The organism is Caballeronia choica, assembly GCF_001544535.1.
Taxonomy (GTDB): Bacteria; Pseudomonadota; Gammaproteobacteria; order Burkholderiales; family Burkholderiaceae; genus Caballeronia; species Caballeronia choica.
Genome location: NZ_FCON02000038.1, coordinates 1 through 57671 on the forward strand (window position 1 = coordinate 1; position 57671 = coordinate 57671).

The following is a 57671-nucleotide window of genomic DNA, read 5'->3' on the forward strand; positions in this document are numbered from 1 at the left end:
CTGTGCGGTGCCGGCTTTGGCCTGTTCATGGCGCCGAACAACCGCGCAATACTGTCGTCGGCGCCGCGCCAGCGCAGCGGCAGCGCGGGTGGCATGCTCAGCACCGCGCGGCTGACCGGGCAGATGCTCGGCACGGCGCTCGTCGCGCTGATCTTCGGCGTCGCACCCGGGCACGGGCCGACGATCGCGCTCTATGTCGCCGCCGCGTTCGCGGCTGCCGCGGCCGTCGTCAGCACGCTGCGCATCGCAGCCCCGCACCTGAACGCGTCGGTCTAACCGCATCACATGCGGCGCCCAGCATGTCGAGTGCGTCCGGCACGGCGCTGGCGCGCGCGTCTTCACGCCCGCGTCGGCTCGATTAGCCGGTAGCCGTACGACGCATGGCATTCGACCATCGCGAGGTACGTACGCACCGCTTCGCGTAGACCGGCACAAGATGTGTCTTGTGCCGCCAGCGAATAGAACTGCCAGCAGCGGTTCACGAGAGCACGAATCCATGTCGATTAGAGAACGCAGGTTACCAGCCATGCGCTCTCGTCATGACACGCATGTCAATATTTCGCTTGTGATGCCATTTTTGCAGTCCTAGAGTCAGCCTGTACGCGACGCCATCCAGGCACTCACCCGGCGGATAGATCGGATACCTAACGCACACCCCAGGAGACGGCAATGACAGGATTTAGCTCAGCACGGCGGCAGGCCTTCAAAACGATCGGTGCGGCAGTCGCGGCGTCCGCGCTACCGATGCCCTTCATCAATGTGAGAGCCCAGGAACGCAACTTCGCAGGCAAGACCCTGCGTCTGTTGACCTGGTCGGACGATACGGGCACTGCCGCACTGCACAATATCGCCGCGACCTTCATGGCCAAGACCGGCGCAAAGGTGATTGCCGATCGCGCGGACGGTACCTCCGGGATGGTCGCCAAGGTCAAGGCCGCGGGCGACCGTCCGACCTATGACGTGATCACGCTCGCGGGCGTGGGCGCCGCGGGTCTCGGCGATGCGGGCCTGCTCGTCAAGCCCGATCTCGACAAGCTGCCGAATCTCAAGGACGTGTCCGCGCAGTATCGAACGGGCGCAAACGGCTTTGGTGTCGGTTACCTGCTCTGGTCCGACGGCCTCATCTACAGCACGTCGACCTTCAAGACGCCTCCCTCGTCGTACGAAGCGCTGTGGGACCCCAAGTACGCCGGCCGCCTGTTCCTGCCGCCGCCAGAGTTTGCCGAGGCGGTCGATCTGGCGATCATCGCCGCGAAGATGTCGGGCGGCTCGCAGCAGAACATCGATCCCGGCTTCAAGAAGCTCGCGCAGTTGAAGGATCGCGTCATGACGCTCGGCGAGAATCCGAACCAGGTCGCCGACCTGTTCCGCACGGGTTCGCTCGATATCGGCGGCATCTATTCGCCGGCGTTCTTTCCCGCCCAGATCAGGAAGCCCGAATACAAGATGGGCGTGACCTACGGCATGAAGGAAGGTTTTGCCACGCAACTGCTGTTCACCGTGATTCCGAAGTCGCACCCGGGCGACAGCGACCTCATTCACGCATTCATCAACCATTCGCTCGATGCGGGTGTGCAAGGCCAGATGGCTGCGGACGTCCTGAACGGTCCGGTCAACTCGAAGGCGATGATTCCGGCCGAAGGACGCGCGTATGTGCCGAGTCCGCAGCAAATCGCGGAAAAGGCTTTCCTGCATGACGACAAGGCACTTGCTGTCGTGCAGCCCGCCTGGATCAAGCGCTACACCGAGATCTTCTCGGCATGAACACCATGACCGAACGCTCTTCGCAGCGCGCCGGACCGGGGGCGCCGGACGAGGCGGCGGCACCCTCACCGGGTGCCGCGCTCGCCCGGGCCCGGCCGTGGCTGCTGCTCGCGCCGATCCTCGTGTTTCTCGCGGTGCTCGCCGCGGCGTCGCTCGTCGTGCTGCGCATGAGCTTCGGTACGACCGGCGACGAATGGCGCAGCTTCACGCTGCAGAATTACGCCGATCTCGCCGACAGCTACTTCGTGAAGTCGTTGTTGCTTACGCTGCGGCTCGCGTTTCAGAGCATGGTGTGCGCGGTGCTGCTGGCGATCCCGGTCGCGCTGGCGATGGCGCGCACCGAGTCGCGGCTGGCGCGGCGCCTGCTCCTCGCGGGCGTGCTGTTGCCGCTGCTCGTCAATCTGCTGCTGCAAGGCTATGGCTGGCTGGTGATTCTCGGGCCTGCGGGCTTGCTCAATCACGCATTGCTTGCCAGCGGCGTAATCCAGCGTCCGCTCCAATGGCTTTATCGCGAGCATGGCGTGCTGCTCGGCCTGATCCAGACCGCGTTTCCGCTGGCGGTGCTGCCGTTGTCGAGCGCGATGCGCGCCGTGTCCCGCTCGTACGAAGAAGCCGCGGCAACGCTCGGCGCCACGCGCTGGCAGACGCTGCGCCACGTGATGTTGCCGCTCGCGATGCCCGGGCTTGTCTCCGGCGCGCTGCTCGTCTTCGCCTACAACGCCAGTGCGTTCGCGGTGCCGCTCTTGCTCGGCGGCAGGCGCGTGCCGATGCTCGCCGTGCTGGTGCACGACCAGGTCGCGCCGCTCTTGAACTGGCCGGCTGCCTCGGCGTCCGGCGTGGTGTTGATGGTCGCGACGCTCGTCGTCATGGCGATCTCCCAGCGCCTCGTGCACCGTACGCAACATATCAAGGAGCCGTCTGCATGAGCACCCCAGGCACTTCGCTTCCTCTGCGCGCCCTGCGCCTGCCCGCGACGATGCCGGGCCAGCTCGGCAAGCCCGCGGCGCTGCTCGCCGCGATCGTCCTGTTCCTCGCCGCGCTGCCGATCCTGACGATGATCACGATGTCGTTCAGCGCGTCGGATACGCTCCAGTTTCCGCCGCCCGGCTATAGCCTGCACTGGTATCGGGTGGCATGGCACAGCTTCGTCTCGCCGGATGCGAGCGACGTGCTGTCGATGGGCAGCGCGCTGACCACGAGCCTGATCGTCGCGGGGTCGACGATGATCATCGCGACGCTGGTCTCGGTACCTGCTGCCTATGCATTGAGCCGCTACCGCTTTCGCGGCAAGTCAGCCGTCGAGCAACTGGTGGCGCTGCCGCTCGTCTATCCGCTCGTGATGCTCGGGCTGTCGCTGCTGCTGGTGTTCAACGTGCTGCCCGTCGAGCTCGGCCTGTTCCGGCTCATCATCGCGCACGTGATTCTCGCGCTGCCGTTCACCGTGAAGAACTGCGCGGCCTCGGTGGCGTCGATCGGTCCGGAGTTCGAGGAAGCCGCCTGCGTGATGGGCGCGAGCCCGAGCCGCGCCCTCTTCGACGTGATCCTGCCTTTGATGCGCCCCGGCATCCTGGCCGGCATGCTGTTCGCGTTCATCATCTCGTTCAACGAATTCACGGTGACGTTCTTCCTGTACGGCATCAACACGATGACGCTGCCGATCTGGCTCTACAGCCGCACGGTGTCATCCCTCGACCCGACCGTGTTTTCGTTCGCGGTCTTCATCGTCGCCATCGACTTCGCGCTGATCTGGCTGCTTGAAAAGCTGATTGGCGATGAAGGCGTCGCACTCTAGCGCGCAAGAGCCCAAGGAACCCTCATGACTCATCTGACACTTCAGGCCGTGACCAAGCGCTATAACGCCGCGTACGCCGTCGACCATGTCGATCTGAGCATCCCGGACGGCAAGCTGGTCTGCTTTCTCGGCCCGTCCGGCTGCGGAAAGACGACCCTGCTGCGAATCATCGCCGGACTGGAAACGCCGACGTCGGGCAGCGTGGTTTTCGCCGGCAAGGACATTACGTCCGCGCCGGCCAACAAGCGCGACTTCGGTATGGTGTTCCAGTCGCTCGCGCTGTTTCCGCATATGACGGTCGCGGAAAACATCGCGTATCCGCTGCGGCTGCGCAAGATGGACAAAGCCGCGCAGTCGCGTCGCATTGCCGAACTGCTCGAACTGATCCAGTTGCCGCACATGGCGAACCGGCCGGTCACGCAATTGTCCGGCGGACAGCGGCAACGCGTTGCAATCGCCCGCGCGATCGCTTCCTCGCCGAAACTGCTGCTGCTCGACGAGCCGCTGTCCGCGCTCGACGCCAAACTGCGCGAGGCGATGCAGGTGGAAATCCGCCTGCTGCAACAGCGCCTCGGCATCACGACAATCATGGTCACGCACGACCAGCGCGAAGCGATGACGATGGCCGACGAAATCGTCGTGATGGAAAAAGGCCGGATTGCGCAGGTCGGCAAGCCGCTCGACATCTACCGCAACCCGGTCAGCGAATTTGTCGCCGACTTCATCGGTCTCGGCAACATCCTGCCCGTGACGTACGACAGTCGCGGTGGCGTGAGTCTTCCGGGCGGTCAGCAGATTGTCGTCGCCAATCCGGCGAGCATGCCCGGCGCGACGGGCGACATTCGCCTGCTGATCCGTCCCGAGGACATCTTCGTGAAGCCTGCCTCCAGCGACATCGGTCCCAACCGCCTTGCCGGTACGGTCACCTTCATCCGCGACGTGGGCGCGTCGCTCGAAGCGACGATCGACTGCGCCGGCTTCACGCTGACCGCCGCAACAACCCCGCGCGAAACGCCGGGCCTGGTGCTCGGCATGCCGGTGCTGGCCGAATTGCCGGCGCATGCCTGCAAGCTGATCGCGGCACGCGCGGCTCACTGAATCACCCCGGAGAGCAGCGCGCAAAGACCCATGCGTTCGATTTCAGCGGCTTCGACTTCCAGGCGGGCATGCTCGCGCACGGCGTCGACGGTGCTCGGCGGCTTCGTCGGTATCGAGACGCTTTAGATGTGCGTTTCAGTGATGCGGCCAGAGGTAGCAATACTTCTGGCTGGCTTCCAGATTCTGTTCGACACTGCCGTCTGCGCTCACTTTCTTGATCCAGCCATTCGGGTCCGACTTCGTCGGCGTATCGCCGCAGTTGTTGTGTACCCAGTGAATGCCGCCGCTGAATGGTATGCCGCACAGTTCCAGCTTGTCGCCCACCTCGACGGTGTTCAGCGGCGCCGGAACGCCCTTTTTGTTCTTCTGATAGCCCGACGCGAAGACGTTGTCGATGGCGACATCATAGGTCTTGCCGTCGGTGCCTTTCAGGCTCAGATGCGTGTGCGACAGTTCCACGCCCTTACGGAACATACCGCTCTTGAACTTGGGCGGTGAGACGACCTGACCGGTCAGCATCGTACCGCCTGCGGCTTTGCAGTTGGCAGCGTCGTCGGCGAATGTGCTGGTCGACAGCGTGATAAACAGAAGCGTCAAACTCATCAATGCGAGAGGCTTCATTTCCTTTCTCCGTTCTCCGTCCTTCTGATCTGCCGGCAACGGGAATTTTGAAAAACCCGTCTCACCGCCCGCAATGACACCCAAAGCCTGATGGTCCAAGCGTGCGGTACGCCGATCTAGGGTACCGGATGTCATCGCCAATTTCGCGTTCGTCGGAATCACTGACCCGAAGCGACGGAGCCATGGCCCTCGCTCAAGGGCTGCATTCGGAAAGTGCTGCGCGCCCACTAGATCACGCCGTTACGCGCATCATCGCCCATTCGGTAATTCCGGTTGCTCTGATCTGGATTTCGGTTCACCAGCGGTCTCGCATAAAGCGGATGACGCAAACTACGTACCTCATGTTCGAGCGTGAAGCAATGGGCACCACTCACGGGATCGACGAGTTCCGCGAAGCGATATTGATGAGGTTCTTCGCCGTAAGTCAGACCGCGCGCGGCGAGCCGTGCGTATGGATCGGAAAAGCTGGCGACATAGATCTGGATGTGATGCCCATCGTATTCCGGGCTGGCCGCCAGCGTTTCCGCATAGACGAGTTGCTGACGCGTCCCCACCGCGATAACCGCCTGCTGCAAGCCGTTGCGCTCGCGAAGCTCGACGGACGCACTGAACACGTCGCGGTAAAACGAGGCAATCGATCCCGCACAGCCGGCCGGCACATCGAGCTGCACATACGCCATGCCGAGATCGATGCCGGACCACGAAACGTTCGCCTGATGCGCATCCGGGTCGAGGCAGTCGTAGCGGTTTCCCCATGGACACGTGACCTCTACGCGGTCGACTCGCTCGGTCCATTCGAACGCGGTTCCATCGAGCACGGGCCGAACTGCGCGCAGCCGTTCGAGCAGCGACTGGCGCCTGCCCACGACCAGCCCGACGTGCCCGCGCAGGCGCTGGGCGTCGCCCTGTGGCAAGTGGATCTGAGACCGACCGATGTTGATCCACATATTGTTCACGCCGGTCATCAGATAGGGATCGCGCGTGAGCCCAAGTCCGCTGACATAGAACGCAGTCGCGAGACGCTGGTCCGGAATCGTCAGGTTGACATGCTCGAGCAGCACGAGATTGCCTGTGTCGTCACGTGCGTAATCGAAACGATCCATTTTGATCACCTCAAAGTATTGACGCGGTACGTAACGAGAATCAGGAAGCACCTCTCGCTGTTCTTCGCTACGCCTCCATACGCGCAATCATGCACCGGCCCGGCGCCCGCCACGACATCTTTGCCTGACTTGCCAACCGAACAGTTGGTGCACGCGGATGTGCCCTGCGATCTGCCCCCAAGCGGACGATAACATCCGACAATATGAACGATCGAAACGCATTCGCGCGAGCAGGTTTCGCAAATCGCTGGTTCTGCGCTTCTCCATGTGTGAGCGTCGCCGGCTATTAAACAACGGCTGCATGAGAAGCGTCCCGCCCCACTGCACTGGCAGGCAACTCGAGTTGCACTGGCGTGCAAGCTTCGTCCCTCTCGCTGCGATAGTGTTGTCTCACCCACAAACCTTGCCGAACTTCAAAACGGCTCGGCAAACTCAGGAGACGGCGATGGAAATCAAACCGAAGGTTCGGGAAGAAGCGGTTCAAATCAACGACATTCCGTGGAAACCCTTCCCGGACGCCCTCTCTCGCGGCGGCATCCGCTGGAAGATGCTCCACGCTTCCCCCGAGATGGGCGCGTGGACCGCGATTTTTGACTGTCCGGCTGGCTCGTCTTTCAACGCGCACTTTCACGTCGGTCCGGGCGAATACCTGCTGACGAAAGGCCGCATGGACGTCCGCGGTGGCAGCGAGCACGGCGGCGATACGGTCGTAGCACCAGCGTATGGCTATGAGTCTGCAAACGCACGCCACGACAAGACCTCATTCCCGGTGGACAGCGAGTTCTACATGACGTTCCTGGGACCGCTGTCCTTCATCAAGGAAGATGGCACGCCGATCGTGGTGGTCACCTGGGACGAAGCACAGCGCGCGTACGCGGGCTGAAAAGACTGCTGCTGTCTATGCATGTATCAGCGCGGCCAACGTTGCCGATACATCCCACGGCCCTTTTTGGGGACATTCGACATGTCAAATTCCGCTGAACAGACAGAAGCTGCAACCAGGCAGGTCCTCGACCATCATCTAGGCGCTTTTGCTCATGGCGTGGAGGAGATTCTCAAGGATTACGACGACAGTTCCGCGCTCATTACGCCAGACAAGACATTCCGCGGGCGTGAGGAGATAACGGGCTTCTTCAAGGCCTTCCTTGACGGCGCGGACCCGGCGTTCTGGCCGGCATTCAAGATTACCAGCATGACCACGGTACGCGACGTTGCGTATCTCGCTTGGGAAGCAAAGCCCTGGATCAGCCTGGCAACGGATACGCTGGTCGTCAAGGACGGAAAAATCGCGGTCCAGACGTTCACATCCTTCTCGGCCTGACGGAGCACGTCGAGCGTTCGGTGTTTCGTCTGCAAGGCACGTAGCGTAAAGCCATTCGAAAGTATTACTACAACGAGACAACAACCCCAATAGCACGAAAACCGAACGGCAATCGCAACCGGCTCCAGCTCGGGCAATGGACGAACCATCGCGCGAGGCTTGGCCCGTCGCGGCCGGTTGTAACTTCCAGGAGGATTTATGGACAGACTCAAAGGTAAGGTCGCAATCGTCACGGGCGCAAGTTCGGGATTCGGTCGTGGTATCGCGATGGCGTATGCGGCACAAGGCGCCAACGTGGTTGTCAGTGACGTTCATGAGGCACCGAACAAGGGTGGTTTCGAAGGCGACCCGCAACTGACAACTGCCGCAGCCATTACGGAAGCCGGCGGTAAGGCTCAGTATGTAGCGTGCGACGTGACGAAGCACGACCAGGTCGTCAACCTGGTGAGAGAAACCGTCAGGATTTTCGGCGGCCTGGACATTATGGTGAACAACGCAGGCATCTATCGCGCAGGCAAGCTCGCCCACGAGTTTGCAGTCGAAGACCTCGACGCGTGCTTTGACGTGAATGTAAAGGGGACATGGTTCGGCTGTCAGGAGGCTATCAAGGAGTTTCTGAAGCACGGACGAGGCGGAAATATCGTCAACATCGTTTCGACGGCGGGCTTGCAAGGCCACCCGAAACAGTCCGTCTACAACATATCGAAGGGAGCGGCGGCGAATCTGACCCGCTGTCTCGCGATCGAGTATGGGCGCGACAAAATCCGCGTCAACGGCATCTGCCCAACGTATGCGAAGACGTCGCTGACTCGCGCATTGTTTGACGACAAGGACTTCGACAAAGTGTTCACGGAAGCAATTCCCCTAAAACGCTGGGGCGAGGTTGAAGACATTGCGAATCTGGCGACATTCCTTGCGTCGGACGAGTCGAGTTACATTCACGGCGACCTCATCCGCATCGACGGTGGTGAGACGCTCTGTCGATTCTCGGTTTAACCGGAGGTTCGCGGCGCAGCATCCGAGCCGCGTCGCGCACTACGAAACACGGACGCAAAAAATTGGTCAGAATCATTCACTCCATGGTGTGTGTTCACGACTTCGAGCGTTCGCTGCGGTTTCTTCTTCATTCTTGGCTACGAGATCGAAGTATCGAGCGCTCAGGCATTACGTGCAGGCGTGCGCACGAAGCAAGCGGAAGCAGTCTGATAACTGAGCGGTATAGGATGCCTCCTGTCCGCCTGGTCACGCGAACTCATCCGCCGGCCCGACGCCGACGGTCCTGCGCACATCACCCGGAGAGGCGCCGTACTTTTCCTTGAACGCCCGACAGAAGTGGCTGGACGAATTGAAGCCCCAGCGGAACGCAATCTCCGAGATACGTTGCCGGTTGTAGGCCGGGTCCGTCAACGCCTGCTTGCAGGCGTGCAGCCGCCTGTCCAGCACCCACCCCGAAACGGTCATGTCGCTGCGCTGAAACAGCATATGCAGATAGCGCAGCGAAATGTGATTTGCCTCGGCGATGCGGGTCGGATTCAGATCGTCTTCGTGGAGATGTTGCAGGATGAAGTCCTGCACGCGGCGAAGCATGGCCGCGCTGGCATCAAACGTCGCGGACGGCTGCTGTCCGGATAGTGCGATGCCCAACAGTTCAAGCGTGGACCTGCTGACAGAACCTTGAACGCTCTCATCGAGCCTTTCGATTTCATTTGAGAGCGCGAGAAGGTGGACGGCGAGCAGCGAGCCAACGCCCGTGCGACTTTCGATTTTGCCTCCGGTGGGTGGTTGTTTGCGTTCCGGCAGCCGCTCCCGCATCACTGACCATGGAATCATCAGCGTTACCTTGTGAAGACGCTCGAGAACCTCGAATTCGACAACCTGATCGGTTGTCCAGACGACGACATCCTCGGATACGACCTCCACGCCGGAATCGCCAATCTTGAACCGCTCACGGCCGGCGGTCGTCAGTTGAACCCCAACATAAAGCTCGTCGTCGTGACGTACTTGTCCTCGCGTGCGCTGTCCCCTGCAGGGGTCACAGACCGTCTCGACAATCCCGGCTCCAGCGAAATCGTGTTGTTTGACGTGAGCATAGAACGTGGCGGGCAGGCGATGCGGGACCTGCCATTCCCGATAGCTTGTACTGAGCACCGATTCCCAGGCGTCGGTGCGGTCCCCCAAGGGAACATCGCTGGTTGACCATTCGATCGAGGGATTCTGCACGTCGCGTCTCCTGTCTCCTTGGCGCCGCAGCATCTATCGCGTGCGTGCGCGCACCTCCACGCATCAAAGATACATGCGAAGAGGCATCACTTTCAATACGCGTTACCTCGCCGCGGAACGCTTCGCGGCTCAGGGCCAGGCCCTGCGAAAACGCTTCCGTCGGGATTCAGACGCCCCCGAGCGCGGCAAGGAACTGTAGGACCGCCCCTCTCAGACGAAGCGCAGCTTTGAGGCGCCATCGTCCACAGGCAGCCTGTCGGCCCTCTCTGTTACGTGACGTTCGTCCGGCCGCATGGCTCGAACAGTCAACCACGATGCGTGGGCGACGCTGGCTGGTTTCCATCAAGACAGGAGTGTTGCCTGCCAGAACGACACGGGATTAAGGGTTAACGCTTATTTTGACAATAATCCCTTGTTCTGTCTGCACTTAATTCCGAAGCGCCTGAGGCCTAGACTCCAATCACTGAAACGCAAACGGGTGTTTGCGGAAGAAACGAAGTTGGAGGTAAATATCATGAAACTCGTTCAATCGCTCATCGTCGCTGCTGCCCTTGCAATTCCGGCTATCTCGTCCTTCGCTCAATCGAACCAACCCGTTACCCGCGCGGAAGTGAAGGCGCAATTGGTTCAGATCGAAAAGGCAGGCTACGATCCCGCTGGCGATCAAACGCAATATCCGGCCAACATTCAGGCCGCACAGGCTCGCGTGAACGCTGACAACGGGGCTGCTACGGATTTTGGCGGCGCCACTGACGGCACGTCGGCGTCGGGTACCCATCATTCGCTGCGCTCGTTCGACAGCGCAGTCGCTCGCGTGGGCCACAAGATCGGTGCGTCGGTCCGCCCGGATGCAAACGACGGCATGAAACCCGTGTTTTTCGGCTCGTAATTGGCTGGGTTAATTGCAACAGGGAACCACTGGCCTGCTTGATGGCTCAGAGCCCTGAGTCGTTGAGGTAACACCCTAGAGGCGCGCAACTTGTTTGCGCGCTTTCGCTTTTGCAATCGCAGCCATGATCGCCGGCATCGAACTGACACATCGCATTCGAGAAGGTCAGTTCGAATTGCCAGGCACGCGCGTCAAACCACCTCAAACAGCCCCGCGGCCCCCTGCCCACCGCCGATACACATCGTCACGACGACAAACTTCGCCCCGCGCCGTTTCCCTTCGATCAGCGCATGCCCCGTCAGCCGGGCGCCGGACACGCCATACGGATGCCCCACCGCGATCGCCCCGCCGTTCACGTTCAGCCGCTCGTTGGGGATGCCGAGCTTGTCGCGGCAATAGAGCACCTGCACGGCGAAAGCTTCATTGAGCTCCCACAGGTCGATATCCTCGACCTTCAACCCGGCTTGCTTGAGCAACTTGGGAACGGCGAACACCGGCCCGATGCCCATCTCGTCCGGCTCGCATCCGGCGACAGCAAAACCGCGAAAAATCCCGAGCGGCTGCAGCCCTTCCTTCTCCGCGACCGAAGCGTTCATCACGACGCAAGCCGACGCCCCATCGGAAAACTGGCTCGCATTGCCGGCCGTGACCACGCCACCGGGCATCGCGGTACGAATCTTCGATACGCCTTCGAGCGTCGTATCGGCGCGAATGCCTTCATCGGACGAGAGCGCCACTTCCTTCGTGAAGAGCCGCCCGGACGCCTTCTCGGCGACACCGGCCAACACCGTGATCGGCACGATCTCGGCATCGAAGCGGCCCGCCGCCTGCCCCGCCGCCGCGCGCTGCTGCGACTGCACGCCGTACTCGTCTTGCCGCTCCTTCGAAATCTCGTAGCGCTTCGCGACGTTCTCCGCCGTCTGCAGCATCGACCAGTAAATTTCCGGCTTGTGCTCGGTGAGCCAGCCATCGGCGATCATGTGGCGATTCATCTCGTTCTGCACGCACGAGATCGACTCCACGCCGCCCGCGACATAGACATCGCCCTCGCCCGCGATCACCCGTTGCGCCGCGAGCGCGATGGTCTGCAAGCCCGACGAGCAGAAGCGGTTCACCGTCATGCCCGGCACCGTGACGGGCAGGCCGCCGCGCAGCGCGATCTGCCGCGCGATGTTGGCGCCCGTCGCGCCTTCGGGGTTCGCGCAGCCCATGATCACGTCCTCGACGCGCGCCGGATCGATTCCGGCACGCTCGACGGCGGCCTTCGTTACGTGGCCGCCGAGCGTCGCGCCGTGCGTCATGTTGAGCGCGCCGCGCCAGGATTTGGCGAGGCCCGTGCGTGCTGTCGATACGATTACTGCGTCAGTCATGTTCTCTCCTGCTTCGAATATTCATTCAATGGGGTTGGCGCGTGCCGAGAGCGTTCGAATCGATGCGCTCCACGCCCGCGGCCGTCATGTCTTGCCACGCTTTCGCGAGCGACCCGCCGAGGTCGATTGCGCGGCACGCGTCTTCGATCACCGTGACCGCGAAGCCCGCGCGGCGCGCATCGAGCGCGGACCACGCGACGCAGTAGTCGGTCGCGAGTCCGCACAGGTAGACGCGCGTCACGCCCACGTCGCGCAGATAGCCCGCGAGGCCGGTCGGCGTCCTGCGGTCGGCTTCGACGAACGCCGAGTAGCTGTCGACATCGGCGTGATGGCCCTTGCGGATCACGAGTCGCGCGTGCGGCACGTCGAGATCGCGATGCAGCGCCGCGCCTTCGGTGTCCTGCACGCAATGGGTCGGCCACAGCACCTGCTCGCCGTAGGGCAGCGTCATGGTCTCGAACGGCGCGCGTCCGGCGTGATTGGCCGCAAACGAAATGTGTCCGCGCGGATGCCAGTCCTGCGTCAGCACGACATGCGAAAACTCGCGGGACAGCCGGTTGACGACAGGCACGATCTCATCGCCGTGCGCAACCGCAAGCGCGCCACCCGGCATGAAATCGTATTGAACGTCGACTGCCAAAAGGACTTCGTCTGCGCCTTTCATCATCGGCCTCTACTCATGCGTTGAAGCGTCGATCAGCTAGTGAAGCCCTTGCCCTGCGACGCAAGCTCAGTCACGAGTTTCGCCGGCTTCCATGCATCGCCGTTCGGCTGGGCCGCGTACTTGCGCATCGCGCGCTCGACGTTATAGAGGCCGACCGTATCGGCATACAGCATCGGGCCGCCGCGCCAGAGCGGGAAGCCATAGCCTGTCAGATAGACCATGTCGATATCCGAAGCCTTCGACGCAATGCCTTCTTCGAGGATCTTCGCGCCTTCGTTGACGAGCGAAAACACGAGCCGCTCGACGATTTCCTCGTCGGAAATCTTGCGACGCGCAACGCCCTGCTCCTTCGAATACGCGACGATCATCTCGTCGACGAGTTTCGAAGGCTGCGCATTGCGTTCGCCCGGCTTGTAGTCGTACCAGCCGGCGCCCGTCTTCTGACCGAAGCGGCCGGTCTCGCACAGCCGGTCGGCGATGCGTGAATAATGCAGGTCCGGCTGCTCCTGATAGCGGCGCTTGCGGATCGCCCAGCCGATGTCGTTGCCCGCGAGATCGCTCATGCGGAACGGTCCCATCGCAAAGCCGAACTTCTCGATCGCGCGATCGACCTGCGCCGGCAGCGCGCCTTCTTCGAGCATGAAGAGCGCTTGCCGGATGTACTGCTCGATCATGCGGTTGCCGATGAAGCCGTCACAGACGCCCGAAACCACCGCAGTCTTCCTGATCTTCTTCGCGAGCTGCATGACGGTGGCGAGCACGTCCTTCGCGGTCTTCTCGCCGCGCACGACTTCGAGCAGCTTCATCACGTTGGCCGGGCTGAAGAAGTGCATGCCGACCACATCCTCGGGTCGCTTCGTGAACGCCGCGATCTTGTTGACATCGAGCGTCGACGTATTCGAGGCGAGGATCGCGCCCGGTTTCGCGACTGCATCGATCCGCTTGAACACCTGGTCCTTCACGCCGAGTTCTTCGAACACGGCCTCGATGATGAGATCGGCTTGCGCGAGATCGTCGTAGGCGAGCGTCGGCTTGATCAGCAGAAGGCGCTCTTCGAGCTTCTCGACCGTGAGCTTGCCCTTCTTGACCTGCGCTTCGTAGTTCTTGCGGATGGTGGCAACGCCGCGATCGAGCGCGTCCTGCTTCGTTTCCAGCAGGGTGACCGGCAGCCCCGCGTTGACGAAGTTCATCGCGATGCCGCCGCCCATCGTGCCCGCGCCGATCACGCCGACGCGCTCGATCTTGCGCACGGGCGTCGACGACGGCACGTCGGGAATCTTGCTCGCCGCGCGTTCGCCGAAGAACGCATGGCGCAGCGCACGGCTTTCGGGCGTCTGCACGAGCGCGAGGAAGCATTCGCGCTCGAAGGCGAGGCCCTGGTCGAAGCCGTTCTTCACGCCGGCCTCGACGGCGTCGATGCACTTGTGCGGCGCCGGGAAATTCTTCGCGATTGCCGCAACGCTGTTGCGCGCGAACTGGATGAAGCCCTCGGCGTTCGGATGCTCGATCTTGCGATCGCGCACCTTCGGATGCGGGCCGCTTTGCGCGCCCGCCTGCTTCGCGAACTTCACGGCCTCATCGAGCAAATCGCCTTCCACGATGCGATCGAACAACCCCGTTCCGCCGAGCTTCTCGGACAGCACGGGCGTACCCGACACGATCATGTTCAGCGCGGTCTCGAGCCCGACCGCACGCGGCAGGCGCTGCGTGCCGCCGGCGCCCGGCAGGAGGCCGAGCTTCACTTCGGGCAGCGCGATCTGCGCGCCGGGCGCGGCCACGCGGTAATGCGCGCCGAGCGCGAGTTCGAGCCCGCCCCCCATCGCGACGCTGTGAATCGCCGCGACGACCGGTTTCGCGCTGCCCTCGACCGCCTTGATGACGGTATGCAGCGACGGTTCCTGCAACGCCTTGGGCGTGTTGAATTCGGTGATGTCGGCGCCGCCGGAGAATGCCTTGCCGGCGCCGATGAGCACGATGCCGGAAATCGACGCATCGTCGCGCGCGCGCTCGATGCCCTCGACGATCCCGAGCCGCGTGCTGGCCCCGAGTCCATTGACCGGCGGGTTGTCGAGCGTGATGACGGCGATGCCGTCGCGGACTGTGTAAGCCACTGCCATTTGGTCTGCCTCCATTCGATGCCGCTTGCGTCACGCAAAGCGGCGACGGTGCCTCAAAGTATTTTGAGTTACCGCGCCAGAATACACAAAAAAGAACGATCGTTCAATTTGTGACGACAATCGAATATGGGTGTTTACCCGAACCTCGACGGCTCGGGCGCTGGCAGTCAGGCGCTCAAACGGCTTTTTCGACGGCACTCGGCAGGACGTGATCGCGGTAAATTTCGCGCAGCCGCAGCTTTTGCAGCTTGCCGGTCGCGGTATGCGGCAACTCGTCGGCGAACACGACATCGTCCGGAATCCACCACTTCGCGACCTTGCCCTCGTAGAACGCGAGCAGTTCGTCGCGCGTCACGGTTGCGCCCGGGCGCAGCACGGCGACGACAAGCGGCCGCTCCGTCCACTTCGGATGCGAGCACGCGATGCACGCCGCCTCCGCCACCTGCGGATGCGACACCGCGATGTTCTCCAGGTCGATCGAGCTGATCCATTCGCCGCCGGACTTGATCACGTCCTTGCTGCGGTCGGTGATGTGCATGAAGCCGTCGGCGTCGATCGTGGCGACGTCGCCGGTCGGAAACCAGCCGTCGACGAGCGGTTGTTCGTCGCGGCGATAGTAGCGGTCGATCACCCACGGCCCGCGCACGTGCAGGTCGCCGAACGCGCGGCCGTCCCACGGCAGTTCCTGGCCGTCGTCGCCGACCACTTTCATGTCGACGCCGAAGATCACGCGGCCCTGCTTCTCGCGCGAATGGCGCCGTTCCTCGGGCGAGCGCTGCTTCTGCTGCCCGTTGAGCCGCGCGAGCGTGCCGAGCGGCGACATCTCCGTCATGCCCCACGCGTGGATCACCTCGACGCCGTATTCGTCCTCGAAGGTGCGCAGCATGGCGGGCGGGCACGCCGAGCCGCCGATCACCGTGCGCTTCAACGTCGAGAAGCGCGCGCCGGCCTGCTTCATGTACGTGAGCAGCCCAAGCCAGACGGTCGGCACGCCGGCCGAGTAGGTGACGCCTTCGGCTTCCATCAACTCGTAGAGCGACTTGCCGTCGAGGTCCTTGCCCGGGAACACGAGCTTCGCGCCGACCAGCGGCGCCGCGTGCGGAATGCCCCACGCGTTCACATGGAACATCGGCACGACAGGCAGGATCGCGTCGCTGCACGAGGCGCCCATCGCATCGGGCAACGCTGCGCCATACGCATGCAGCACCGTCGAGCGATGCGAATAGAGCGCGCCCTTCGGATTGCCGGTCGTGCCCGACGTGTAGCAGAGGAACGAGGCCGTGCGTTCGTCGAAGACGGGCCATTCGTAGTCGCCGTCCTGCGCGTTCACGAGCGTCTCGTAGCTCAGCACCGGCACGGCCGGGTCGGTGAGATACGCATCGAGATGCTCGGCGATGCACGACGCATCGCCGAGTGCGATCCAGCCCTTCACCTTCGGGCACTGCGGCGCGATGATGTCGACGAGCGGCGCGAACGTCATGTCGAAGCAGACGTAGGAATCGTCGGCGTGATCGATGATGAACGCGATCTGATCGGGAAAGAGACGCGGATTGATCGTATGGCAGACAGCGCCCATGCCGGTGGTGCCGTAGTAGCACTCGAGATGCCGGTAGGTGTTCCATGCGAGCGTGCCGATGCGCTCGCCCGGCTCGACGCCCAGCGCGATCAGCGCCTGCGCCAACTGCTTCGCGCGCTTTTCGCAGTCGCGATAGGTGTAGCGGTGAATGTCTCCCTCGATACGGCGCGTCACGATCTCGGTATCGCCGTGGTGCCTTGCGGCGTGAGACAACAACGACGATGCCAGCAGCGGTACATCCATCATCTGGCCGTAAAGCGGCGACGTCATGGGCAAAGTCCTCAAGGGTGCGGAGCTGCGTTCCGGCGATTTTCAAGGGTGCTTCACGCGCGTTTCAGCCGTGCCCGCATCGGGTCCTGCAGGCCCGCCGGCGCGGAATTACAATATCGCTTAACTCAGAGGCGCTCAACATGTCGTTTTCCCGAAGCAGCAATGCCGTGCGAGCCGATTCGATCGACGCGCTTTCGATGGACGAACTGGCCGCCGCGATCGATATCGGCCGCCCCGATGCGTTCGTCCAACTTGGCGCCGCATTCCTCACGCGCCTGCCCGCGGCGCCCGTCCCGGATCCCTATCTCGTCGCGGTGTCGGCCGATGCCGCCGCGCAACTCGGCATCGACCCGGCCAGCGTGCAAAAAGTCGCGCAGGACCCGGCGTTCTCGGCGTTCTTCGCGGGCAATCCGACCCGCGAATGGCCCGCCGAAAGGCTTCCCTACGCGACCGTCTATTCGGGGCATCAGTTCGGCGTGTGGGCCGGCCAGCTCGGCGACGGCCGCGCGATCGGCCTGGGCGAAATCGAACACGACGGAAAGCGCCTTGAATTGCAACTGAAGGGCGCGGGCCGCACGCCGTATTCGCGCATGGCCGATGGCCGCGCGGTCCTGCGCTCGTCGATCCGCGAATTCCTGTGCTCGGAAGCGATGCATCACCTCGGCATCCCGACGACGCGCGCGCTGTGCGTCATCGGCTCCGACATGCCCGTGCGCCGCGAGACCATCGAGACATCGGCGATCGTGACGCGCGTGTCACCGAGCTTCGTGCGCTTCGGCCACTTCGAACATTTCTATTCGAACGATCGCGTGGAAGAACTGAAGGCGCTCGCCGATCACGTCATCGACCGCTTCTATCCGCAGTGCCGCGACGCCGATGATCCGTATCTCGCGCTGCTGTCGGAAGTCACGTTGCGCACCGCCGACCTGATGGCGGACTGGCAGGCGGTCGGCTTTTGCCACGGCGTGATGAACACCGACAACATGTCGATCCTCGGCCTCACGATCGACTACGGCCCGTTCGGCTTCATGGACGGCTTCAACGCGCACCACATCTGTAACCACTCCGATACGCAAGGCCGCTACTCGTATAGCCGGCAGCCGCAGGTCGGATACTGGAACCTATTCTGTCTTGCGCAGGCGCTGGTGCCGCTCTTCGGGTCGCACTATCCGGAAGAAGGCCGAAGCGAGCGCGTGATCGAAGATGCGCAGCGTGTGCTCGAAGGCTTCAAGACGGCGTTTGCCCCGGCGCTCGAATCAAGAATGCGCGCGAAGCTCGGGCTTGCCGAGACGCGCGAAGGCGACGACAAGCTCGCGAACGCGCTGCTCGAAGTGATGCACGCGAACCGTGCCGATTTCACGATGACGTTCCGCAATCTGGCGAAGATGTCGAAGGCGGACGCATTGAACGATGCGCCCGCGCGCGACCTGTTCCTCGATCGCGCCGCCTTCGACGCATGGGCGAACGACTATCGCGCGCGGCTGGCGGAAGAAACGCTCAGCGATGCGGAGCGCGCCGCTGCGATGAATCGCGTGAATCCGAAGTACGTGCTGCGCAACCATCTCGCCGAGCAGGCGATTCGTCAGGCGAAGGAAAAGGACTTCTCGGAAGTCGAACGATTGATGCGCGTTCTGAGCCGCCCGTTCGACGAACAACCGGAATTCGAAAGCTACGCGGGCCTGCCGCCCGACTGGGCGAGCGATCTCGAAGTGAGTTGTTCTTCCTGAAACCGCCCTTATCTACATGGCCCACCCAAGGCCGACACTCGATACCGAAGGATTGATATGAACAGAGACGACCTCACCCGCGAAGGCGCGGCTCCCAAGCAAAAGGACGACGAAACCTATCGCCGGGAACTCTCGGACATCCAGTACCAGGTCACGCGCCACGCCGCCACCGAACGGCCGTTCACCGGCCAATACTGGGACCACACCGAGCGCGGCATCTACGACTGCGTGTGTTGCGGCACGCCGCTCTTCGAATCGGACGCGAAGTTCGATGCCGGCTGCGGCTGGCCGAGCTACTTCAAGCCGATCGACGGTGAAGTGATCGCCGAAAAGACCGACCGCTCGCACGGCATGCTGCGCATCGAAGTGGAATGCAAGAATTGCGGTGCGCATCTCGGGCACGTCTTCGAGGACGGCCCGGCACCGACCGGTTTGCGCTATTGCATCAACTCGGCTGCGCTACAATTCGAACCCAAGTAATTCCCGCGGCCGCGCTCCGGTCGACCTGCACGCGTCGTTCGCACTGACCCTGCCTTTAAGGCGGCCGCGCGAACGGCGCGTGCTTTTCACGCGTGTTTTTCACGCCTACGCCCTCCTCGTCCGAACGCCAATGAAATTTCTGTTCGATCTGTTCCCGATCATTCTCTTTTTCGTCGCATTCAAGATCTGGGGCATCTACACGGCGACCGCGGTCGCCATCGTGGCAACGCTCGTACAGATCGCGTGGGTCGCGTTCCGGCACCGCAAGGTCGATGCGATGCTGTGGGTGAGCCTCGGCGTCGTGGTCGTGTTCGGCGGCGCGACGCTCGTGCTGCATAACGACACCTTCATCAAGTGGAAGCCGACGGCGCTCTACTGGCTCTTCGCGGTCGCGCTGATCGTCGCGCAGCTCGGTTTCAAAAAGAACCTGATCGAAGCGATGATGGGCAAGCAGATCGTGCTGCCGCATCGTGTATGGGGACAATTGAACGTCGCGTGGGCCGTGTTTTTCGCGATCCTCGGCATCGTCAACCTGTTTGTCGCCTACAACTTCACGACCGACCAGTGGGTGAACTTCAAGCTGTTCGGCGCGACGGGGTGCCTGTTCGTGTTTATCGTGCTGCAAAGCCTGTGGCTCGCGAAACACATGAAGGAGGACGAGCAATGACGCATCACCTTGGCGATTTCACGAGCGCATCGGCGGCCGACAAGATCGCGCATCTCGAAGCGCGGCTGAACGCGGCGCTGGCGCCGGTGTCGCTCCATATCGACGACGACAGCGCCGCTCATGCCGGCCACGCCGGAGCGGCGTCGGGCAGCCACTACACGGTGACGATCGTATCGGCCCAGTTCGCCGGGAAGCCCCGCGTGGCGCGGCACCGGCTGGTGTATGATGCGCTGGCCGAGGAACTGCGGCGCGGCGTTCACGCGCTCGCGATCAAGGCCTACACGCCCGAGGAATTCGCAGAACAATTCGAATGATCTTCCTCCGGTTTTCACGCGCTGTTCACCCGCTGTTCACCTTTAAACTCGCCTCATCAGGCTTCTGTTGCCCAGTTAGGAACTTCCGATGACTTTGAAAAAAACCCGTGTCTGGGTGTTGCTGGCTGCGTTCGCGGCGGTGCCCGCATTCGCGCAAAACATCGCCGTCGTGAACGGCACGCCGATTCCGAAAGCGCGCGTCGATGCGCTCGTGAGCCAGCTCGTCCAGCAGGGTCAGACGGACTCGCCGCAATTGCAGGCGGCGGTGCGCGAGGAGCTGATCAATCGCGAGATCCTGATGCAGGAAGCCGCGCGTCGCGGTATCGCGACGCGTCCCGACGTGAGGGCGCAACTCGCCGTCGCGCAGCAGTCGGTGGTGCTGCGCGCGATGATCGAAGACTTCGTGAAGACCCACACCCCGACCGACGCCGAGATCAAGGCGCGCTACGACGATCTCGTGAAGCAGGCGGGCGGCGGCAAGGAATTGCATCTGCATCACATTCTCGTCGAGGACGAAGCGCAAGCGAAGGACCTGATCGCGAAGATCAAGGCAGGCGCGAGCTTCGAGGATCTGGCGAAGCAATATTCGAAGGACCCGGGATCGGGCAAGAACGGCGGCGATCTCGACTGGTCGAGCCCGCAGGCTTACGTACCCGAGTTCGGCGCCGCGGCGCAGAAGCTGAAAAAGGGTGAAGTGACGCCGGAGCCGGTGAAGACGCAGTTCGGCTGGCACATCATCCGTCTCGACGACACGCGCGATATCCCGCCGCCGCCGCTGGAGCAGGTAAAGCCGCAGATCGCCAAGCAGATCGAGCAGGAGAAGCTGCAGGCGTTCGAGGAAGGGTTGAGGCAGAAGGCGGTGATCAAGTAAGTCGCTTTGCCGGCTTCACAAAAAATGCGGCCCCTTGTTATCAAGGGGCCGCATTTTTATTTCCGGCCTGGTTTCCGTCTCAGCGACGAATTATCCAATCCACCGCCGCGCATTCTGAAACACACGCAGCCACGGGCTTGCGTCGATCGTCCACTCCTCCGGCGTCCAGCTCATCTGCACGTTGCGATGCACGCGTTCCGTGTGCGGCATCAGCACCGTGAAGCGCCCATCCGGTGTCGTCACCGACGTGATGCCTTCCGGCGATCCATTCGGATTGAACGGATAACGCTCCGTAGCCTTGCCCTGATGATCGACGAAACGCATCGCCACGTGCGCCTTCGACACATCGCCCTGCTGCGAGAAGTCCGCGAAACCTTCGCCGTGCGCCACCGCCACCGGGATGCGCGAGCCTTCCATGCCGGCAAAGAAGATCGACGGCGAGCCCTGCACTTCCACGAGCGAGAAGCGCGCTTCGAACTGCTCCGACTTGTTGCGCGTGAACTTCGGCCAGGCGTCGGCACCGGGGATGATCGACGCGAGGCTGCTCATCATCTGGCAGCCGTTGCAGATGCCGAGCGCGAACGTATCGGTGCGGCCGAAGAACGCGGCGAATAGGTCCGCGAGACGCGGATTGAAGCGGATCGTCTTCGCCCAGCCTTCGCCGGCGCCGAGCACGTCACCGTAGGAGAAGCCGCCGCACGCCACCGCGCCCGCGAAGTCCGCGAGCGTGACGCGCCCGTCGAGCAAGTCGCTCATGTGGACGTCGTGCGCGTCGAAGCCGGAACGATCGAACGCGTAGGCCGTCTCCAGATGCGAGTTGACGCCCTGCTCGCGCAGGATCGCCACGCGCGGGCGCGCGCCCTTGCCCACAAAAGGCGCCGCCACATCCTGCGCCGGATCGAAGGTCAATACGGGCGAAATGCCTGGATCGTTCGCATCGAGCAGCGCGTCGTATTCGGCATCGGCGCACGCGGGGTTGTCGCGCAGACGCGCGATGCGCCAGCTCACCTCGCTCCACGCGCGATGCAATTCGACGCGCGGCGCACCGTAGATCTTCTTCGCGTCGCGATAGATTTCGATCGTGTCGTGCTCGTTCGGCTTGCCGATTACATGCGAGCACGCCGACAAACCGTGCTCGCGCAGCGCGATGAGCACGGCATCGCGATCCGCCGCCCGCACCTGCACGACCGCGCCGAGTTCTTCCGAGAACAGCGCGCGGATCGTGCGGTCCTCGCGGCGGCCGCTCGTCTGCTTCGCCCAGTCCTTCGCGTCGCCGTAGTCGGATTCATGGTTCGGATCGAGCGTCAGCATGTCGACGTTCAGCGACACGCCCACGTGCCCCGCGAACGCCATTTCGCAGACCGTCGCCCACAGGCCGCCGTCCGAGCGGTCGTGGTACGCGAGCAGCTTGCCGTCGACGTTGAGCGACTGGATCGCGGTGAAGAAACGCGTGAGGTCTTCGGCGTCGTCGACATCGGGCACCGTGTCGCCGACCTGCTGCGTCACCTGCGCAAAGATGCTGCCGCCGAGGCGATTGCGGCCACGGCCGAGATCGATCGCGATCAGCACCGTGTCGGTGTCGTTGCGCAATTGCGGCGTGAGCTGGCGGCGCACGTCCTCGACCGGCGCGAACGCCGAGATGATCAGCGACACCGGCGACACCACTTCCTTCGCCGCGCCCGTCGCGTCCTGCCACTTGGTGCGCATCGACAGCGAATCCTTGCCGACCGGAATGCTGATGCCGAGCGCCGGGCACAGTTCCATGCCGATGGCCTTCACGGTATCGAAGAGCGCGGCGTCCTCGCCCGCGCTGCCGCACGCGGCCATCCAGTTCGCCGAGAGCTTCAACTTCTTCAGCGACTCGATCGGCGCGGCGGCGATGTTCGTCACCGCTTCACCGACCGCCATGCGGCCCGACGCGGGCGCATCGATGACGGCGAGCGGCGTGCGCTCGGCCATCGTCATCGCTTCGCCGCGAAAGCCCGCGTAATCCATCGTCGTGATCGCGCAGTCGGCGACGGGCACCTGCCACGGGCCGACCATCTGGTCGCGCGCCGTCGTGCCGCCGACCGAGCGGTCGCCGATCGTGATGAGGAACGACTTGCTCGCGACCGTCGGGTGTTTGAGCACGTCGACGGCGATTTCCGTCAGCGGCACGCCGGTCACGTCCACCGGATCGAACTTCACCGACTCGCGCTTCACGTCGCGGTGCATCTTCGGCGGCTTGCCGAGGAGCACGTCCATCGGCATGTCGACGGGCTGCTGGCCGTCGTTTTCATCGTCGATCAGCTTCAACTGGCGCTCTTCGCTCGCCACGCCGACCACCGCGACCGGGCAGCGCTCGCGCTCGCAGACCGCTTCGAACGCGGGCAGATCGGCGGGCGCGATCGCGAGGACATAGCGCTCCTGCGCCTCGTTCGACCAGATTTCGCGCGGCGACAAGCCGCTTTCTTCGAGCTGCACACGGCGCAGTTCGAAACGCGCGCCCTTGCCCGCGCCATCGACGAGTTCCGGGAACGCATTCGAAATGCCGCCCGCGCCGACGTCGTGGATCGACAGGATCGGGTTCTTCTCGCCAAGTTGCCAGCACGCGTTGATCACTTCCTGCGCGCGGCGCTGGATTTCCGGATTGCCGCGCTGGACCGAATCGAAATCGAGCTCGGCGGTGTTCGCGCCAGTCGCCATCGAGCTTGCTGCGCCGCCGCCCATGCCGATGCGCATGCCCGGACCGCCGATCTGGATCAGCAGCGTGCCCGCCGGCAGGTCCATCTTGTGCGTGTGCTGATCGGAGATATTGCCGATGCCGCCCGCGATCATGATCGGCTTGTGATAGCCGCGCACGCGCCCCGCGACGTTCTGCTCGTAAGTGCGGAAATAGCCGCCGAGGTTCGGCCGGCCGAATTCGTTGTTGAATGCCGCCGCGCCGATCGGGCCGTCGATCATGATCTGCAACGGTGACGCGATGCGGTCCGGCCGGCCATACGGTTCGGTCGCGTCGGCGGGATTGCGCTGCGGAACCGGCGTCGCGCTGTCGCGGGCGCTTTCCCACTTCTGGCGCGCGTCCGGCAAGTCGAGATTCGACACCGTGAAGCCCGCGAGACCGGCCTTCGGACGCGCGCCGCGCCCGGTTGCGCCTTCGTCGCGGATTTCGCCGCCCGAGCCGGTTGCCGCGCCCGCGAACGGCGAAATGGCGGTCGGGTGATTGTGCGTCTCGACCTTCATCAGCGTATGCGTCAGTTCGACGTTGCGCTCGTAGTGCTCGCTCGCGCCGCGCGGGAACCAGCGTTCCGCGATGCCGCCCGCCATGATCGCCGAGTTGTCCGAATACGCGACGATCGTGCCTTCGTGATTCAGCTTCTCGGTATTGCGGATCATCTGGAACAGCGAGATGTCCTGCTTTTCGCCGTCGATGGTCCATTCGCCGTTGAAAATCTTGTGGCGGCAGTGTTCGCTGTTCGCCTGCGCGAACATCATCAGTTCGACGTCGGTCGGGTTGCGCTCCAGCGACTTGAACGCGTCGACAAGATAGTCGATTTCGTCGTCGGCGAGCGCGAGCCCCAGTTCCACGTTTGCCGCTTCCAGCGCACTGCGTCCGTCACCCAGGATATCGACGGTTTGCAGCGGCTTGGCCGGCAGTTCGTCGAAGAGATGCAGCGCGTGATCGCGCGAGGGCGCCACGCTTTCCGTCATGCGGTCGTGCAGCGCCGCCGCGACCTGCGCGCGGTCTTCGTCCGATAGGGTCTTCTTGCCGAGCAGCCCGCTTTTCATGACCACCGCATATTCGACGCCGCGCTCGATGCGGCGCACTTGCGTGAGCCCGCAGTGATGCGCGATGTCGGTCGCCTTGCTCGCCCACGGCGACACCGTGCCAAAGCGCGGCACGACCATGAATGTCGCGACGTTGCCGCGCTCCTTCTGTTCCTCGAACGGCGCGCCGTAGTGCATCAGCGCGTGAATGCGGTTGGTGTCCTCGTCGGAGAGCGGTTCAGCCGAATTGACGAAATGCAGGTACTGGCCGCGCACGCCGACGATATTCGAATCGATGCGGGCAAGGGTTTCGAGGAGACGGGCTTGACGGAAATCGGAGAGAGCCGAAGCGCCGGGGAAACACGAGAAGTGGGCCATTGTGACGGTGCGTCGATGACGTCGATGGGCCGTTCGTAGCTTGCAAACGAAGCGGCGTGAGGCGAAGGGAAGACCCGGATTATAACCCGGAAGTGTCTCGAAATCGGCCGGGCGGGCCGCCGGGAACCCGCCGGGAGCGCCAGCCGACGCCGCTTGCGACGTTCCTGCCCGCGCCCCGTTCTGCATCCTGAAAATGGTCCGGCGCGAAAATATCACGCAATTTTTTGAGCCCGGCGCGACGCCTGCCGCACCTCGTTCGCCACGTCAGAGAAGGGCGTTGCGCACCGTCGCGGGAACCGGCCTCCGTCCCGGCGCGGCGCGTTTGGCGCTATCATGGCGCGCTTTCATCGGGCGGAGTCGCGCGTGTGTTTTTCCGGCGCGCCGGCCCGTCATACTTCACAGCAACGCTCGCGAAGACCCCGCGCCAGACCATCAGCCGCGCGCTTCGCGAGTGTCACGCCTTCGGGCGCAAAAGAATCATGGATGTCATCGTCATCGGCGGCGGTATCGGCGGTATCGCCACCGCTTATCAATTGCATGCGGCAGGACACCGCGTTTGCGTGATCGAGCGCCACGCCACGGTCGCACAGGGCGCGACCTACGGGCATGGCGGCCCCATGCTGCCGTCGCCGCTCGACGTCTGGTTCGGGCCGACGTTCATGGGCACGCGCCGCGCCAATAAGACAGGCATCGTGTTCAAGCCGGGCTTTGACACCGCGACCCGCGATTTCGCCAAAAAGCTCGCCCTCCTGCGCGATCCCGACGCGTTCGCCGCCCAGTACGCGCGCCTGCGGCCGCTCGTCGATCTGTCGCGGCGGATGATCGGCGAGATCGAAGCGGCCTTCGATCTCGACTACGAACAGCGCACGGGCGTGCTGCATGTGTTCCGGCGCGAGCGCGAACTCGAACAGGCCGCGCCGGCGATCGAACTGCTCAAGCGCTTCGACGTGCCGCATCGCGTGCTGACGCCGGAGGAATGCATCGCCGCCGAGCCGTCGGTGCCCGGCGATCCGCCGTTTGCCGGCGGCGTGCTGCTCACGGACGAACGCACGGCGAATTGCCCGCTCTTCACCAAGCAGTTGAAGCAGATCCTCGAAGAGCGCGGCGTGGAGTTCAGGCTCGGCCGCGAGGCCGCGTCGATTCGTCTCGACGGGAGCCGCGCGGCCGTCGAACTGATGCCGCTCGATAGTGCGCTGAATGGCGCGCGCGAAGTCGAACTGATCGCCGCCGATGCCATCGTGGTCGCGGCGGGCATCGGCACGCCGGGGCTGCTCGGGCGGGTGAACGCAAAGCTGCCGCTGCACCCGCTGCGCCTGCACACGCTGACCGCGCCGATCGCCTACGAGGAGCACGCGCCGCACATCACCGTTGTCGATTCGATCAAGCGCATCGCGATGACGCGCGTGAACCAGCGCCTGCGAGTGGCGGGCGGCGCGGTGCTGCAGAGCGAGGCGAAGACCGTCAGGCCGCTCGGCGCCGGCCTCGTCGACCGCGTGATCGCGCTCCTCGGCCAGGGCACGCACGACTGGATTCCGGGCGCCGCGAAGGTATCGGCGGCGCGCACCTGGGAAGGCCTGCGCCTCTTGTCGCCCGACGGCCTGCCGGTCGTCGGCGCGACGGACCACGCGCGGGTCTTCGTCAACGCCGCGCACGGGCCGGCGGGCTGGGGCCTCGCTTGCGGGTCTGCTAAAGTGGTCGCGGATCTCGTTTCCGGACTCACCCCCGACATTCCCGCCGATACCCTCGCGGCATTGCGCATCGACCGGTTCTGACGATCCCGGCGGACGCCGCAAGAGCGAGGCGAGGCGCGGGTGCCGCTCACTTCGCCGCCGCCATGACCTCGTCCCGATCGCACTATTTCACGCCCAAAGACGACGCGCTCGCGCTCCTCACGCTCGGCGAACTCCGCACGCTCGAAGCGCGCGCGGCGAGCGCGTTGCCCCCGCACACGCTGATGGCGCGTGCGGGCGCGGCGGCCGCCCAGTTTCTGCTCGAATCCGACCAGCACTCGCCCGAGCGACAGGCGCTGCCGGTGTGGATCGCCGCCGGGCCGGGCAACAACGGCGGCGATGCGCTCGTGCTGGCGGCCGAACTGCAGAACGCGGGCGTGGCGGTCGAAGTGTGCATGCCGGTCGAAGTCAAACCCGACGACGCCCGCTGGGCGCTCGACACCGCCCGCGCGGCCGGCGTTTCGATCACGGCTGAAGCGCCGCCGTCGCTGCAAGGCTATTCGTGGGTCGTCGACGGCCTGTTCGGCATCGGCCTGACGCGACCGCTCGAAGGCGTGTTCGCCGAACTCGCGTCGCGCATCGCCGCGCGCTCGCGACGCGAGGGCGGCGTGCTCGCGCTCGATGTCCCGAGCGGCCTGAACAGCGACACGGGCGAGGCCGTCAGCGGCGGCGCAGCCGTGCGCGCGACCCATACGATCACCTTCATCGGCGCGAAGCCGGGACACTACACCGCGCAGGGCCGCGACCTCACCGGCAACCTCTATGTCGCGACGCTCGATGTCGCGCCGCCCGCGCAACCGTCGATCGTGCTCAACGCGCCGTCGTTGTTCGCCGCGCACCTGCCGCCGCGCGACTTCGCGAGCAACAAGGGCACCTTCGGCACGCTCGCCGTGATCGGCGGCGACACCGGCATGTGCGGCGCGCCGATCCTCGCCGCGCGCATGGCGCTCTTCGGCGGCGCGGGCAAGGTCAACGTCGCCTTCCTCGGTGCCGGCGCCCCGCCCTACGATCCGCCGCATCCCGAGCTCATGCTGCATCACGTCGACGACTTCGCCCTCGACAAGATGGATGCGATCTCGATCGGCTGCGGCATGGGGTCGAGCGATCGCGCGAAGGGCGTGTTGTCGAACGTGCTGGCGCTCGATGTTCCCAAGCTGCTCGATGCCGATGCGCTCAATCTCGTTTCGCGCGACGACAAACTGGCGGCCGCGGTCGCCGCGCGGGGCGCCAAAAGCGATCCGTGCATCCTCACGCCGCATCCGCTCGAAGCTGCGCGCTTCCTCGGCATCGACGTGAAGGAGGTGCAGCGCGACCGCATCGCCGCCGCGCGCCAGCTTGCGGCACGTTTCGCGAGCGTCGCGGTGCTCAAGGGTTCGGGCACCGTGGTCGCCTCGCCGGATGGGCGCGTCGCGATCAATCCGACCGGCAACGCCGCGCTCGCGACCGGCGGTACCGGCGACGTGCTCGGCGGACTGATCGGCGCTTTGCTCGCGCAGCGGCTTCCGCCATTCGAAGCGGCGCTCGCGGGCGTCTATCTGCACGGGCTCGCGGCGCAGGTCCTGACCGACGAGGGCGAAGGGCCGGCGGGCTTGACGGCGGGCGAACTCGCGCCCAAGGTACGCAGCTTGCTTAACCGCCGCTTCTATTCCAGTTGAGTTTCCAGTGCGCGACGTTTGCAAGCATTCGTTCATGCATCGTCGCTATACTTCTCGTTGATTCGCGCCTCTGCTTCGCGTTCACGCGGGCATTCGCACGGAACGTTCCCTTCAGCCACTCAAAGCCAATCGGACCGCCATGACGCACATTTCGCTTCCCGCCTGGTCGGCGCTTCAGTCGCACTACGATGAAATCTCCGGCGAGCGCCTGCGCGACTGGTTCGCGCCGCAAAACGACACCTCGCCGACGCGCGCCGAGCGCTTCACCTACAGCGGCGGCGGCATCGCGATCGACTTCTCGAAGAACCGCATCACCGACGCCACGCTCAAGCTGCTCGTCGAACTCGCCGCGCAGGCGAAGGTCACGGAGCGCCGCGACGCGATGTTCAAAGGCGACATCGTCAACATGACCGAGCATCGCGCGGCGCTGCACACAGCGTTGCGCTCGACCGCCGACGACGCGCCGTTCCAGCAACAGGTCCGCGCGGAGAAAGCCAAGATGGCCGCGTTCGCCGACCGGGTCCGCGACGGCTCGTGGACCGGCTATACGGGCAAGCGCATCCGCCATGTGGTGAACATCGGCATCGGCGGCTCGGACCTGGGTCCGAAGATGGTCGTGCACGCACTGCATCATCTCGCGTCGCCGGAACTCGATACGCACTTCGTCTCCAACGTCGATGGCGCCGACCTGTACAACGTGCTCCAAACCATCGACGCGGAAGAGACGCTTGCGATCATCGTGTCGAAGACGTTCACGACGCTGGAGACGATGACCAACGCCCGCTCGATGCGCGACTGGTTCACCAAACAAGGCTGCCCCGAAGACGCGTTGTCGAAGCACTTTGTCGGCGTGTCGGCGAATCCGGAGGAAGTCGTCAAGTTCGGCATCGCGAAAGAGAACGTGTTCGAGATGTGGGACTGGGTCGGCGGGCGCTATTCGCTGTGGTCGGCGGTGGGCTTGTCGATCATGATTTCGGTGGGTCCGAAGAACTTCGAGGGCCTGCTCGAAGGCGCTCACGAGATGGACCAGCATTTTCGGGATGCGCCGCTCGACAAGAACCTGCCGGTGCTGCTCGGCATGATCGGCATCTGGTATCGGAACTTCTTCGGCTCGCAAAGCGACCTGATCGCGCCGTATTCCGAGGCGCTGCATTTCCTGTCCGCGTACTTGCAGCAACTCGAAATGGAGAGCAACGGCAAGTCGGCGCGGCTCGACGGCACGATGGTCGAATACCCGACTGCCGCCGTGATCTGGGGCGAGCCGGGAACGAACGGCCAGCACGCGTTCTTCCAGATGCTGCACCAGGGCCCGACGATCATCCCGATCGACTTCATCGCGGTGCTCACGCCCGAACATCCGCTCATCGACCATCACGCGAAGCTGCTTGCGAACTGCTTCGCGCAGAGCGAGGCGCTGATGCTCGGACGCACGCTCGAAGAAGCGAAGAAAGTGGCGGGCCCGGGCAAGGAAGAACTCGCGACGCATCTGAGCTTCCCCGGCAACCGGCCGACGACGACCATCCTGCTCGATGCCTTGACGCCGCAAACGCTCGGCGCGCTGATCGCGCTGTATGAGCACAAGGTGCTCGTCCAGGCGTCGGTATGGGACATCAATCCGTTCGATCAGTGGGGCGTCGAACTCGGCAAGATTCTCGGCAAGGTCGTCGAAGCCGACATCACCGCGCCGAGCGCCGATCCGTCCAAGCACGACTCGTCGACATCGACGTTGATCGCGCGGGCGCGCAAGGCGTTGAAACGCTGAGTGTTTTAACGGGCGCCGTTTTCGCGCAAGACGGCGCCCATGTTGTTCAAACGCCGAGCCCGTTCACCAGCCGCCCTGCTTCGATCGTGACAGTCGCATCGCAACGCTCGGCCAGTTCGGTATCGTGCGTGACGAGCACGAGCGTCGCGCCGTTGCGGCGGTTCATCTCGAACATCAGGTCGATGATCGCGTAGCCGGTGGCGGCATCGAGGCTGCCCGTCGGTTCATCAGCGAACAGCACGACCGGGTGCGTGACGAACGCCCGCGCGAGCGCCACGCGCTGCTGCTCGCCGCCCGAAAGCAGCTTCGGATAATGTCCGGTACGCTCCGCGAGACCGACCTGATCGAGGAGCAATCGCGCGCGCGCGGCGATTTCCCTGTGCGGCATCTCGGCGCGCAGTTCGAGCGGCAGCATCACGTTTTCGAGCGCCGTCAGATGCGGCATCAACTGGAACGACTGGAACACGAAGCCGACCGAGCCGCTTCTGAGCGCGGCGCGTTCGTCCTCGCTGAGCGCGCCGAGTTCCTTGCCGAGCAGACGAACCGAGCCCTCGCTCGCGCTGTCCAATCCGGCAAGCAAGCCGAGCAGCGTCGACTTCCCCGACCCCGACGCGCCGACGATCGCCACGCTGCTACCCTTCGCGATCGCCAGGTCGATCCGGTCGAGGATCGTCAGTTCACCGGTTGCATCCTTAACCCGCTTGCTCAATCCCCGTACTTCGATGACTGGTTCGATATTGTTTTGCATGGAAAACTTCAAGGTGAACTGGGACGCGCGCGCCGCCGCGCTGGTGACGGCCGCGGCGTTTGCGTTGATGGCGAATCCGCGATCGGCGCAGGCGGAAGAAGCGCAGGCGGCGCAGGCCGCACAAGCCAAGGCGTCGATCGTCGTGCTCGGCGACAGCCTCTCGGCGGAATACGGCCTGCCGCGCGACACGGGCTGGGTCAACCTGTTGCGTGAGCGGCTCGCCAAAGAGCGATTCGATTATAGCGTCGCCAATTCAAGCATCAGCGGGGACACCACGAGCGGCGGACGCGCCCGCCTGCCGGCTGTCCTGGATCGCCTGAAGCCGGCTGTCGTCGTCGTCGAACTCGGTGCAAACGATGCGTTGCGCGGTGTTCCGCTCGCAACGACCGAAGCGAATCTTCGTACGATCGTCGAGGCATCGCAGGCCGCGCATGCGAAAGTCTTACTCGTCGGGATGTACGTTCCACCCAATTACGGCCCCGACTACACCCAAAAGTTCCACGGCGTCTACGAGCAACTGTCGAAAGAGAAGAAGGTTCCGCTCGTCCCGTTCTTGCTGGCCGGCATCGCGGACAAGCCTTCGATGTTCCAGTCCGATCAGATCCATCCCACCGTTCAGGCCCAACCCTTGCTGCTGGAGAACGTCTGGCCAAGCTTGAAACCCCTGCTTGGCGCCCCTGCATCGAAATGACTTCGCGTGCGTTCGGTTCAGCGGCGTCGGACAGGTTTCAGACAAATAACGCGGAACAAGGCCACGATTCAGGTATCTGAAACTTTCGCGTCACTCTTAAAACCCGGCTCCGCAGTGAGCGCCTCAACACGGAGGTAACGTGAAATATCTATCCATTCTCGCCATGACGGTTGCGATCTCGGCTTGCGCCGCCCAGCCGCCAGCAGGTGTCCAGCAAGTGGGCACGAGCCAGAAGGCTGCCAAGGCCGTCGGGCAATGTATCGCGCAGAAATGGTCCGACAAGTCCCAGCAGCAGGTCGTCTCGCAAAACACGCTCGCCAACGACCAGGCGATGGATGTGTACGTTCCGGGCCAGCAACCGCCGAGCGGTGCTGCCGCCATCGTCCGTCCGAACTGGTCGGGTCCGGGCTCGTGGGTTGGCTTCCGCGCTGCGGGTGGGGCCGGCAGCGACGCCACCGGCGATATTCAGGGCTGCCTGTAAATCGGGAAAGCACGCGTCGCGTTCGCGCGACCGGCTGACGCTCAGTGACAAAAAGCCCCGCTGGCTTTCGCCAGCGGGGCTTTTTTGCGAGGGTTTGAACCGTTACTGTTGAGCGGCAGTCGCAGGTGCCTGCGTGATCTTCACCTTCGAGCGCGCTTTCAACGAATCGATATACGCTTCCATTTCCGCCTGCGCGTACACCTGCGCGACCTGCTGCTGCGCGCCCGCGAGACGGTCGGCTGCCACCGGCGTGGCCTTCCCGATTCCGTTCACGCGGTAGATCGCGTAACCGTCATTGCCGAGATCGACGCCGACATACGCCGGCAGCTTCGATGCATCCGCCTTGAAGATCGCGCTCAACGCAGCGGGCGGCATGCCTTGCGGGTCGTTGCGCGAGACCGTGGACGCCGACGAGAAACCCGCCGTCGAGTTCGACTTCTGCAAATCGGCGAGCTTCGCGGCGCCTTCCTTCTTCGCCGTCGCAGCCGCTTCTTCCGCGACGACCTTCGCGCGCACGGCGTCCTTCACCGTGTCGAGCGCGGGGACGGTCGCCGGCTTGTAGTCCGTCACGCGCGCGGCGATCAGCGTGCTGTTGCCCACGTCGATTGCCTGCGTGTTGTTGTGGTCCTTCACGGAATCCGAAGCGAACACCGCTGACAGGAGCTTTGGATTGTTCAACGGGCTGTCCGGCGGCAATTGCGGATTCGGCTTCGCGCCGACCGTCGCCGTCTGAATCTGCAGCTTGTACTTGTCGGCGGCGGGCTGCAACGTCTTCGACTTTTCATAGACGGCGTCGGTGAAACCCTGTGCGTCGTCGGCGAGGCTCTTCGTTGCCTGTTGCGCGACGTAGTCCTTCGCGAGCGCGTCCTTCACTTCGTCGAACGGCTTCGTGCTGGCCGGCTTCACGTCGGTTGCCTGGATGATGTGGTAGCCGAAGTCCGACTGCACGACATCGCTTACTTCGCCCTTCTTGAGATTGAACGCGGCGTCGTCGAATGCCTTGCCGCCAGCGATCATGCCGCGGCTGAAGTAGCCAAGATCGCCGCCCTTCGACGCCGAGCCCGGGTCTTCCGAGTTCTTTTGTGCGATCTGCGCGAACTGGTCAGGATGTGCCTTCACCTGCGCGAGCAGCTCATCGGCCTTTTGCCTGGCCTTCGCCTTGTCGGCCGCGCTCGCGTCTTTAGGAGCGTTGATCAGGATGTGACTCGCGCGCACTTCCGCTTCCGTGCGATAACGCTGGATGTTGTCGTCGTAGTACTTCTTCAGATCGGCATCGCTCGGCTTGATCGACGCCGACAGATTCGCCGGCGACAGCACGAGGTACTGGATCGACGCCGTTTCGGGCGTGGCGAAATCGTTGCGATGCGCGTCGTAGTAAGACTTGATCTGCGCGTCCGTGGGCTGGACCTTCGACGCGTAATCGGCCGTGCGGAACGCGAGGCCCTGCACGTCGCGACGCTGCTCGGCAAGTTCGGTGAGACTCTGGGCGAGTGCCTTCGAGGTGAACGCGCTCGACTGAATGCTGCCCGGAATCTGCTCGGTCGCGAGGCCGTAGCGGATGCGCTCGTCGTATTGCTCGGGCGTCATGCCCTGCATCGCGAGCAACTGCTTGTAGCGCTCGACGTCGATCGTGCCGTCGGGCTTGCGCAGCGACGAGATGACGGGGTCGGCAAGAAGCGCGCGACGAACGGCTTCGTCGGATGCGGTCAGATGCAGACGCTGGGTTTCATCGGCGAGGGCGCGTTGCTGCACGAGACTGTCGACGAGCGCCGAGCGCATGGCCGGCGTCTCGAACATTTTCGGATCGAATTGTGCGCCGAGCATCTGGCGCGCGCGATCGACTTGCTGGCGCAACGCGTTGTCGTATTCGGCGCGCGAGATCTTGTGACCGTTCACGCTCGCGACGTTTGCGCTTTCGTCGAAGAAACTGCTGAAGCCCTGAATGCCGACGATCCCCAGACCCGGCACGACGATGAGGATCAGGAGCGCCATCATCAGGCGTTGGTGATTGCGGAAAAAATCGAGCATGCGTAACGATGCCTTAAGACAAAACGCCCGATCTTACAACAGCGGGCAATAAAAAAGGCGAACCGGAGTTCGCCTTTCTCGTGGATGCTGGCGGAGTGGACGGGACTCGAACCCGCGACCCCCGGCGTGACAGGCCGGTATTCTAACCGACTGAACTACCACTCCTTTTGTTGCTGCTTTTGATGCTTGCTTTGCTACTGATGTGAACCCGGAACTGGTGGGTGCTGAGAGGCTCGAACTCCCGACCTACGCCTTGTAAGGGCGCCGCTCTACCAACTGAGCTAAGCACCCGCTCCGCGATTCTTGCTTCACGCTTCTTCCGCTGGCGATAAGCGTTGCTATTAAAGCGCCGCTATACCAAGCGAGTCCACTAGTTTAGCGCATCTTTGAGTGCTTTGCCAGGGCGAAATTTGGGCACCTTGGCGGCCTTGATCTTGATGGCGTCGCCGGTGCGCGGGTTGCGCCCCGTGCGTGCGACGCGCTTGCCAACCGCGAACGTGCCGAAGCCCACGAGCGTCACGGTGCCGCCCTTCTTGAGCGTGGCGCGCACACCGCCGATCACAGCGTCGAGCGCGCGGCCGGCCGCCGCTTTGGATATATCGGCCTGCTGTGCGATATGGTCGATCAGTTCCGTCTTGTTCATTGTCACCCCCGAGTCTTTGGTTGCACGATGTTGTCTGTCTGGTGCGTCGTCGAAGCCCGTCATGAAAGCCGATGGCATCGAATCGCAGCCCGCCATGCGGGCGCGGCGCTCATTAGAAGCAGCCGAAACGGTCGTGTCAACGAGGGTTGAGCCTGATCCGACTTGTTTAGTTGCACTTTAGAAGTGATTGCCGAAAAAAAACCCGCGGAGAGTCTGACGGACCCCGCGGGTTTTAGCTGTCTGAGCACAACATGGGTTGCGCGTCAAACTTCAAGTGCTTCAGTGCTTCACGAAATCACCCGCAGGCGAATCCTTCTGCGCTTCCGCCGAGACCGGTGCCGGCTTCGCTTCCTCTTCCGGCAACGGCGCCGGCACACGTTCGAGCGCGAGTTCAAGCACCCTGTCGATCCAGCGCACCGGAATGATCTCGATCGCGTTCTTCACGTTGTCGGGGATGTCGGTCAGATCCTTCGTGTTCTCTTCCGGGATCAGCACGAGCTTGATGCCGCCGCGATGCGCCGCCAGCAACTTCTCCTTCAACCCGCCGATCGGCAGCACTTCGCCGCGCAGCGTGATTTCGCCGGTCATCGCCACGTTTGCGCGCACCGGAATGCCGGTGAGCACCGACACGAGCGCCGTCGTCATCGCGATGCCTGCGGAAGGACCGTCCTTCGGCGTCGCGCCTTCGGGCACGTGGATGTGGATGTCCTTCTTCTCGAAGGCTTCATCCGCCACGCCGAGACGCCGCGAACGTGAACGAACCACCGAGCGCGCCGCTTCGACCGATTCCTTCATCACGTCGCCGAGTGAACCGGTGCGGATCACGTTGCCTTTGCCGGGCATCGAGGCCGCTTCGATCGTCAGCAGATCGCCGCCGACTTCCGTCCATGCGAGACCCGTGACCTGGCCGACCTGGTTTTCCTTCGCGGCCAGACCGAAGTCGTACTTGCGCACGCCGAGGAACGTATCGAGATTGCCGCCGTCGACCGTGACCGCGCCTTCTGCCTTCTTCAGCAGCAGCATCTTCACGACCTTGCGGCAGATCTTCGAGATTTCCCGCTCGAGCGAACGCACGCCCGCTTCACGCGTGTAATAACGAATGATGTCGCGAATCGCCTGTTCGGTCACATCGACTTCGCCGTCCTTCAGACCGTTGTTGCGCTTTTGCTTCGGCAGCAGGTAACGCTCGGCGATGCTGACCTTCTCGTCTTCGGTGTAACCCGAGAGGCGAATCACCTCCATCCGGTCGAGCAGCGGCGGCGGAATGTTCAGCGAGTTCGACGTCGCGACGAACATCACATCCGAGAGGTCGAAATCGACTTCGATGTAGTGATCGGCGAACGTGTGATTCTGTTCGGGATCGAGCACTTCGAGCAGCGCCGACGCCGGATCGCCCCGGAAATCCATGCCCATCTTGTCGACTTCGTCGAGCAGGAAGAGCGGATTGCGCACGCCGACTTTCGCGAGGCTTTGCAGGATCTTGCCCGGCATCGAACCGATATACGTGCGACGGTGGCCGCGAATCTCGGACTCGTCGTGCACGCCGCCGAGCGCCATGCGCACGAACTTGCGATTCGTGGCGCGCGCGATCGACTGCCCGAGCGAGGTCTTGCCGACACCCGGAGGCCCGACCAGGCACAGGATCGGCGCCTTCACCTTCTCGACGCGCTGCTGGACCGCGAGATATTCGAGAATCCGTTCCTTGACCTTTTCGAGGCCGAAGTGGTCTTCATCGAGCACGCGCTCCGCATTCGTGAGGTCGTTGTTGACCTTGCTCTTCTTGCGCCACGGCAGGCCGATCAGCGTATCGATGTAGTTCCGCACGACGGTCGCTTCCGCCGACATCGGCGACATCAGCTTGAGCTTCTTCAACTCGGCGTCGGCCTTCTTCTTGGCTTCCTTCGGCATGCGCGCGGCGGTGATGCGCTTCTCGAGTTCTTCGAGATCCGCGCCCTCTTCGCCTTCACCCAATTCCTTCTGGATCGCCTTGACCTGCTCGTTCAGGTAGTACTCGCGCTGGCTCTTTTCCATCTGACGCTTCACGCGTCCACGGATGCGCTTCTCGACCTGCAGGATGTCGATCTCGGCTTCCAGTTGCGCGAGCAAATGCTCGAGACGCTCGATGACCGGGAACATCTCGAGGATGTGCTGCTTCTGGTCGAGCTTGAGCGGCAGGTGCGCCGCGATGGTGTCAGCGAGACGACCCGCTTCGTCGATGCCTGACAGCGACGTCAGGATCTCCGGCGGAATCTTCTTGTTGAGCTTCACGTATTGATCGAACTGCGACACGATCGCGCGGCGCAGCGCTTCGGTTTCGGCGCTGTCGGCATGGTCGGGTTCGAGCGGCATGACGTCGCACGAGAATTGCGTTTCCTGCTCTTCGATGGAGAGCGTCTTCGCGCGCTGCAAGCCTTCGACGAGCACTTTCACGGTGCCGTCGGGCAGCTTCAGCATCTGCAGGATGTTGGCGATACATCCTACTTCGTACATGTCTTTTTCGGTCGGCTCGTCCTTCGCCGCCGTTTTCTGGGCGACGAGCATGATGTGCTTGCCGCCTTCCATCGCGGCTTCAAGAGCCTTGATCGATTTGGGTCGCCCAACGAAGAGCGGAATCACCATATGCGGGAAAACGACAACGTCGCGCAGCGGGAGCAGCGGCAGCGTGATGCGTTCCTGCGGGAGGAGTTGGGTTCCTGACATTTCATTTCCCCAGTAGTGGAATCAGTTCGTTCGTAAGTAAGGCCTGCGGACACAAATGCAAGCCTACGCATGAGGGAAAAGTTCAGTGAATCGAAAAGATCGCGTCAGTAACGTCCACAAGATATCCGAAAAATAAACAAAAAGCCGTTCACGTTGCCATGAACGGCCTTTCGCCGACACACAGCCCAACTTCAGTTCGAGCCCGCTACCTTCGGTGCATCTTCATAGATGAGAAGTGGTTTGCCGTCGCCGTCGATCGTGTTGTCGTCGACGATGACCTTGCTCACGCCCTTCATCGCCGGCAGTTCGTACATCACGTCGAGCAACGCCTGTTCCAGGATCGAGCGCAACCCGCGCGCGCCGGTCTTGCGGCGAATCGCCTTCTGCGCGATGGCCTGCAGCGCCGCCGGGCGGATTTCCAGCTCGACACGTTCCATGTTGAACAGCTTGTGATACTGCTTCACGAGCGCGTTCTTCGGCTCGATCAGGATCTTCACGAGCGCGGTTTCGTCGAGCTTGCCAAGGGTCGCCACCACCGGCAGACGGCCGATCAGTTCGGGAATCAGACCGAACTTGATCAGGTCTTCCGGCTCGACGTCGCGCAGCACTTCGCCGGCGTCGCGCTCGAGCTTGCTCTTCACGGTCGCGCCAAAGCCGATGCCGGTCTTTTCCGTGCGATCCGTAATGACTTTTTCGAGCCCGTCGAACGCGCCGCCGCAGATGAACAGGATGTTGGTCGTATCGACCTGGATGAAATCCTGGTTCGGATGCTTGCGGCCGCCTTGCGGGGGCACCGACGCCATCGTCCCTTCGACGAGCTTCAGCAACGCCTGCTGGACGCCCTCGCCCGACACGTCGCGCGTGATGGACGGGTTATCCGACTTGCGGCTGATCTTGTCGATTTCGTCGATGTACACGATACCGCGCTGCGCCTTGTCGACTTCGTAGTTGCAGTTCTGCAGCAACTTCTGAATGATGTTCTCGACGTCCTCGCCGACATAGCCGGCTTCCGTCAGCGTCGTCGCATCGGCGATGACGAAGGGGACGTTCAACATGCGCGCGAGCGTCTGCGCGAGCAGCGTCTTGCCCGAACCCGTGGGTCCGATCAGCAGGATGTTGCTCTTCGACAACTCGATCTCGTCTTTCTTGTCGAGGTGCTTGAGACGCTTGTAATGGTTGTACACAGCCACCGCGAGAATTTTCTTCGCGCGTTCCTGGCCGATCACGTACTGATTGAGAATATCGCTGATTTCCTGCGGGCTCGGCAGATCGGACTTTGTCAGCCCTGCTTCTTCCGCCGCGCCGGCTGCTTCGTCGCGAATGATCTCGTTGCACAAATCGATACATTCGTCGCAGATGAACACCGACGGGCCAGCGATGAGTTTCTTGACCTCATGCTGGCTCTTGCCGCAAAACGAGCAATACAACAGCTTTTCGCTGTTTGAACCTTTTTTGTCCGCCATAAATGTGTAAGCCTCCGGACACTCAATTACATAATACGCCCTTCGATCTTTCCACGCAGATACGACCCGCGCGACAACTGAAAGGTCACTGGCGTTCTGCCGCAGGCGCTTCGGGCGGGGCCGGCCCCATTGCCCGGGCCGGCGCGGCGTTTGTTATCAACCCGTTCAGACGCGATCAGGGACGCTTGTGAAGCACCTGGTCGACGAGGCCGTACGCCTGCGCGTCGTCGCCGGACATGAAGTTGTCGCGATCGGTGTCACGCGCGATGCGCTCGACCGGCTGGCCGGTGTGATGCGACAGCAACTGGTTCAACCGTTCCTTCAGGTAGAGGATTTCCCGCGCCTGAATCTCGATGTCCGACGCCTGTCCGCGTGCGCCGCCGAGCGGCTGGTGAATCATCACGCGCGCATTCGGCAGCGCGACGCGCTTGCCCTTGGCGCCGGCCGCCAGCAGGAAGGCGCCCATGCTGGCTGCAAGACCCATGCACAACGTGGCGACGTCGGGCTTCACGAACTGCATCGTGTCGTAGATCGCCATGCCCGCCGAGACCGAGCCACCCGGGCTGTTGATGTACAGGCTGATGTCCTTGTCGGGGTTCTCGCTTTCGAGGAACAGCAACTGCGCGACGACGAGATTCGCCGTCTGGTCGTTCACTTCGCCGACGAGGAACACCACGCGCTCCTTCAGCAGGCGCGAATAGATGTCATAGGCACGTTCGCCGCGGCCACTCGTTTCCACGACCATCGGAACGAGGCCGAGCGCCTGGGCTTCGAAGTCCCGCGGAGCGTTTGAAGCTAACGTGTCGAGCAATTGAGCGCGAAAGGTCATGCAATTTCCTTGTTCGGAATAGGGATACTGAACGACAAAGGGACATCGGGGACAACGGCATCCGCACGCACAAACTTTAATGCAAAAAAGGCGTGCGGGTCGTCACGCCGACGACCCGCACGCCCGTTGGACGCTGCTTCAGGCTTGCGCCGTTGCGCTCGCCAGTTCCTCGAAGCTGACTTCCTTGTCGGTCACCTTGGCCTTGCCGAGCACGAAGTCGACGACGTTGCTTTCCACGACGTACGCTTCCATTTCGGAAAGGCGCTGCTGGTTCGAATAATACCAGCGGACGACTTCCTTCGGGTCTTCGTAGCTTTTCGCGAATTCGTCGACTTCGGCGCGGATCTGTTCGGGTTTTGCCTGCAGTTCGTGGGCCTTGACGAGTTCGGCAAGAACCAGGCCCAGCTTCACGCGGCGCTCGGCCTGTTCAGCGAACATTTCTGCCGGAATCGGCGCGTCCGCTGCGTTCGGCACGCCGCGCTGCTGCAGGTCCTGGCGCGCCATTTCGACGAGCCGTTCCTGGTCCTGCTCGATCAGCGCCTTCGGCACGTCGAGATCGGAGATCTTGAGGAGCGCGTCCATGACCTGGTTCTTCACGATCTGTTGCGTGCGGCGCTTGGCCTCGCGCTCGAGGTTGTCCTTGATTTCCGCGCGCATCTTCGTGATGTCGCCGTCTTCGATGCCGAGCGACTTCGCGAACTCGCCGTCGATTTCCGGCAGGTGCGGCCATTCGATCTTCTTCATCGTGATCGTGAATTGCGCGGTCTTGCCGGCCACTTCCTTGCCGTGATAGTCGTCCGGGAACGTGAGGTCGAATTCGCGCGATTCGCCGACGTTCAGACCCAGCGCCGCCTTTTCGAATTCCGGCAGCATGCGGCCTTCGCCGAGCACGAACGAGAAATCCTCCGCGCTGCCGCCCTGGAACACTTCACCGTCGATCTTGCCGACGAAATCCATCGTCACGCGGTCGCCGTCTTTCGCTGCGGTGTCGGCGCCGCCGTCACCGTGCTCGCCGCCTTCGCCGCGTGCGTGGTAGTGCACGCGCTGCTTGCGCAGGATTTCCAGCGTGCGGTCGATCTCGCCTTCCGAGATGGTCGTGACCGTGCGCTCGATTTCAGCCGTCGCGACGTCGCCCAGCTTCACTTCGGGATAGACCTCGAAGGTTGCGTCGAATGCGTAGGCGTCGGCCGGCGCTTCCTCGCCCTTCGGCGCGAAGCTCGGCTGGCCCGCCACGCGCAGATTCTCGGCGCGCGTCACGTCGAAAAACTCCTTGCCGACCTTGTCGCTCAGCACTTCGGCTTCGACCTGGCCCTGGTACTGCTGCGTCACCATCTTGAGCGGCACCTTGCCCGGGCGGAAACCCGGCATGCGCACGTTCTTCGCCAACTGGCGGATGCGCGAATCCACTTCCTTCTGCACCGTGTCCTTCGGCAGGGAAATGGTGACGCGGCGTTCGAGCTTGCCGAGGTTTTCAACGTTAGCCATGGCTTCTATCGTCCTAGAGTGATTCGAGTATTCGGGTTCGTGTGTCTGGGTCTGTGGCTGCTTCGTACCGGGCCGCGTCCGGCGCCTGCACGGCGGCAGCGCTTGCGCGCCATTCGTTCCGTGGATTCAGGCCGCCGTCGACACGGTACGAGTCAACAGAGCCGAACATTTTAGCAAACAATTTGGCAGGCCCGTCGCCTTTGGCCGCCGGGCGTGCGAATTCGCGCTTTTTCGGCCGGATTTCGCGTTATTCCGCGTTTCTGGGGTGCAAAACCGCGCGCACAATGCCGGCTATCGCAGCGCGGCTATTTTGCGTTCGGCGACACGCTGATAAGCTTGCCGGCGCAACGCGAATCCCGCTCCGGCCCGCATAGCCGCGCGGCATTCGCGCCATGCGCGAAGGGAATGCCGAAGGCACTACATCGGTCCTGATCGCGCGAATTCAATCCATTCCAAAATCACGAGACACCATGTCAAACGCCATGTCCGCCCCTATCGTCGTCATCGCTCCGGATTCCTTCAAAGGCTCGCTCAGCGCCGAGCAGGTGGCAGGCGCCATCGCGACGGGCGTGCGGCGTGCGCGAGCGGACGCGGTCGTGCGCATCTGTCCGATGGCCGACGGCGGCGAAGGCACTCTCGACGCGATGCTGGCCGCGGGCGGCGAGCGCCGCATGCTGAACGTGCGAGGCGCCGCGAGCGCCCGGCGCGAAGCCGCGACGGGCCTGCTCGGCGACGGCAGCGCAATCCTCGAGACGGCGGAAGTCGTTGGCATCACCGACCCCGACGGCATGGCCGTCCCCGTCACCGAGCGCGACACGCGCGGCATGGGCGAAGCGATCCGCGCGCTGCTCGATCTCGGCGCGCGCCGCTTCTACGTGGCGCTCGGCGGCAGCAGCACCAACGATGGCGGCGCGGGCCTGCTGGTCGGACTCGGGCTGAAGCTCCTCGACCGGGACGACAACGAACTCGAACCGGTTCCGTCGGCGCTGCCGAGGATCGCGCGCGTCGACGCATCAGGGCTCGACGCGCGGTTGAAGGACGCGGAATTCATCGGCATGTCCGACGTCGACAACCCGCTGACGGGCGAGCACGGCGCGACCGCGATCTTCGGGCCGCAAAAAGGCGTGACGCCGGCTCAGGTGAAGGACATCGACGCCGCCCTCGCCCATTTCGCCGATGTCCTCGAACCGGCGCTGCAGCGCACGGCGCGCGACAATCCCGGCGCGGGCGCGGCGGGCGGCCTCGGCTTCGCGCTGCATATGCTCGGCGCGCGCTTCGAACCGGGCGCGGAAGTAGTCGCGCGCAAGATCGGGCTCGATGCGGCGCTCGAAAACGCGAACTGGCTGATCACGGGCGAAGGCCGGTCGGACGTGCAGACGCTGCACGGCAAGGCGCCGTTCATCGCCTGCAAGCATGCGCGGGCGGTGGGCGTCGAAGCGACGCTTTTGTCCGGCGGGATGGATCCGGCTGCCTTGCCGCGGTTGTCGGAGTTCTTCAGCGGATGCTTCTCGCCGGCGCCGGGGCCGATCACGCTCGAAGTCGCGATCCGCGACGCCGCGACGCTGCTTGCGAATGAAGCCGAACAACTGACGCGCCTGAAGTTCGGTTCGCGGTAAGCGCTTTACGAAGGAGCGGCTCGGTCGCCCAACGCGAAATCCGCGCTCACGAACTCGCCCGCTCCGCGCGCCTGCCGAACACGAGCCGGTCCGACACCCACACGATCAGCATCGTCAGCCCCATCAGCGGGAACACGACGCCGAGCATCGTCAGCCCGCTTCTCCATGCGCGCATCGGCGCACGCCGCGCGGGACGCGCCGGCGCGCCGAGCGCGCCTCCGGCACGACGTTTCCACCACATCACGAAGCCGGTGATCGCCATCGCGGCGAGCCCGAGCGAGATCGCCGCGCAGACGATCTGGTTCGCGAGCCCGAAGTAGCGCCCCATGTGCAGCGACGTGCCGTACGAAATCCACTGCGCGACGCGGCCGTAGTCGCCGTAGGCGATGTCGGCGAGCAGCTTGCCGCTGTATTGATCGACGTGCAGCGTGCGCTCGGCACGCGGATCGTCCGGGAGGTACGACACCGTATAGACGCCATGCTCCGACGCCGGCAGCGCGATGCTGTAGCCATCGGCGATGCCTTGCGCGGCCGCGAGCGCGACGACGGCGTCGAGCGAAATGCGCGCGGTGCCCGGCTCCTGCGGCGCGCCGTCGGGAACCGGCGTCAGGCCCACCGCCCAGGGCGTTTGCGGCAGCGGCAAGTCGTCCATTTTCATGTCGTGCATGTCCGTCTGCGCGTGGGCGGCGGCGGCAGCCGGCGGCTTCGTCGAATGCACATGGGCGTCGCCCCAGGCGCCCTTCGGATAGCCCAGTTCCGCCGAAGTCGCGAGCGCCTTGAACTGCTTGCCCCACGATCCCGACCACGGCAACCCGCTCAGCACGAAGAACACCGCGCCGATCGCGAGCCAGATGCCGCCGACCGCATGCACATCGCGCCACCATGCCCGTCCGCGCAACGCGAGACGCGGCGCCCAGACGCCGCCCGTTTGCCGCCCTTTCGGCCACCACAACGCGATGCCGGTGCCGATCATTACGAGCGTCCAGCAGCCCGCGAGTTCCATCACGAGTTCGCCGGTCTTGCCGAGCATCAACCCGCGATGCAGGTTGCGTATCTGCTTCATCAGGCGATGCTCGACGCTCAGCGTGCCGAGCACCGCACCCGTGTACGGATTCACGTAGACGCTTTCGCTCTCGCCGGACGGCAGGCGAAACACGAACTCCGCACTACGGCGCGGATCGGTGTCGATCTGCGCGGTGGTCGGCGCGGCGCCGCGCGGCTCGCTCGCGATGGCCTTCGCCAGCAGCGCCTGATGTCCCAGACGCGGCGCAACCTGCGCTTCGACGATCATCCGGTCGCGATAAAGCCAGGGCTCGATCTGCGGTTGAAAGCAGTACAGCGTCCCGGTGATCGCGAGCACGATCAGGAGCGGCATCACGAAAAGTCCTGCGTAGAAATGCCAGCGCCAAAGCGTCCGGTGATGCGCGGCCGCGTCGGCCAGCGTGTTGTTTGAAGCTTGCATGACGTATTCCGAAGAGTTGAAGACCGAGGTTGAAGACGCTGGCGTCAGATGCCGATGCGCCCTTCCAGGTAAATCGTGCGTCCGGCATACGGGTGGAACACGAAATAGCGATGGTCGAAGAGATTGTCGACACCAATGCCGATCTCGCTCCCCTTGGTCGGCCGGTAGGTGAACTTCGCGTCGACGACCGCGTAGGTGCTCGTGCCGCCGTACGTGTTCGGATTCGTATCGGTGTTGGTGAGCGTGTTGTATTGGCGGCCCGAGTAGCGCGCGGCGAGCGTCACCGCCGTCTTGTCGGTCGCATGGAACGTCGCGGCGACATTCGCGCGCCATAGCGGTATGCGATAGAAGTACTTCCCGACCGACGCCGGATTGCCGCTGTTCGCGAGAATCTTCGACTGCGTGTACGCGACGCTCGCCGTGAGATCGAGTCCGCGCAGCAGCACGTCCTGTCCTTCATAGCTCGTCTCGATGCCGCGCGAGCGCACCTTGTCGATGTTCTGGAAGTTCGTGACGTTCGGGATCACCGTCGTGTTGGTCTGGCTGAAGATCGTGTTCTTCACGTCGTCCTGGAACAACGTGAAGCGATACACGCCGTTGCCGTGCTGCCACTCGGCCGTGAGTTCCTTCGACAGATCGTCTTCGGGCTTCAGGTTCGGATTGTTGTTGACGATCGCGACGCCGTTGATCTGCCCTTGAAACAGTTCGCCGACGGTCGGAAACCGGTACGCCCGCCCGATCGACGCGCGCAGCAGCAAGTCCGGCGTGGCATCGAACGAAATCGACGCCTTCGGCGACCAGTGGCTCTCGCTCGCGGCGCCATAGTCGAGCGACGTCGCGCCGAGCGCGCGCGTTCCGTCGTAGGCGTTCCAGTTCTCGTAGCGCGCGCCGTAGGTCAGCCGCCAGCGCGGCAGGAAGCGCCACGAATCCTGCGCGTACGCGGCTTGCGATTGCGTGCGACCGCCGAATGCGTTCGCGAATGCCGCGTTGCCGCCGTCGCGCCAGGCGGCCGTCGCGTAGGTCTCGTTGTCGAGGAAATAGTTGTCGTAGTGATAGCCGAACGAGAGCCAGTGCGCGGCGAGACCCGCCTCCGCCGATGGCGGCGTCCACGTCGAGCGCAGATCGAGCGATTTCCAGCCGCTGCCGCTTCCGTATGTGATCGTGCCGGGGCCGTCGCCGGGCACGCCGGAGGCGGCCGTGCGCGCGATGCTCTGCGTGACGTCGAAGTACGATGCGACTGCTTCCGCGTTCCACCCGGTCTGGTTGCGGGTGCGAAGCGACACGCCATAGAGGAAGTTCTCGCTCGACCCCTGGCTGGGCGCGAAGGTCGCGGCCGGCACTTTGTACTCGAAGCCGCCGATATTCACGAGCCCGCTGTACACCGGATTGCCGTTCGCATCGCGCAGGAAGGTCTGCGTATCGCTGTTGTACTTCTGATGCCAGTAGCCGAGCGTGAAGCCGGCCTGCAATGTCGGCGTCAGGTCGTAGGCGAGCTTCAGCCTGAACTGGTCCTGGAACGTGCGCTCGATGCCCTCGCTCGAGACGCCGAGCACCGCCGTGCGCGCGTTGTTCTGGTCGTTGTAGAAATAAGCGCCCGTGACGGGCCGGTCGGTGGCTTTCGCGGGGGTCGTCGATTGAGCGAGCGTGGCGAACTGCAGCGGCTGGCTCGTGTTCTCAAGATGATCGGCGCCGATCAGGTACGACAGGCGGCCGACCTTGTCGCCGATCGTCGCCGTCGTGTTCGTGCCGTTGAAACTGCGGTTCACGCCGAACAGGTCGAAGTGCTGCGTGAAGCCCTGCACCTTGGCATCGGCTTCGAAGTGCGTGGGCATGCGCGTCGTGATCGCGACGGTCGCGCCCATCGAGTTGCCCGGGTACAGCGCGGAGTATGGGCCGTAGATCACGTCGACCTGGTCGATGTCGTCGGCGAAGACCATCGACCAGCGCGGCGCGAACGTGAAGGTATTGCCGAGGAAGTTGCTGAGCAGGAGGCCATCGGCATAGACGAGCCCGCGCGCCGTCTGCGAGTTGCTCGTGCCGCGCACGGCGATCGTCGAATTCACATCGCCGATGAAGCGCTTGCGGACCGCCATGTTCGGCGCGTACTTGAGCACGTCTTCCGGCGTGACGACGTTCCAGTTTTCGAACTGCTCCGCGGTGACCGTCGCGACGCTGGCGGGGAGATTGGGATCGAGCGTCGGGCGTGCCGCCTGTGCCGTCACGACGACGGGCGCGAGCGACGCAGGTTCGCTCGCGGCGTGTTGCGGGCTCGTGTTGTCGGCGGGTGCGGCCGTTGCGGCATAAGCCGCCTGCGCCATCAGCGTCAGCGGAACGCACGCGAGCGGCAGAGGCAGGCGCGCAGGCGTGCGCCAACGCACGGCGGCGCGGCAGCCGTGCGGCTGCCGCGCTCGCTTGAAGAAGTCGAGCATCGAAGAATCCTGAAGATGTGAACGCGAGACCGGGCGGGCGCGATGGTGCGCCGGCGTGACGGTCGGGACGAGTGACGAACTTCAGGCGACGACGGGAGGCGCGCGCGGATGCGCGGCATTGAAGGTTTTCGCGTGGACGGATGCGCGTGTCGCGATCCGGGCTACGCGCGTGACGCGCTCGACGCTCGAGACGTGAAGCGCGTCGCCCGGCAGCAGCGGAAGATGGTGCGCGAGCAGTCCGCAATACGAGCACGCTGCGAAATGATCGGCCGAGGAGGCGTGATGGCCGTCGTGAGCAGCGGGGGCGGCGGCCCGATGATCGCCGTGCTCGTCGTGCTCGTCGCCGAGCACGACCGATACCAGCGTCGAGACGAACTCAGCCGAACAGATCGGTGCTTGCGGGTCGGCGGCGTTCTCGCGCGCGGCGATGCTCTGGCTCACGACCGGCGCGACGATCGCAAGCCACATGGCGGCGATGCCGAGCCATGCAACGAAGCGATTGCGCGAAGTGCGGGTCATGGTGCGAGCCGTGGGCGATGACGAGACGCCGATTGTAGGCAGGCCGAGAAAGAGGCGCAATTGCTTGCGGCGTATGCTTCGTATCGGCAGTCTGAAGCGGCTTTCCCGCTTGCAGACATCGATGATCGAATCGGTTAGAATCTTGGGCTTGGCGCGGCGGGCGCGCGGTTTGATCGCGGTTTTTCGAGCACTATCAAGCGCAGTATCAAGGCAGTATCAAGCGGCCCGTACAAGCTCCGGCAAAGCAGATCGCGCGTCCATTGCGGCGCGACGATCAGGCGGCGAGGATGGCGAAATTGGTAGACGCACCAGGTTTAGGTCCTGACGCCAGCAATGGTGTAGGGGTTCGAGTCCCCTTCCTCGCACCATCATCCAGCATCACCCAGCAGTATCAGCAGCACGAAAAAAGCCATTGATGTTCAATGGCTTTTTTTTGCTAGGCGGGCCGTTCATGAGCGACTCACGACGGACTCACGACCGACCGCCCCACTACGCCGACTCCAGTGAACTTCGACGACTATTGCCAGCAAAAGGCCGCCCCCGATGGCTCCAGCACGTATTACGCGCTGCGCCGCGCACCGGCCGCGCGCCAGCCGCTTCTGACTGCGCTCTTTGCGCTGCGTCGTGAACTCGAGGAGACCGCCAAGGAAACCAGCGATCCGACCATCGGCCGCACGAAGCATGCGTGGTGGCAAAAGGAGCTCGCGAGCCTGTTTGGCGGCGAGCCGTCGCATCCGGTGACGAAGGCGCTGAAGGCGCATTCCACCAGTGCTCGAAATTCCGCCGGCTTCTTGCTCGACGAGCAGGATCGCATATCGCTCGATGCGCTCGTCGACGGCTTCGGCATGGACCTCGACCAGGCGCGCTATCTCGACTGGCCCGGCCTGCGCCGTTATCTCGACCAGGCGGGCGGCGCGTTCGCGGTGGCGGTCGCGCGCGTAACCGCACGCGATGCCGCGCATGCGGCGCAATGGGCGGCGCCGCTCGGCGCGGCGCTGATGCTGGCGGAGCGCATGCAGGAACTCGGCGACGACGCGCGCCACGGCCGCATCTACATACCGATCGACGAATTGCAGCGTTTCAGCGTGACCGCGGCCGACCTCATCAACCGCAAGTACAGCGACGACTTCACCGCGCTGATGCGCTTCCAGGTCGAGCGCTCGAAGCGCGCGCTCACCGATGCGCTCGCCGCGATTCCTGCGGCTGAGCGTGCCGGCCAGCGGCTGTTGCGTACGCTGGCGGCGTTGTCGCTTGCGTCGCTCGAGGAAATCGAGCGGGAGAACTTTCAGGTCCTTCATCAGCGCATCGCGCTCACGCCGATCCGCAAGCTCTGGATCAGTTGGCGCACGCGTTGAGCGCTCAGGTCCTGATGAGCGGCAGAGGTTCGAAGCGCTGTTGCAGGATCGCGCTGGCGTCGAGGTCGAGCCAGGCGCCGAGGACAGTCGAGTAAAGCTGCCGGAAATCGATGGCGAGAGGCAAGTTGCCGTTGCCATCGAGCCGCGCAAGCTGTGGCGCCGCGCCATACAGCCCGCCGCGCACACAACCCCCTGCCACGAAATGCGGCGCCACCGTGCCGTGCTCTGTCCCGCCGCTTTGATTCTCACGAGCCGACCGGCCGAATTCCGAACAAGTCAGCACGAGCGCTTCGTCCCAGCGTCCGAGTTCGATCAGCGCGCGCCGCATCGCGAGCAGACCATCCGACAGCGTCTTCAGCAGCATTGCGTGCTGACGTGTCTGGTTCTGATGCGTGTCGAAACCGTTGAGCGTCAGGCGTAACACCGCGAGATCACGGCGCGGCTTTGCCGAAGCCAGCAACAGCATCGCGGATCGGATCGCTGCGCCGAAAGGATTCGCCGGAAAGCGCGACTTCAAGGTGCCACGCACATCGGCATCGTCGATGAACCGCAACGGGCCACTCGCAAACGGTCCCGCCTCGGCACTGCCGATCGCGATGGGATCGACGGCGTTGCCCGCCGCGCTCAGCGCACGCGCAAGCCAGCCGTCGCGCCAGTATTGATCGGAGCGCGATGCGGTGTTCCATATCTCCATCGAGCGGAAGTGCGACAGGTTCGGCTGCGCATAACCAACGCCCTGCACGATCGCCAGTTGACCGTCGCGCCAGAGCGGCATCAGCGGTTCGAGGGAAGGATGGAGCCCGGTGCGCTCGTCGAGTTGCAGCACCCGTTCGCGCGCGATGCCGATGGTCGGGCGCAGCAGCCGGTAAACGGGGTCGGCGAACGGAACCACTGTGTTGAGACCGTCGTTGCCGCCCTTCAATTCGACGAGGATCAGCGTCCTGCCGACGCCGCTTCGTGCCGCCGTCGGCAGGACGCCGGCAAAGGCGCTCGGCGCGCAAAGACAGGCACCGCCGATCGAAAGAAACTCGCGCCGGTTCATCGCAAGCCGCGGCGTTTGCTCAACGCTTGTAGAGATCGCGCACCGCTTCCTCGATGTGCTGACGCAAGAGACGCCGCTCGTCGGCCGTCATGACGGCATGCCGGGGCGGCCGCGCGGGCGGCTGGTCGTTTTGCTGGATGGGCTGCATCGCAGGCGGCTTGGCTGGATCGCTATTGCGGTTGGCGGTCTGGTTCTTGCTTGTACGCTGTTGTGTACGGATGATGCGGCCGTCGTAGCGGTCGGGCGGGTTGGTGACGGAACGGTCGAACGCAGCCGAATCGCGGCTGGGTGTCCACGATGACTGTGCAGAGACCGGGGAAGTGGTCAGTGCGGCGTAAAGCGCGCTAGCGAGTAGCGTCTTCTTGAAAATGCGCTCGGGGCGCACAGATCCGCGCTGGCGCGCTCCCTTCATGTTGTTCCCTTCTTGGCTCGGCAACCGGACAGCCTCATTCTCTTTCGCGCTGCACGCACAGCCAATGTTTTAAGGTGCAGACGCCGAGTGTTGGTCTAATGAAGTATCTACCGAATGACGGGCTTAGGTAAAGGAGTGTACGCACAGAAGCAATAAGGCGTGCCACGGCCTCCGTAAATTTTGTAACCAACTGTTACACTAGAATTGCTACAAACTCGACCCCTTTCTAATCGCGCTAAGATGCCGTCATGGAAACCAAAAATCCCTCGAAAATACTCGTAGTCGACGACGATCCGCGCCTGCGCGACCTGCTTCGGCGTTATCTCGGCGAACAGGGCTTCAACGTCTATGTCGCGGAAAACGCGCCGTCGATGAACAAGCTTTGGGTCCGTGAACGCTTCGACCTGCTCGTCCTCGACCTCATGCTGCCCGGGGAAGATGGACTCTCGATCTGCCGGCGCTTGCGCGGCAGCAACGACCGTACGCCGATCATCATGCTCACCGCGAAGGGCGAGGATGTCGATCGCATCGTCGGCCTCGAAATGGGCGCCGACGACTACCTGCCGAAGCCGTTCAACCCGCGCGAACTCGTCGCGCGCATTCATGCGGTGCTGCGCCGCCAGTCGCCGTCCGAACTGCCGGGCGCGCCGTCGGAGACCACCGAAGTGTTCGAGTTCGGCGAGTTCGCGCTGAATCTCGCCACCCGCACGCTCACGAAGAACAGCCAGGAAATTCCGCTCACCACCGGCGAATTCTCGGTGCTCAAGGTGTTCGCGCGTCATCCGCGCCAGCCGCTCTCGCGTGAAAAGCTGATGGAGCTTGCGCGCGGCCGTGAATACGAAGTGTTCGACCGCAGTCTCGACGTGCAGATCTCGCGTCTAAGAAAGCTCATCGAACCGGACCCGAGCAGCCCGCGCTTCATCCAGACCGTGTGGGGCCTCGGCTACGTCTTCATCCCCGACGGCGCCGCGTGAGGGGCGCTGTAACCGGCCTCTTGACCCTTCCCGAGCAGGACCCGAACGACCCATGCGCATCGACAGGCGGCTACTGACGCTCGCGTTCGGCGGCCTGTTCTGGCGGACCTTTGCGCTGATCGCGCTGTTGATCGCGGTCAGCATCGCTGCCTGGTTCCAGAGCTTTCGTGTGATCGAGCGCGAGCCGCGCGCGCAGCGTGTGGCGCTGCAACTCGTCGCGGTCGTCAAACTCACCCGCACCGCCCTCCTTTATTCCGATCCCGACCTGCGCCGCGCATTGCTGCAGGACCTGGAGAGCAATGAAGGCGTGCGCGTGTACCCGCGCGAAACCACCGACAAGTATCGTCTCCAGCCCGACGAGTCGTTGAACCGGCTGATCGAGCGCGACGTGCGCGGGCGGCTCGGCAACGAGACGATCATCGCGCAGTCGGTAAACGACATTCCCGGCGTATGGATCAGCTTCAAGATCGACGACGACGACTACTGGGTCGCGCTCGACCGCGATCAGCTCGATACCGTCACCGGTCTGCAATGGGCCGGCTGGGGCGTATTCGCGCTCGCGCTGTCGCTGTTCGGCGCGGCGTTCATCACGAGCCTCGTCAACCGGCCGTTCGCGCGGCTCGCGCTTGCCGCGCGCAAGGTCGGCTCGGGGCAGTCGCCCGAGCCGCTGCCCGAGCGCGGCATGGGCGTCGCGGCGGAAACCAATCGCAGTTTCAACCAGATGGTGCAGGCGCTCGAACAACTCGAGGCGGATCGCGCGCTGATGCTCGCGGGCATTTCGCACGACCTGCGCACGCCGCTCGCACGACTGCGGCTCGAAACCGAAATGAGCCCGTCCGATGAGACGACCAAGCTCGCGATGATCGACGACATCGAACAGATGGACATGATCATCGGGCGCTTCCTCGACTACGCGCGGCCGATGCAGCGCATGCCAGAGGCCGTCGATCTCTCGATGATCGCGGGCGAACTCGCCGCGCGCTTTCATTCGGACGAAGGCGTCGTGATGAAGACGGAACTCGCGTACGGCGCGATGATCGAGGGCGATCCGACGGACGCCCGGCGCGTGGTCGGCAACTTGCTGGAAAACGCGCGCAAGTACGGACGCAGCGAGCACGACGACGTCGCGCGCATCACGCTGCAGACCCATGTGACGCATGGCCGCGTGGAACTGTCGGTGATGGACGAAGGGCGCGGCATCCCCGACGACCAGGTCGCGCTGATCACGCGTCCGTTTTATCGCGTCGATACCGCGCGCACGCAGGCGAACGGCACCGGGCTCGGCATGGCGATCGTGCAGCGGCTCGTGACGCGTCAGCGCGGTTCGCTGCGCTTGCGCAATCGCGTGCCGGGTCCCGGCTTCGAGGTCACGATCGACTTCCCGGTGGTCAAGGGCACGAAGTTCGAAAGCCAGCGCGACTAGCACAACAGAATGTAAAAATCTATCGGGCCTTTCGTTAAAAGCTATCCGGTTCGTTAGTTAAAATCTATTGAAAAAATTAATTAATAGAGGTATAGTGAGTCATCGTGTGACGCCGGCGGCAAGACATGTGTCATGGCGGCGTTACGGCGTTCAGGTAGTTTGTTTTGTCCTTCCAACGAACACAGGAGTTGTCATATGAAGACCGTGGGCGATAAAGTCGAAGCGTTTACCGTTACCGCTGCCAAGCCGGGTTTCAACCATCACGAAGAAAACGGCCAGTCGGCGTTCGAAGAGATCACCGAGCAGTCGTTCCCCGGCAAGTGGAAGATCATCTATTTCTACCCGAAGGACTTCACGTTCGTCTGCCCGACGGAAATCGTCGAATTCGGCAAGCTCGCGAAAGACTTCGAAGACCGCGACGCGATCCTGCTCGGCGGCAGCGTCGACAACGAATTCGTCAAGCTCGCATGGCGCCGTGAACACAAGGACCTGAACAAGCTGAACCACTACGCGTTCGGCGACGTGAAGGGCGAGCTGATCGACCAGCTCGGCGTGCGTGACAAGGAAGCCGGCGTGGCCCTGCGCGCGACGTTCATCGTCGACCCGGACAACGTCATCCAGCACGTTTCGGTGAACAACCTGAACGTCGGCCGCAATCCGGAAGAAGTGCTGCGTATTCTGGACGGCCTGCAAACGGACGAACTTTGCGCGTGCAACCGCGCAGTCGGCGGCTCGACGCTGTAAGCGTCGCCGGAAGCCTTCTACGGCTCGACACCAGGCCCGCTATGCTTATGGAATCACCTTAAGCCGGCGGGCTTTTTTTCGGTCTTTCGAATAGGAGAAATCAATGGAATTTCTGTCCTCGATTAAAGAACTCATTCCCGATTACGCGAAGGACATCCGGCTGAACGTCGACGGCACGATCGCGCGCTCGTCGCTCCAAGGCAACGACGCAGTCGGCGTCGCGCTGGCCGCTGCCTACGCGGCGAAGGCGACGAAGATCGTCAACGCGATTCGCTCGGCGGGCGTGCTGTCGCCGGAAGAGACCAACGCCGCGCTGACCGCCGCCGCGTTGATGGGCATGAACAACGTCTGGTATCCGTACCTGGAGATGGCGGACAACGCCGACCTGAAGACGCAACCGGCAGGGCTGCGGATGAACGCGTACGCGTCGCATGGCGGCGTCGACAAGCGCCGCTTCGAGATGTACGCGCTCGCCGCATCGATCATCGGCAAGTGCCACTTCTGCGTGAAGTCGCACTACGAGAACCTCGTCACGGAAGGCATGAGCACGACGCAATTGCGCGATGTCGGCCGGATCGCGGCGGTCATCAACGCCGCCGCGCTCGCCATCGAGGCGGAAGCGAAGTAAGCGCTTTCGGCCTTTGAACTGGCCTCAGTCAAGCAAAACGCCACGCAAATGCGTGGCGTTTTGCTTCAGTGATCGATCGACGTCCTTCGCAGCAGCACCGCCGCCTGCGCTTCGATGCCCTCGCCTCGTCCGAGATAGCCGAGCTTCTCGTTGGTCTTCGCCTTCACGTTCACGCGATCGACCGTTAGTTCGAGGTCCGCCGCGATGTTCGCGCGCATGCCGTCGATGTGCGGGCTCAACTTCGGCGCCTGCGCGATGACGGTCGAATCGACGTTGGCGATCGCGAAACCCGCCTCCGAGATGCGCCGGAACGCCTCGCGCAGCAGCACGCGGCTGTCGGCGCCGGCAAATTCCTTCGCGGTATCGGGAAAGTGGCGGCCGATATCGCCCATCGACGCCGCGCCGAACAGCGCGTCCGTGATCGCGTGCAGCAGCACGTCGGCATCCGAATGTCCGAGGAGGCCGCGTTCGTAGGGAATCGTCACGCCGCCGATGATGAGCGGGCGTCCTTCCACGAGCTGGTGAACGTCGTAGCCCTGTCCGATTCTGAAATCCATCGATTGAACCTTGTTGTAAAGAGATTAAGGCGTGGCGCTGAGCATCGCCGCAGCGAGCGGGAAGTCTTCCGGATAGGTGACCTTGAAGTTGCGCAGACTGCCTTGAACGAGCCGCGGCGCGTAACCGACCCATTCGATGGCGCTTGCTTCGTCGGTGAGATCGTGGCCTTCCTGCCGCGCGCGCTGGATCGCCTCGCGCAGCATGCCGAGCCGGAACATCTGCGGCGTCTGCGCCTGCCACAGGCCGTCGCGCGGTTCCGTGCGGGCGATGCGCCCTTCTGCGTGCGCGTCGCCTTCGACATCGATGCGCTTCAACGTATCCGCGACCGGCAGCGCCAGAATGCCGCCGACCGCGTCGTCCTTCAGTTCCGCGACGAGCTTGCGGATCATCTCCGGCGTGATGCCGGGACGCGCGGCGTCGTGGACGAGCACCCAGTCGTCGTCCTTGGCACCGAATTCGACGAGCGCGTTCAGCCCGTTGTGCACCGTTGCCTGCCGCGACGGCCCACCGCAGCGCTTGACGGCGAATCGCAGGCCGGAGAAGCGCCGGGCGTCGAAATGGCTGTCGTCGGGCGCGAGCACGACGAGCGTCTGCGAGAATTCGGAGCACGCGTCGAACGCGGCGAGCGTATAACTCAGCATCGGGCGGCCGCCCACCGTCTGGTATTGCTTCGGCATCGGCGCGCCCGAGCGGCTGCCGTTACCGGCGCAAGGGATCAGGGCAAACAGGCGGGAAGTCACGAGTGGGAAATGTTGCCAAGTCAAAGTGAAGCCCGGATTTTATAATAGGTCCTCCGCGACCACGCCGGTCCGCGCGCACTTTCGCGCGCGGACGGTTCCCCGCACACCTTATGCCTTCAAAAGCCGTCACCTCGCAGTCCACCTCTCCCATCGCGCTCGTCAAGGCGGGCCAGCGCTTCGTCTTCGATGGCGCCACCGGTTCCTCCGACGCGCTCGCCATCGCGCGCTATCACCTCGCGCACCGCGAACAGGTGCCGCTTCTGACGGTTTTGTGCGCGAGCGCCGTCGATGCGCAGCGCCTCGCCGCCGAAATCCCCTACTTCGCGCCGGACGCGCGCGTGCGCCTCCTGCCCGACTGGGAGACGCTGCCCTACGACACGTTCTCGCCGCACCAGGACCTCGTCTCGGAACGGCTCGCGACCCTGCATGACTTAGGCGTTGGCCGCTGCGACATCCTGCTCGTGCCCGCGACGACCGCGCTCTACCGGATGCCCCCGGCGTCGTTCCTTGCGGCCTATACGTTCTCGTTCACGCAGGGCGAGCGGCTGAACGAGGCGAAACTGAAGGCGCAATTGACGCTTGCGGGCTACGAGCACGTGAGCCAGGTTGTGCGTCCGGGCGAATACTGCGTGCGCGGCTCGCTGCTCGACCTGTTCCCGATGGGCTCGCCGCTGCCCTATCGGATCGACTTGTTCGACGATCAGGTCGATTCGATCCGCGCGTTCGACCCCGACACGCAGCGCAGCCTCTATCCCGTGCGCGACGTGCGCCTCCTGCCGGGCCGCGAATTCCCCTTCGACGAAGCGTCCCGCACCGCTTTCCGCAGCCGCTGGCGCGAAGTGTTCGAGGGCGACCCGAGCCGGTCGTCGATTTACAAGGACATCGGCAACGGCGTGCCGTCGGCGGGGATCGAGTACTACCTGCCGCTCTTCTTCGACGAAACCGCGACGCTCTTTCACTACCTGCCCGAAGGCGCGCAACTGGTATTCATCGGCGACATGGATGCGTCGATCAAGCGCTTCACCAACGACACGAGGCAGCGCTACAACTTCCTCGGACACGACCGCGAGCGGCCGCTGCTCGAACCGCGCCGCCTGTTCCTGACCGACGACGACTTCTTCGCGTTCGCCAAGCCGTTCGCACAGTTGAAGTTCCCACCCGCGCCGGAGGGCGGCTGGGCCGTGCCGCTGCCGGGTCTCGCGCTCGACCGTCACGCCGACGAGCCGCTGCTCGCGCTCTCCCACTATCTCGACCAGACGCCAAACCGCGTGATGCTCGTCGCGGAATCGGCGGGACGTCGCGAGACGATCCAGCAAATGCTCGCCGAGCACGGCCTGCGCGCCGCGCTCGACGACACCTTCCAGCAATGGCTCGCCGGCGACGCGAAATTCTCGCTCGGCGTGGCGCCGCTCGCGAACGGCTTCGCGCTGCCCGGCGAGGAACTCGCGATCGTCACCGAGACGGAGCTCTACGGCCCGCTCGCGCGCCGCACCGGACGGCGCCGCCAGGAGCAGGCGAGCAACGTCGACTCGATGGTGCGCGACCTGTCGGAGCTGAAGATCGGCGATCCGGTCGTGCATACGCAACACGGCATCGGGCGGTACATGGGGCTCGTGTCGATGGACCTCGGCGAAGGCGAGACCGAGTTCCTGCATCTCGAATACCAGAACGAAAGCAAGCTTTACGTGCCGGTCGCGCAGTTGCACGTGATCTCGCGCTACAGCGGCGCCGATCCCGACAGCGCCCCGCTCCACGCGCTCGGCTCGGGCCAGTGGGAGAAGGCGAAGCGCCGCGCCGCGCAGCAGATCCGCGATACGGCCGCCGAATTGCTCAACCTGTACGCCCGCCGCGCCGCGCGCGAGGGCTATGCGTTCAAGCTCGAACCGCGCGACTACACGAAGTTCGCGGAAAGTTTCGGCTTCGAGGAAACGCCCGACCAGGCCGCGGCGATCACCGCCGTGATCGGCGACATGACGAGCGGCAAGCCGATGGACCGGCTCGTTTGCGGCGACGTCGGTTTCGGCAAGACGGAAGTGGCGCTGCGCGCGGCGTTCATCGCGGTGATGGCGGGCAAGCAGGTCGCGATTCTTTCGCCCACCACGCTGCTCGCCGAGCAGCACACGCAGACCTTCACCGATCGCTTCGCCGACTGGCCGGTGCGCATCGCGGAACTCTCGCGGTTCAAGAGCACGAAGGAGATTGCCGCGTCGATCGCCGCGATCAACGAAGGCACCATCGACATCGTGATCGGCACGCACAAGCTCTTGTCGTCGGATGTGCAGTTCAAGCGGCTCGGGCTCGTGATCATCGACGAGGAACACCGCTTCGGCGTGCGTCAGAAGGAGGCGTTGAAGGCGCTGCGCGCGGAAGTCGACGTGCTCACGCTCACCGCGACGCCGATTCCGCGCACGCTCGGCATGGCGCTCGAAGGCTTGCGCGACTTTTCCGTGATCGCGACCGCGCCGCAAAAGCGGCTCGCGATCAAGACCTTCGTGCGTCGCGAGGAAGACGGCGTGATCCGCGAGGCGATGCTGCGCGAACTCAAGCGCGGCGGCCAGGTGTACT

47 protein-coding genes, 3 tRNA genes and 1 pseudogene (1 of these 51 running past the window's edge) are annotated in these 57671 nt (G+C 63.7%); 27 read left to right on the plus strand and 24 right to left on the minus strand.

The genetic code is table 11. The features are described from left to right. The 5 genes and pseudogenes from AWB68_RS18145 to AWB68_RS18165 form a co-directional block, all read left to right on the plus strand. Positions 1 to 276, plus strand: a pseudogene (locus tag AWB68_RS18145) (MFS transporter); the annotation flags it as partial. 393 nt (positions 277 to 669) lie between these two features. Then, complete coding sequence (locus AWB68_RS18150; protein ID WP_087645734.1) at positions 670 to 1764, plus strand: ABC transporter substrate-binding protein; 1095 nt, start codon at positions 670 to 672, stop codon at positions 1762 to 1764. Further along, positions 1761 to 2690: an ABC transporter permease gene (locus tag AWB68_RS18155; RefSeq protein WP_087645735.1), complete on the plus strand. Its 930-nt coding sequence runs from the start codon at positions 1761 to 1763 to the stop codon at positions 2688 to 2690. Before AWB68_RS18150 ends, AWB68_RS18155 begins: the two co-directional genes overlap by 4 nt. Then, positions 2687 to 3556 carry an ABC transporter permease gene (locus tag AWB68_RS18160; RefSeq protein WP_087645736.1) on the plus strand — a complete coding sequence of 290 codons (870 nt, stop codon included), beginning with the start codon at positions 2687 to 2689 and terminating at the stop codon, positions 3554 to 3556. The genes AWB68_RS18155 and AWB68_RS18160 overlap by 4 nt, the downstream gene beginning before the upstream one ends. Positions 3557 to 3580: 24 nt before the next feature. Further along, positions 3581 to 4654, plus strand: a complete 1074-nt coding sequence (locus AWB68_RS18165) for an ABC transporter ATP-binding protein (RefSeq protein ID WP_087645737.1) — start codon at positions 3581 to 3583, stop codon at positions 4652 to 4654. A 135-nt stretch (positions 4655 to 4789) separates the two neighbouring features. Here the strand turns inward: AWB68_RS18165 and AWB68_RS18170 are convergent, their stop codons facing one another. Together AWB68_RS18170 and AWB68_RS18175 are read right to left on the minus strand one after the other, a co-directional pair. Next, the gene (locus AWB68_RS18170) at positions 4790 to 5410 is read right to left on the minus strand and encodes a hypothetical protein (RefSeq protein WP_235028400.1); all 621 of its coding nucleotides are present in this window, start codon (positions 5408 to 5410) and stop codon (positions 4790 to 4792) included. A 92-nt stretch (positions 5411 to 5502) separates the two neighbouring features. After that, positions 5503 to 6378: a VOC family protein gene (locus AWB68_RS18175; protein WP_087645738.1), complete on the minus strand. Its 876-nt coding sequence runs from the start codon at positions 6376 to 6378 to the stop codon at positions 5503 to 5505. A 445-nt stretch (positions 6379 to 6823) separates the two neighbouring features. Here AWB68_RS18175 and AWB68_RS18180 point away from each other — a divergent pair, with 445 nt between their 5' ends. From AWB68_RS18180 to AWB68_RS18190, 3 genes are all read left to right on the plus strand, one after another. After that, entirely contained in the window at positions 6824 to 7261 is a 438-nt protein-coding gene (locus AWB68_RS18180; protein ID WP_087645739.1) for a 2,4'-dihydroxyacetophenone dioxygenase family protein, read from the plus strand. An 81-nt stretch (positions 7262 to 7342) separates the two neighbouring features. Next, a complete protein-coding gene (locus tag AWB68_RS18185) occupies positions 7343 to 7699 on the plus strand; it encodes a hypothetical protein (RefSeq protein ID WP_087645740.1) in 357 nt (118 codons plus the stop codon). Positions 7700 to 7897: 198 nt separating this feature from the next. After that, positions 7898 to 8695, plus strand: coding sequence for an SDR family NAD(P)-dependent oxidoreductase (locus AWB68_RS18190; RefSeq protein ID WP_087645741.1), 798 nt, complete (start codon positions 7898 to 7900; stop codon positions 8693 to 8695). A 246-nt stretch (positions 8696 to 8941) separates the two neighbouring features. Here AWB68_RS18190 and AWB68_RS18195 read toward each other — a convergent pair whose 3' ends face one another. Then, positions 8942 to 9919, minus strand: a complete 978-nt coding sequence (locus tag AWB68_RS18195) for a helix-turn-helix domain-containing protein (RefSeq protein WP_235028401.1) — start codon at positions 9917 to 9919, stop codon at positions 8942 to 8944. A 514-nt stretch (positions 9920 to 10433) separates the two neighbouring features. Here AWB68_RS18195 and AWB68_RS18200 point away from each other — a divergent pair. After that, complete coding sequence (locus tag AWB68_RS18200; protein WP_087645781.1) at positions 10434 to 10808, plus strand: DUF4148 domain-containing protein; 375 nt, start codon at positions 10434 to 10436, stop codon at positions 10806 to 10808. Between the two features lie 191 nt (positions 10809 to 10999). On the opposite strand, the gene AWB68_RS18205 is transcribed toward AWB68_RS18200, so the two are convergent. The 4 genes from AWB68_RS18205 to AWB68_RS18220 form a co-directional block, all read right to left on the minus strand. After that, positions 11000 to 12178 carry an acetyl-CoA C-acyltransferase gene (locus AWB68_RS18205; RefSeq protein WP_087645743.1) on the minus strand — a complete coding sequence of 393 codons (1179 nt, stop codon included), beginning with the start codon at positions 12176 to 12178 and terminating at the stop codon, positions 11000 to 11002. A gap of 25 nt (positions 12179 to 12203) precedes the next feature. Next, complete coding sequence (gene pncA / locus AWB68_RS18210) at positions 12204 to 12842, minus strand: bifunctional nicotinamidase/pyrazinamidase (RefSeq protein ID WP_087645782.1); 639 nt, start codon at positions 12840 to 12842, stop codon at positions 12204 to 12206. Positions 12843 to 12874: 32 nt separating this feature from the next. Next, entirely contained in the window at positions 12875 to 14959 is a 2085-nt protein-coding gene (locus AWB68_RS18215; protein ID WP_087645744.1) for a 3-hydroxyacyl-CoA dehydrogenase NAD-binding domain-containing protein, read from the minus strand. Positions 14960 to 15134: 175 nt separating this feature from the next. Then, complete coding sequence (locus AWB68_RS18220; RefSeq protein ID WP_087645745.1) at positions 15135 to 16805, minus strand: 3-(methylthio)propionyl-CoA ligase; 1671 nt, start codon at positions 16803 to 16805, stop codon at positions 15135 to 15137. 140 nt (positions 16806 to 16945) lie between these two features. Here AWB68_RS18220 and AWB68_RS18225 point away from each other — a divergent pair, with 140 nt between their 5' ends. The 5 genes from AWB68_RS18225 to AWB68_RS18245 all read left to right on the plus strand — a co-directional run bounded on the left by AWB68_RS18225 (position 16946) and on the right by AWB68_RS18245 (position 20864). Further along, the gene (locus AWB68_RS18225; protein WP_087645746.1) at positions 16946 to 18532 is read left to right on the plus strand and encodes a protein adenylyltransferase SelO; all 1587 of its coding nucleotides are present in this window, start codon (positions 16946 to 16948) and stop codon (positions 18530 to 18532) included. A gap of 57 nt (positions 18533 to 18589) precedes the next feature. Continuing rightward, positions 18590 to 19012, plus strand: a complete 423-nt coding sequence (gene msrB / locus AWB68_RS18230; protein ID WP_087645747.1) for a peptide-methionine (R)-S-oxide reductase MsrB — start codon at positions 18590 to 18592, stop codon at positions 19010 to 19012. 130 nt (positions 19013 to 19142) lie between these two features. Further along, entirely contained in the window at positions 19143 to 19679 is a 537-nt protein-coding gene (locus tag AWB68_RS18235; RefSeq protein WP_087645748.1) for a septation protein A, read from the plus strand. Further along, entirely contained in the window at positions 19676 to 19993 is a 318-nt protein-coding gene (locus tag AWB68_RS18240) for a BolA family protein (protein ID WP_087645749.1), read from the plus strand. The genes AWB68_RS18235 and AWB68_RS18240 overlap by 4 nt, the downstream gene beginning before the upstream one ends. Positions 19994 to 20081: 88 nt before the next feature. Next, a complete protein-coding gene (locus AWB68_RS18245; RefSeq protein ID WP_087645750.1) occupies positions 20082 to 20864 on the plus strand; it encodes a peptidylprolyl isomerase in 783 nt (260 codons plus the stop codon). Positions 20865 to 20954: 90 nt separating this feature from the next. Here AWB68_RS18245 and purL read toward each other — a convergent pair whose 3' ends face one another. Next, a complete protein-coding gene (gene purL, locus AWB68_RS18250; RefSeq protein ID WP_087645751.1) occupies positions 20955 to 24989 on the minus strand; it encodes a phosphoribosylformylglycinamidine synthase in 4035 nt (1344 codons plus the stop codon). Between the two features lie 479 nt (positions 24990 to 25468). Between purL and AWB68_RS18255 the strand changes: the two genes are divergently transcribed. From AWB68_RS18255 to pgi, 3 genes are all read left to right on the plus strand, one after another. Next, a complete protein-coding gene (locus AWB68_RS18255) occupies positions 25469 to 26761 on the plus strand; it encodes an FAD-dependent oxidoreductase (protein WP_087645783.1) in 1293 nt (430 codons plus the stop codon). A gap of 62 nt (positions 26762 to 26823) precedes the next feature. Beyond that, entirely contained in the window at positions 26824 to 28374 is a 1551-nt protein-coding gene (locus AWB68_RS18260; protein ID WP_087645752.1) for an NAD(P)H-hydrate dehydratase, read from the plus strand. Between the two features lie 139 nt (positions 28375 to 28513). Then, positions 28514 to 30136: a glucose-6-phosphate isomerase gene (pgi, locus tag AWB68_RS18265; protein WP_087645753.1), complete on the plus strand. Its 1623-nt coding sequence runs from the start codon at positions 28514 to 28516 to the stop codon at positions 30134 to 30136. 46 nt (positions 30137 to 30182) lie between these two features. Here the strand turns inward: pgi and AWB68_RS18270 are convergent, their stop codons facing one another. Next, positions 30183 to 30884 (minus strand): ABC transporter ATP-binding protein, encoded by a 702-nt coding sequence (locus tag AWB68_RS18270; protein ID WP_087645754.1) that lies wholly within the window; start codon positions 30882 to 30884, stop codon positions 30183 to 30185. Here AWB68_RS18270 and AWB68_RS18275 point away from each other — a divergent pair. Then, complete coding sequence (locus AWB68_RS18275) at positions 30883 to 31575, plus strand: arylesterase (protein ID WP_087645755.1); 693 nt, start codon at positions 30883 to 30885, stop codon at positions 31573 to 31575. The genes AWB68_RS18270 and AWB68_RS18275 overlap by 2 nt on opposite strands. Positions 31576 to 31714: 139 nt before the next feature. After that, positions 31715 to 32056, plus strand: coding sequence for a hypothetical protein (locus AWB68_RS18280; protein WP_087645756.1), 342 nt, complete (start codon positions 31715 to 31717; stop codon positions 32054 to 32056). Between the two features lie 102 nt (positions 32057 to 32158). On the opposite strand, the gene AWB68_RS18285 is transcribed toward AWB68_RS18280, so the two are convergent. From AWB68_RS18285 to tig, 8 genes are all read right to left on the minus strand, one after another. Then, entirely contained in the window at positions 32159 to 34084 is a 1926-nt protein-coding gene (locus AWB68_RS18285; RefSeq protein WP_087645757.1) for a SurA N-terminal domain-containing protein, read from the minus strand. Between the two features lie 88 nt (positions 34085 to 34172). Next, positions 34173 to 34249, minus strand: a tRNA-Asp gene (locus tag AWB68_RS18290). Between the two features lie 50 nt (positions 34250 to 34299). After that, positions 34300 to 34375, minus strand: a tRNA-Val gene (locus AWB68_RS18295). Positions 34376 to 34454: 79 nt separating this feature from the next. Beyond that, the gene (locus tag AWB68_RS18300; protein ID WP_445344360.1) at positions 34455 to 34823 is read right to left on the minus strand and encodes an HU family DNA-binding protein; all 369 of its coding nucleotides are present in this window, start codon (positions 34821 to 34823) and stop codon (positions 34455 to 34457) included. Between the two features lie 183 nt (positions 34824 to 35006). Further along, positions 35007 to 37427, minus strand: coding sequence for an endopeptidase La (gene lon / locus AWB68_RS18305; RefSeq protein WP_087645758.1), 2421 nt, complete (start codon positions 37425 to 37427; stop codon positions 35007 to 35009). Between the two features lie 191 nt (positions 37428 to 37618). Continuing rightward, positions 37619 to 38890, minus strand: coding sequence for an ATP-dependent Clp protease ATP-binding subunit ClpX (clpX, locus tag AWB68_RS18310; protein WP_087645759.1), 1272 nt, complete (start codon positions 38888 to 38890; stop codon positions 37619 to 37621). A gap of 175 nt (positions 38891 to 39065) precedes the next feature. Beyond that, the gene (gene clpP, locus AWB68_RS18315) at positions 39066 to 39719 is read right to left on the minus strand and encodes an ATP-dependent Clp endopeptidase proteolytic subunit ClpP (RefSeq protein ID WP_062634041.1); all 654 of its coding nucleotides are present in this window, start codon (positions 39717 to 39719) and stop codon (positions 39066 to 39068) included. A gap of 138 nt (positions 39720 to 39857) precedes the next feature. Further along, positions 39858 to 41204 carry a trigger factor gene (gene tig / locus AWB68_RS18320; protein ID WP_087645760.1) on the minus strand — a complete coding sequence of 449 codons (1347 nt, stop codon included), beginning with the start codon at positions 41202 to 41204 and terminating at the stop codon, positions 39858 to 39860. 470 nt (positions 41205 to 41674) lie between these two features. Between tig and AWB68_RS18325 the strand changes: the two genes are divergently transcribed. Then, positions 41675 to 42820 (plus strand): glycerate kinase, encoded by a 1146-nt coding sequence (locus AWB68_RS18325; protein WP_087645761.1) that lies wholly within the window; start codon positions 41675 to 41677, stop codon positions 42818 to 42820. Between the two features lie 46 nt (positions 42821 to 42866). Here AWB68_RS18325 and AWB68_RS18330 read toward each other — a convergent pair whose 3' ends face one another. The 3 genes from AWB68_RS18330 to AWB68_RS18340 form a co-directional block, all read right to left on the minus strand. Continuing rightward, entirely contained in the window at positions 42867 to 44282 is a 1416-nt protein-coding gene (locus tag AWB68_RS18330; RefSeq protein ID WP_087645762.1) for a PepSY-associated TM helix domain-containing protein, read from the minus strand. A 44-nt stretch (positions 44283 to 44326) separates the two neighbouring features. Further along, positions 44327 to 46711, minus strand: coding sequence for a TonB-dependent receptor (locus AWB68_RS18335; RefSeq protein ID WP_374729584.1), 2385 nt, complete (start codon positions 46709 to 46711; stop codon positions 44327 to 44329). 81 nt (positions 46712 to 46792) lie between these two features. After that, a complete protein-coding gene (locus AWB68_RS18340) occupies positions 46793 to 47230 on the minus strand; it encodes a DUF2946 domain-containing protein (protein ID WP_087645763.1) in 438 nt (145 codons plus the stop codon). 281 nt (positions 47231 to 47511) lie between these two features. Between AWB68_RS18340 and AWB68_RS18345 the strand changes: the two genes are divergently transcribed. Next, positions 47512 to 47598 (plus strand) — tRNA-Leu (locus AWB68_RS18345). Between the two features lie 135 nt (positions 47599 to 47733). Further along, positions 47734 to 48585, plus strand: coding sequence for a squalene/phytoene synthase family protein (locus AWB68_RS18350; RefSeq protein ID WP_087645764.1), 852 nt, complete (start codon positions 47734 to 47736; stop codon positions 48583 to 48585). Between the two features lie 4 nt (positions 48586 to 48589). Here the strand turns inward: AWB68_RS18350 and AWB68_RS18355 are convergent, their stop codons facing one another. Both AWB68_RS18355 and AWB68_RS18360 read right to left on the minus strand, forming a co-directional pair. Further along, positions 48590 to 49627 carry a DUF1501 domain-containing protein gene (locus AWB68_RS18355; RefSeq protein WP_087645765.1) on the minus strand — a complete coding sequence of 346 codons (1038 nt, stop codon included), beginning with the start codon at positions 49625 to 49627 and terminating at the stop codon, positions 48590 to 48592. Positions 49628 to 49646: 19 nt separating this feature from the next. Continuing rightward, positions 49647 to 50039, minus strand: a complete 393-nt coding sequence (locus tag AWB68_RS18360; RefSeq protein WP_087645766.1) for a hypothetical protein — start codon at positions 50037 to 50039, stop codon at positions 49647 to 49649. A 248-nt stretch (positions 50040 to 50287) separates the two neighbouring features. Here AWB68_RS18360 and ompR point away from each other — a divergent pair, with 248 nt between their 5' ends. The 4 genes from ompR to AWB68_RS18380 all read left to right on the plus strand — a co-directional run bounded on the left by ompR (position 50288) and on the right by AWB68_RS18380 (position 53808). Beyond that, positions 50288 to 51013 (plus strand): two-component system response regulator GluR, encoded by a 726-nt coding sequence (gene ompR / locus AWB68_RS18365; protein WP_087645767.1) that lies wholly within the window; start codon positions 50288 to 50290, stop codon positions 51011 to 51013. A 52-nt stretch (positions 51014 to 51065) separates the two neighbouring features. Beyond that, complete coding sequence (locus AWB68_RS18370) at positions 51066 to 52436, plus strand: ATP-binding protein (RefSeq protein WP_087645768.1); 1371 nt, start codon at positions 51066 to 51068, stop codon at positions 52434 to 52436. Positions 52437 to 52631: 195 nt separating this feature from the next. Continuing rightward, a complete protein-coding gene (locus AWB68_RS18375; RefSeq protein WP_087645769.1) occupies positions 52632 to 53180 on the plus strand; it encodes a peroxiredoxin in 549 nt (182 codons plus the stop codon). Positions 53181 to 53283: 103 nt separating this feature from the next. Continuing rightward, positions 53284 to 53808 (plus strand): carboxymuconolactone decarboxylase family protein, encoded by a 525-nt coding sequence (locus AWB68_RS18380; protein ID WP_087645770.1) that lies wholly within the window; start codon positions 53284 to 53286, stop codon positions 53806 to 53808. Between the two features lie 65 nt (positions 53809 to 53873). Here the strand turns inward: AWB68_RS18380 and ispF are convergent, their stop codons facing one another. Next, entirely contained in the window at positions 53874 to 54365 is a 492-nt protein-coding gene (gene ispF / locus AWB68_RS18385; RefSeq protein ID WP_087645771.1) for a 2-C-methyl-D-erythritol 2,4-cyclodiphosphate synthase, read from the minus strand. Between the two features lie 24 nt (positions 54366 to 54389). Beyond that, a complete protein-coding gene (gene ispD, locus AWB68_RS18390) occupies positions 54390 to 55106 on the minus strand; it encodes a 2-C-methyl-D-erythritol 4-phosphate cytidylyltransferase (protein WP_087645772.1) in 717 nt (238 codons plus the stop codon). A gap of 110 nt (positions 55107 to 55216) precedes the next feature. On the opposite strand from ispD, the gene mfd reads away from it, so the two are divergent. Continuing rightward, positions 55217 to 57671: the 5' portion of a transcription-repair coupling factor gene (gene mfd / locus AWB68_RS18395; protein ID WP_087645773.1), read on the plus strand. It continues 1019 nt past the right edge of the window; only the first 2455 of its 3474 coding nucleotides appear in the window; it begins with the start codon at positions 55217 to 55219; its stop codon lies off the right edge, out of view.

What these genes read in the sequence shown, in the direction of transcription:
- purL (WP_087645751.1), bottom strand. Translation starts at nt 24,989, where the DNA reads ATGGCCCACTTCTCGTGTTTCCCCGGCGCTTCGGCTCTCTCCGATTTC.
- AWB68_RS18275 (WP_087645755.1), top strand. Translation starts at nt 30,883, where the DNA reads ATGGAAAACTTCAAGGTGAACTGGGACGCGCGCGCCGCCGCGCTGGTG.
- tig (WP_087645760.1), bottom strand. Translation starts at nt 41,204, where the DNA reads ATGGCTAACGTTGAAAACCTCGGCAAGCTCGAACGCCGCGTCACCATT.
- AWB68_RS18355 (WP_087645765.1), bottom strand. Translation starts at nt 49,627, where the DNA reads ATGAACCGGCGCGAGTTTCTTTCGATCGGCGGTGCCTGTCTTTGCGCG.
- msrB (WP_087645747.1), top strand. Translation starts at nt 18,590, where the DNA reads ATGAACAGAGACGACCTCACCCGCGAAGGCGCGGCTCCCAAGCAAAAG.
- ompR (WP_087645767.1), top strand. Translation starts at nt 50,288, where the DNA reads ATGGAAACCAAAAATCCCTCGAAAATACTCGTAGTCGACGACGATCCG.
- AWB68_RS18270 (WP_087645754.1), bottom strand. Translation starts at nt 30,884, where the DNA reads ATGCAAAACAATATCGAACCAGTCATCGAAGTACGGGGATTGAGCAAG.
- AWB68_RS18150 (WP_087645734.1), top strand. Translation starts at nt 670, where the DNA reads ATGACAGGATTTAGCTCAGCACGGCGGCAGGCCTTCAAAACGATCGGT.
- AWB68_RS18170 (WP_235028400.1), bottom strand. Translation starts at nt 5,410, where the DNA reads ATGACATCCGGTACCCTAGATCGGCGTACCGCACGCTTGGACCATCAG.
- AWB68_RS18200 (WP_087645781.1), top strand. Translation starts at nt 10,434, where the DNA reads ATGAAACTCGTTCAATCGCTCATCGTCGCTGCTGCCCTTGCAATTCCG.
- AWB68_RS18175 (WP_087645738.1), bottom strand. Translation starts at nt 6,378, where the DNA reads ATGGATCGTTTCGATTACGCACGTGACGACACAGGCAATCTCGTGCTG.
- AWB68_RS18370 (WP_087645768.1), top strand. Translation starts at nt 51,066, where the DNA reads ATGCGCATCGACAGGCGGCTACTGACGCTCGCGTTCGGCGGCCTGTTC.
- AWB68_RS18215 (WP_087645744.1), bottom strand. Translation starts at nt 14,959, where the DNA reads ATGGCAGTGGCTTACACAGTCCGCGACGGCATCGCCGTCATCACGCTC.
- AWB68_RS18245 (WP_087645750.1), top strand. Translation starts at nt 20,082, where the DNA reads ATGACTTTGAAAAAAACCCGTGTCTGGGTGTTGCTGGCTGCGTTCGCG.
- AWB68_RS18185 (WP_087645740.1), top strand. Translation starts at nt 7,343, where the DNA reads ATGTCAAATTCCGCTGAACAGACAGAAGCTGCAACCAGGCAGGTCCTC.
- AWB68_RS18165 (WP_087645737.1), top strand. Translation starts at nt 3,581, where the DNA reads ATGACTCATCTGACACTTCAGGCCGTGACCAAGCGCTATAACGCCGCG.
- AWB68_RS18340 (WP_087645763.1), bottom strand. Translation starts at nt 47,230, where the DNA reads ATGACCCGCACTTCGCGCAATCGCTTCGTTGCATGGCTCGGCATCGCC.
- AWB68_RS18190 (WP_087645741.1), top strand. Translation starts at nt 7,898, where the DNA reads ATGGACAGACTCAAAGGTAAGGTCGCAATCGTCACGGGCGCAAGTTCG.
- AWB68_RS18335 (WP_374729584.1), bottom strand. Translation starts at nt 46,711, where the DNA reads ATGCTCGACTTCTTCAAGCGAGCGCGGCAGCCGCACGGCTGCCGCGCC.
- AWB68_RS18160 (WP_087645736.1), top strand. Translation starts at nt 2,687, where the DNA reads ATGAGCACCCCAGGCACTTCGCTTCCTCTGCGCGCCCTGCGCCTGCCC.
- AWB68_RS18300 (WP_445344360.1), bottom strand. Translation starts at nt 34,823, where the DNA reads ATGGCGGGCTGCGATTCGATGCCATCGGCTTTCATGACGGGCTTCGAC.
- AWB68_RS18220 (WP_087645745.1), bottom strand. Translation starts at nt 16,805, where the DNA reads ATGACGTCGCCGCTTTACGGCCAGATGATGGATGTACCGCTGCTGGCA.
- AWB68_RS18375 (WP_087645769.1), top strand. Translation starts at nt 52,632, where the DNA reads ATGAAGACCGTGGGCGATAAAGTCGAAGCGTTTACCGTTACCGCTGCC.
- AWB68_RS18180 (WP_087645739.1), top strand. Translation starts at nt 6,824, where the DNA reads ATGGAAATCAAACCGAAGGTTCGGGAAGAAGCGGTTCAAATCAACGAC.
- AWB68_RS18225 (WP_087645746.1), top strand. Translation starts at nt 16,946, where the DNA reads ATGTCGTTTTCCCGAAGCAGCAATGCCGTGCGAGCCGATTCGATCGAC.
- AWB68_RS18285 (WP_087645757.1), bottom strand. Translation starts at nt 34,084, where the DNA reads ATGCTCGATTTTTTCCGCAATCACCAACGCCTGATGATGGCGCTCCTG.
- clpX (WP_087645759.1), bottom strand. Translation starts at nt 38,890, where the DNA reads ATGGCGGACAAAAAAGGTTCAAACAGCGAAAAGCTGTTGTATTGCTCG.
- AWB68_RS18260 (WP_087645752.1), top strand. Translation starts at nt 26,824, where the DNA reads ATGACCTCGTCCCGATCGCACTATTTCACGCCCAAAGACGACGCGCTC.
- AWB68_RS18255 (WP_087645783.1), top strand. Translation starts at nt 25,469, where the DNA reads ATGGATGTCATCGTCATCGGCGGCGGTATCGGCGGTATCGCCACCGCT.
- AWB68_RS18330 (WP_087645762.1), bottom strand. Translation starts at nt 44,282, where the DNA reads ATGCAAGCTTCAAACAACACGCTGGCCGACGCGGCCGCGCATCACCGG.
- pncA (WP_087645782.1), bottom strand. Translation starts at nt 12,842, where the DNA reads ATGAAAGGCGCAGACGAAGTCCTTTTGGCAGTCGACGTTCAATACGAT.
- clpP (WP_062634041.1), bottom strand. Translation starts at nt 39,719, where the DNA reads ATGACCTTTCGCGCTCAATTGCTCGACACGTTAGCTTCAAACGCTCCG.
- AWB68_RS18325 (WP_087645761.1), top strand. Translation starts at nt 41,675, where the DNA reads ATGTCAAACGCCATGTCCGCCCCTATCGTCGTCATCGCTCCGGATTCC.
- AWB68_RS18205 (WP_087645743.1), bottom strand. Translation starts at nt 12,178, where the DNA reads ATGACTGACGCAGTAATCGTATCGACAGCACGCACGGGCCTCGCCAAA.
- ispF (WP_087645771.1), bottom strand. Translation starts at nt 54,365, where the DNA reads ATGGATTTCAGAATCGGACAGGGCTACGACGTTCACCAGCTCGTGGAA.
- AWB68_RS18380 (WP_087645770.1), top strand. Translation starts at nt 53,284, where the DNA reads ATGGAATTTCTGTCCTCGATTAAAGAACTCATTCCCGATTACGCGAAG.
- lon (WP_087645758.1), bottom strand. Translation starts at nt 37,427, where the DNA reads ATGTCAGGAACCCAACTCCTCCCGCAGGAACGCATCACGCTGCCGCTG.
- AWB68_RS18235 (WP_087645748.1), top strand. Translation starts at nt 19,143, where the DNA reads ATGAAATTTCTGTTCGATCTGTTCCCGATCATTCTCTTTTTCGTCGCA.
- AWB68_RS18155 (WP_087645735.1), top strand. Translation starts at nt 1,761, where the DNA reads ATGAACACCATGACCGAACGCTCTTCGCAGCGCGCCGGACCGGGGGCG.
- AWB68_RS18360 (WP_087645766.1), bottom strand. Translation starts at nt 50,039, where the DNA reads ATGAAGGGAGCGCGCCAGCGCGGATCTGTGCGCCCCGAGCGCATTTTC.
- AWB68_RS18240 (WP_087645749.1), top strand. Translation starts at nt 19,676, where the DNA reads ATGACGCATCACCTTGGCGATTTCACGAGCGCATCGGCGGCCGACAAG.
- pgi (WP_087645753.1), top strand. Translation starts at nt 28,514, where the DNA reads ATGACGCACATTTCGCTTCCCGCCTGGTCGGCGCTTCAGTCGCACTAC.